The organism is Rhodobacter maris, assembly GCF_900217815.1.
Lineage (GTDB): Bacteria > Pseudomonadota > Alphaproteobacteria > Rhodobacterales > Rhodobacteraceae > Rhodobacter > Rhodobacter maris.
The window spans coordinates 164,847-220,519 of record NZ_OBMT01000003.1; the positions used below are offsets into that span (position 1 = coordinate 164,847).

54 protein-coding genes (1 of these 54 only partly in view) are annotated in these 55,673 nt (G+C 65.6%); 38 read left to right on the forward strand and 16 right to left on the reverse strand.

Annotated elements, in window-relative coordinates; genetic code table 11:
- The first annotated feature begins 155 nt into the window (after positions 1-155).
- Genes CRO22_RS06795 through CRO22_RS06805 form a run of 3 tightly spaced genes read left to right on the forward strand, consistent with a single transcriptional unit; the run spans position 156 to position 3,419 of the window.
- Positions 156-1,622 carry an L-fucose/L-arabinose isomerase family protein gene (locus CRO22_RS06795; protein ID WP_097069374.1) on the forward strand — a complete coding sequence of 489 codons (1,467 nt, stop codon included), beginning with the start codon at positions 156-158 and terminating at the stop codon, positions 1,620-1,622.
- A gap of 10 nt (positions 1,623-1,632) precedes the next feature.
- The gene (locus CRO22_RS06800) at positions 1,633-2,457 is read left to right on the forward strand and encodes a transketolase (RefSeq protein WP_097069375.1); all 825 of its coding nucleotides are present in this window, start codon (positions 1,633-1,635) and stop codon (positions 2,455-2,457) included.
- A complete protein-coding gene (locus CRO22_RS06805) occupies positions 2,457-3,419 on the forward strand; it encodes a transketolase family protein (protein ID WP_097069376.1) in 963 nt (320 codons plus the stop codon). The genes CRO22_RS06800 and CRO22_RS06805 overlap by 1 nt, the downstream gene beginning before the upstream one ends.
- 121 nt (positions 3,420-3,540) lie before the next feature.
- Here CRO22_RS06805 and CRO22_RS06810 read toward each other — a convergent pair whose 3' ends face one another.
- The 5 genes from CRO22_RS06810 to CRO22_RS06830 form a co-directional block, all read right to left on the reverse strand.
- Positions 3,541-3,978 carry an RbsD/FucU family protein gene (locus tag CRO22_RS06810; RefSeq protein WP_097069377.1) on the reverse strand — a complete coding sequence of 146 codons (438 nt, stop codon included), beginning with the start codon at positions 3,976-3,978 and terminating at the stop codon, positions 3,541-3,543.
- A 76-nt stretch (positions 3,979-4,054) separates the two neighbouring features.
- Positions 4,055-6,253, reverse strand: coding sequence for a VWA domain-containing protein (locus CRO22_RS06815; protein ID WP_176518585.1), 2,199 nt, complete (start codon positions 6,251-6,253; stop codon positions 4,055-4,057).
- Positions 6,254-6,353: 100 nt separating this feature from the next.
- Positions 6,354-7,157: a CbbQ/NirQ/NorQ/GpvN family protein gene (locus tag CRO22_RS06820; RefSeq protein ID WP_097069379.1), complete on the reverse strand. Its 804-nt coding sequence runs from the start codon at positions 7,155-7,157 to the stop codon at positions 6,354-6,356.
- Between the two features lie 45 nt (positions 7,158-7,202).
- Positions 7,203-7,559, reverse strand: a complete 357-nt coding sequence (locus tag CRO22_RS06825) for a ribulose bisphosphate carboxylase small subunit (RefSeq protein ID WP_097069380.1) — start codon at positions 7,557-7,559, stop codon at positions 7,203-7,205.
- 83 nt (positions 7,560-7,642) lie between these two features.
- A complete protein-coding gene (locus CRO22_RS06830; RefSeq protein WP_097069381.1) occupies positions 7,643-9,073 on the reverse strand; it encodes a form I ribulose bisphosphate carboxylase large subunit in 1,431 nt (476 codons plus the stop codon).
- Positions 9,074-9,172: 99 nt separating this feature from the next.
- Between CRO22_RS06830 and CRO22_RS06835 the strand changes: the two genes are divergently transcribed.
- The 6 genes from CRO22_RS06835 to CRO22_RS06860 all read left to right on the forward strand — a co-directional run bounded on the left by CRO22_RS06835 (position 9,173) and on the right by CRO22_RS06860 (position 15,781).
- Positions 9,173-10,060, forward strand: coding sequence for a LysR family transcriptional regulator (locus CRO22_RS06835; protein WP_097069382.1), 888 nt, complete (start codon positions 9,173-9,175; stop codon positions 10,058-10,060).
- Positions 10,061-10,155: 95 nt separating this feature from the next.
- Positions 10,156-11,292 (forward strand): arginase family protein, encoded by a 1,137-nt coding sequence (locus tag CRO22_RS06840; RefSeq protein WP_097069383.1) that lies wholly within the window; start codon positions 10,156-10,158, stop codon positions 11,290-11,292.
- Positions 11,277-12,311: a radical SAM protein gene (locus CRO22_RS06845; RefSeq protein WP_097069384.1), complete on the forward strand. Its 1,035-nt coding sequence runs from the start codon at positions 11,277-11,279 to the stop codon at positions 12,309-12,311. The genes CRO22_RS06840 and CRO22_RS06845 overlap by 16 nt, the downstream gene beginning before the upstream one ends.
- Positions 12,308-13,429 carry a geranylgeranyl reductase family protein gene (locus CRO22_RS06850; protein WP_097069385.1) on the forward strand — a complete coding sequence of 374 codons (1,122 nt, stop codon included), beginning with the start codon at positions 12,308-12,310 and terminating at the stop codon, positions 13,427-13,429. The genes CRO22_RS06845 and CRO22_RS06850 overlap by 4 nt, the downstream gene beginning before the upstream one ends.
- Entirely contained in the window at positions 13,426-14,703 is a 1,278-nt protein-coding gene (locus CRO22_RS06855) for a radical SAM protein (protein WP_097069386.1), read from the forward strand. Before CRO22_RS06850 ends, CRO22_RS06855 begins: the two co-directional genes overlap by 4 nt.
- A complete protein-coding gene (locus CRO22_RS06860; protein ID WP_097069387.1) occupies positions 14,696-15,781 on the forward strand; it encodes a lipoate--protein ligase family protein in 1,086 nt (361 codons plus the stop codon). Before CRO22_RS06855 ends, CRO22_RS06860 begins: the two co-directional genes overlap by 8 nt.
- Before the next feature lie 16 nt (positions 15,782-15,797).
- Here CRO22_RS06860 and CRO22_RS06865 read toward each other — a convergent pair whose 3' ends face one another.
- Together CRO22_RS06865 and CRO22_RS06870 are read right to left on the reverse strand one after the other, a co-directional pair.
- Positions 15,798-16,679, reverse strand: coding sequence for a LysR family transcriptional regulator (locus CRO22_RS06865; protein WP_097069388.1), 882 nt, complete (start codon positions 16,677-16,679; stop codon positions 15,798-15,800).
- Positions 16,680-16,688: 9 nt separating this feature from the next.
- Positions 16,689-17,672 carry a YeiH family protein gene (locus CRO22_RS06870; protein ID WP_097069389.1) on the reverse strand — a complete coding sequence of 328 codons (984 nt, stop codon included), beginning with the start codon at positions 17,670-17,672 and terminating at the stop codon, positions 16,689-16,691.
- A 185-nt stretch (positions 17,673-17,857) separates the two neighbouring features.
- Here CRO22_RS06870 and CRO22_RS06875 point away from each other — a divergent pair, with 185 nt between their 5' ends.
- The 12 genes from CRO22_RS06875 (at position 17,858) to CRO22_RS06930 (ending at position 26,596) form a co-directional block, all read left to right on the forward strand.
- On the forward strand, positions 17,858-18,535 hold the full coding sequence (locus CRO22_RS06875) for a type 1 glutamine amidotransferase family protein (protein WP_097069390.1): 678 nt from the start codon (positions 17,858-17,860) through the stop codon (positions 18,533-18,535).
- A 131-nt stretch (positions 18,536-18,666) separates the two neighbouring features.
- On the forward strand, positions 18,667-19,047 hold the full coding sequence (locus CRO22_RS06880) for a DsrE/DsrF/DrsH-like family protein (protein ID WP_097069574.1): 381 nt from the start codon (positions 18,667-18,669) through the stop codon (positions 19,045-19,047).
- A gap of 50 nt (positions 19,048-19,097) precedes the next feature.
- Entirely contained in the window at positions 19,098-19,850 is a 753-nt protein-coding gene (locus CRO22_RS06885; RefSeq protein ID WP_097069391.1) for a 4Fe-4S dicluster domain-containing protein, read from the forward strand.
- 46 nt (positions 19,851-19,896) lie between these two features.
- Positions 19,897-21,261, forward strand: coding sequence for a heterodisulfide reductase-related iron-sulfur binding cluster (locus CRO22_RS06890; RefSeq protein ID WP_097069392.1), 1,365 nt, complete (start codon positions 19,897-19,899; stop codon positions 21,259-21,261).
- Between the two features lie 3 nt (positions 21,262-21,264).
- A complete protein-coding gene (locus CRO22_RS06895; protein ID WP_097069393.1) occupies positions 21,265-22,320 on the forward strand; it encodes an FAD-dependent oxidoreductase in 1,056 nt (351 codons plus the stop codon).
- The gene (locus tag CRO22_RS06900) at positions 22,320-23,195 is read left to right on the forward strand and encodes a hypothetical protein (RefSeq protein WP_097069394.1); all 876 of its coding nucleotides are present in this window, start codon (positions 22,320-22,322) and stop codon (positions 23,193-23,195) included. The genes CRO22_RS06895 and CRO22_RS06900 overlap by 1 nt, the downstream gene beginning before the upstream one ends.
- Complete coding sequence (locus CRO22_RS06905) at positions 23,182-23,928, forward strand: 4Fe-4S dicluster domain-containing protein (RefSeq protein ID WP_097069395.1); 747 nt, start codon at positions 23,182-23,184, stop codon at positions 23,926-23,928. The genes CRO22_RS06900 and CRO22_RS06905 overlap by 14 nt, the downstream gene beginning before the upstream one ends.
- Entirely contained in the window at positions 23,928-24,869 is a 942-nt protein-coding gene (locus CRO22_RS06910) for a CoB--CoM heterodisulfide reductase iron-sulfur subunit B family protein (protein WP_245860906.1), read from the forward strand. The genes CRO22_RS06905 and CRO22_RS06910 overlap by 1 nt, the downstream gene beginning before the upstream one ends.
- On the forward strand, positions 24,869-25,282 hold the full coding sequence (locus CRO22_RS06915) for a hypothetical protein (protein ID WP_097069396.1): 414 nt from the start codon (positions 24,869-24,871) through the stop codon (positions 25,280-25,282). The genes CRO22_RS06910 and CRO22_RS06915 overlap by 1 nt, the downstream gene beginning before the upstream one ends.
- Positions 25,283-25,295: 13 nt before the next feature.
- A complete protein-coding gene (locus CRO22_RS06920; RefSeq protein ID WP_097069397.1) occupies positions 25,296-25,739 on the forward strand; it encodes a glycine cleavage system protein H in 444 nt (147 codons plus the stop codon).
- 126 nt (positions 25,740-25,865) lie between these two features.
- Positions 25,866-26,357, forward strand: coding sequence for a sulfur carrier protein DsrE2 (gene dsrE2, locus CRO22_RS06925; protein WP_097069398.1), 492 nt, complete (start codon positions 25,866-25,868; stop codon positions 26,355-26,357).
- Between the two features lie 14 nt (positions 26,358-26,371).
- Complete coding sequence (locus CRO22_RS06930; RefSeq protein ID WP_097069399.1) at positions 26,372-26,596, forward strand: sulfurtransferase TusA family protein; 225 nt, start codon at positions 26,372-26,374, stop codon at positions 26,594-26,596.
- 2 nt (positions 26,597-26,598) lie between these two features.
- On the opposite strand, the gene CRO22_RS06935 is transcribed toward CRO22_RS06930, so the two are convergent.
- Positions 26,599-27,450, reverse strand: a complete 852-nt coding sequence (locus CRO22_RS06935) for a universal stress protein (RefSeq protein WP_097069400.1) — start codon at positions 27,448-27,450, stop codon at positions 26,599-26,601.
- 107 nt (positions 27,451-27,557) lie between these two features.
- Entirely contained in the window at positions 27,558-28,274 is a 717-nt protein-coding gene (locus CRO22_RS06940) for a GntR family transcriptional regulator (protein WP_097069401.1), read from the reverse strand.
- A 95-nt stretch (positions 28,275-28,369) separates the two neighbouring features.
- Here CRO22_RS06940 and uxaC point away from each other — a divergent pair, with 95 nt between their 5' ends.
- The 13 genes from uxaC (at position 28,370) to CRO22_RS07005 (ending at position 42,065) form a co-directional block, all read left to right on the forward strand.
- Positions 28,370-29,776: a glucuronate isomerase gene (uxaC, locus tag CRO22_RS06945; protein WP_097069402.1), complete on the forward strand. Its 1,407-nt coding sequence runs from the start codon at positions 28,370-28,372 to the stop codon at positions 29,774-29,776.
- Positions 29,777-29,801: 25 nt separating this feature from the next.
- Positions 29,802-30,779 (forward strand): TRAP transporter substrate-binding protein, encoded by a 978-nt coding sequence (locus tag CRO22_RS06950; RefSeq protein WP_097069403.1) that lies wholly within the window; start codon positions 29,802-29,804, stop codon positions 30,777-30,779.
- Between the two features lie 124 nt (positions 30,780-30,903).
- Positions 30,904-31,449 carry a TRAP transporter small permease gene (locus tag CRO22_RS06955; protein WP_245860907.1) on the forward strand — a complete coding sequence of 182 codons (546 nt, stop codon included), beginning with the start codon at positions 30,904-30,906 and terminating at the stop codon, positions 31,447-31,449.
- Position 31,450: 1 nt separating this feature from the next.
- Positions 31,451-32,731 (forward strand): TRAP transporter large permease, encoded by a 1,281-nt coding sequence (locus CRO22_RS06960; protein ID WP_097069405.1) that lies wholly within the window; start codon positions 31,451-31,453, stop codon positions 32,729-32,731.
- Between the two features lie 10 nt (positions 32,732-32,741).
- Positions 32,742-33,062: a cupin domain-containing protein gene (locus CRO22_RS06965; RefSeq protein WP_097069406.1), complete on the forward strand. Its 321-nt coding sequence runs from the start codon at positions 32,742-32,744 to the stop codon at positions 33,060-33,062.
- An 11-nt stretch (positions 33,063-33,073) separates the two neighbouring features.
- Entirely contained in the window at positions 33,074-33,898 is an 825-nt protein-coding gene (kduI, locus tag CRO22_RS06970) for a 5-dehydro-4-deoxy-D-glucuronate isomerase (RefSeq protein ID WP_097069407.1), read from the forward strand.
- The gene (gene kduD / locus CRO22_RS06975) at positions 33,895-34,638 is read left to right on the forward strand and encodes a 2-dehydro-3-deoxy-D-gluconate 5-dehydrogenase KduD (RefSeq protein WP_097069408.1); all 744 of its coding nucleotides are present in this window, start codon (positions 33,895-33,897) and stop codon (positions 34,636-34,638) included. Before kduI ends, kduD begins: the two co-directional genes overlap by 4 nt.
- Entirely contained in the window at positions 34,616-36,064 is a 1,449-nt protein-coding gene (locus tag CRO22_RS06980) for a mannitol dehydrogenase family protein (protein WP_097069576.1), read from the forward strand. Before kduD ends, CRO22_RS06980 begins: the two co-directional genes overlap by 23 nt.
- Positions 36,064-37,239, forward strand: coding sequence for a mannonate dehydratase (gene uxuA, locus CRO22_RS06985; RefSeq protein WP_097069409.1), 1,176 nt, complete (start codon positions 36,064-36,066; stop codon positions 37,237-37,239). The genes CRO22_RS06980 and uxuA overlap by 1 nt, the downstream gene beginning before the upstream one ends.
- Positions 37,232-38,749 (forward strand): UxaA family hydrolase, encoded by a 1,518-nt coding sequence (locus tag CRO22_RS06990; protein WP_097069410.1) that lies wholly within the window; start codon positions 37,232-37,234, stop codon positions 38,747-38,749. The genes uxuA and CRO22_RS06990 overlap by 8 nt, the downstream gene beginning before the upstream one ends.
- A gap of 7 nt (positions 38,750-38,756) precedes the next feature.
- A complete protein-coding gene (locus CRO22_RS06995) occupies positions 38,757-39,623 on the forward strand; it encodes a sugar kinase (protein ID WP_097069411.1) in 867 nt (288 codons plus the stop codon).
- Between the two features lie 66 nt (positions 39,624-39,689).
- Positions 39,690-40,757 (forward strand): selenide, water dikinase SelD, encoded by a 1,068-nt coding sequence (gene selD, locus CRO22_RS07000; protein WP_097069412.1) that lies wholly within the window; start codon positions 39,690-39,692, stop codon positions 40,755-40,757.
- 132 nt (positions 40,758-40,889) lie between these two features.
- Positions 40,890-42,065 (forward strand): acyl-CoA dehydrogenase family protein, encoded by a 1,176-nt coding sequence (locus CRO22_RS07005; protein ID WP_097069413.1) that lies wholly within the window; start codon positions 40,890-40,892, stop codon positions 42,063-42,065.
- Between the two features lie 17 nt (positions 42,066-42,082).
- Here the strand turns inward: CRO22_RS07005 and CRO22_RS07010 are convergent, their stop codons facing one another.
- Positions 42,083-43,909, reverse strand: a complete 1,827-nt coding sequence (locus CRO22_RS07010; RefSeq protein WP_097069414.1) for a sugar phosphate isomerase/epimerase and 4-hydroxyphenylpyruvate domain-containing protein — start codon at positions 43,907-43,909, stop codon at positions 42,083-42,085.
- Between the two features lie 217 nt (positions 43,910-44,126).
- On the opposite strand from CRO22_RS07010, the gene CRO22_RS07015 reads away from it, so the two are divergent.
- Both CRO22_RS07015 and CRO22_RS07020 read left to right on the forward strand, forming a co-directional pair.
- The gene (locus CRO22_RS07015; RefSeq protein WP_097069415.1) at positions 44,127-45,167 is read left to right on the forward strand and encodes a LacI family DNA-binding transcriptional regulator; all 1,041 of its coding nucleotides are present in this window, start codon (positions 44,127-44,129) and stop codon (positions 45,165-45,167) included.
- A 126-nt stretch (positions 45,168-45,293) separates the two neighbouring features.
- Complete coding sequence (locus CRO22_RS07020; protein WP_097069416.1) at positions 45,294-46,514, forward strand: CaiB/BaiF CoA transferase family protein; 1,221 nt, start codon at positions 45,294-45,296, stop codon at positions 46,512-46,514.
- Between the two features lie 13 nt (positions 46,515-46,527).
- Here CRO22_RS07020 and CRO22_RS07025 read toward each other — a convergent pair whose 3' ends face one another.
- The gene (locus CRO22_RS07025) at positions 46,528-47,442 is read right to left on the reverse strand and encodes an AEC family transporter (protein ID WP_176518572.1); all 915 of its coding nucleotides are present in this window, start codon (positions 47,440-47,442) and stop codon (positions 46,528-46,530) included.
- 4 nt (positions 47,443-47,446) lie between these two features.
- A complete protein-coding gene (aroQ, locus tag CRO22_RS07030) occupies positions 47,447-47,887 on the reverse strand; it encodes a type II 3-dehydroquinate dehydratase (RefSeq protein ID WP_097069418.1) in 441 nt (146 codons plus the stop codon).
- Positions 47,888-48,105: 218 nt separating this feature from the next.
- Here aroQ and CRO22_RS07035 point away from each other — a divergent pair, with 218 nt between their 5' ends.
- Complete coding sequence (locus CRO22_RS07035) at positions 48,106-48,963, forward strand: shikimate dehydrogenase family protein (RefSeq protein WP_097069419.1); 858 nt, start codon at positions 48,106-48,108, stop codon at positions 48,961-48,963.
- Positions 48,964-49,019: 56 nt separating this feature from the next.
- Here CRO22_RS07035 and CRO22_RS07040 read toward each other — a convergent pair whose 3' ends face one another.
- The 4 genes from CRO22_RS07040 to CRO22_RS07055 form a co-directional block, all read right to left on the reverse strand.
- The gene (locus CRO22_RS07040; RefSeq protein WP_097069420.1) at positions 49,020-50,537 is read right to left on the reverse strand and encodes a tripartite tricarboxylate transporter permease; all 1,518 of its coding nucleotides are present in this window, start codon (positions 50,535-50,537) and stop codon (positions 49,020-49,022) included.
- Positions 50,537-51,049, reverse strand: a complete 513-nt coding sequence (locus CRO22_RS07045; RefSeq protein ID WP_097069421.1) for a tripartite tricarboxylate transporter TctB family protein — start codon at positions 51,047-51,049, stop codon at positions 50,537-50,539. Before CRO22_RS07045 ends, CRO22_RS07040 begins: the two co-directional genes overlap by 1 nt.
- Positions 51,050-51,115: 66 nt before the next feature.
- On the reverse strand, positions 51,116-52,114 hold the full coding sequence (locus CRO22_RS07050; protein WP_097069422.1) for a Bug family tripartite tricarboxylate transporter substrate binding protein: 999 nt from the start codon (positions 52,112-52,114) through the stop codon (positions 51,116-51,118).
- Positions 52,115-52,272: 158 nt separating this feature from the next.
- On the reverse strand, positions 52,273-52,737 hold the full coding sequence (locus CRO22_RS07055) for an Lrp/AsnC family transcriptional regulator (protein WP_097069423.1): 465 nt from the start codon (positions 52,735-52,737) through the stop codon (positions 52,273-52,275).
- 112 nt (positions 52,738-52,849) lie between these two features.
- Here CRO22_RS07055 and putA point away from each other — a divergent pair, with 112 nt between their 5' ends.
- On the forward strand, positions 52,850-55,673 hold the 5' portion of the coding sequence (putA, locus tag CRO22_RS07060) for a bifunctional proline dehydrogenase/L-glutamate gamma-semialdehyde dehydrogenase PutA (protein ID WP_097069424.1). The gene runs 530 nt beyond the window's last position; only the first 2,824 of its 3,354 coding nucleotides appear in the window; its start codon is at positions 52,850-52,852; its stop codon lies beyond the right edge, outside the window.

The following is a 55,673-nucleotide window of genomic DNA, read 5'->3' on the forward strand; positions in this document are numbered from 1 at the left end:
TCTGGCGCGGCCAAATCCGGCGAAGTGACGCGGGCTTTGCTTGCATCGAGAGGGCGACTCGTAGTAAAACGAAAAAGTCGAAAGTAATCGAAAATACCCGCGAAGATCGCGGGGCTCCATAAGCGAATGTCGGCCTGCGGGCCAGGAGGAGAGACATGAGCCAGAATATCCGCCGTCCGGTCACCTTCGGCGTGGTCATCGGCAGCCGCGCCTTTTTCAGCCCCGCGCCCTGCAAGGCGGCGCGCGATGAGGTGTTGGCGCAACTGGAAAAAATCGGCGTCAAGGCGGTGATCCTGCCCTTTGAGGCCACCGCCAATGGCGCAGTGCAGTCGATCCCGGATGCCGAGCTTTACGCGCGCCACTTCAAGGCGCATCGCGACGAGATCGACGGGCTGGTGATCTGCCTGCCGAACTTTGGCGACGAGATCGCGGTGGCGGAGCTTGTGAACCGCGCCAAGCTGAACGTGCCGATTCTGTTGCAGGCGAGCAATGACGAGATCGACAAGGTCGATGTGCATTCGCGCCGCGATGCCTTTTGCGGCAAGTTCTCGGTGGCCAACAACTTCTGGCAATATGGCGTGCCCTTCACCGAAACCACGACCCATACCTGTGATGTGGGCGGTGCAGAATTTGGCGCCGATCTGGAGCGGTTCGCGCGCGTCTGCCGCACGGTGCGGGGGCTGAAAAACGCCCGCATCGGTTCGATCGGTGCGCGCACCGCGCCGTTCCAGACCATGCGGTTTTCAGAAAAACTGTTGCAGGCGAGCGGCATGACGGTGGTGACCGCCGATCTTTCCGAACTGCTGCAGGCGGCGGGCGCGATCGACGACGCCGACCCGGATCTGGCGACAAAGCTCGAAAAGCTGAAAGCCTATGGCAAGATCCCGGCACATATCCAGCCCGGCCAGATCCTCAAACAGGCAAAATGGACGCTCGCGGTGAACCGCTGGATCGAGGAAAACGGCTGCGACGCCTCTGCCATTCAGTGCTGGCGCTCGCTGCAAGACAATTTCGGCTGCGCCACCTGCGTGACGATGTCGATGATGGGCGAGGAGCTGATGCCCTCGGCCTGTGAGGTCGATGTGATCGGCGCGGTCTCGATGTATGCGCTCGCGCTTGCCTCGGGCCAGCCCTCGGCGCTTCTCGACTGGAACAACAACTACGGCTACGAGCCGAACAAATGCGTCTGCACGCATTGCGGCAACTATCCGAAGAGCTTCATCGGCGACACGCCCGAGATTGGCGAGCTCGATGTTCTGGGCGAAACCATCGGGCGCGCAAAATGCTTTGGCGCGGTCAAGGGCAAGGTGAAAGCCGGGCCGATGACCTATTTCCGGCTCTCGTCGGATGACCGGAACGGCACGCTCAAATGCTACCTCGGCGAGGGCGCCTTTACCGATGACCCGTTCGGCATGGATGGCGGCATCGCCGTCTGCGAAGTGCCCGAGCTGCGCAAGCTGATGAAATTCGTGAGCTACAACGGCTTCGAGCATCACGTTGCGATGGTGCGCGGCCATGTGGCCGATGTGCTCAACGAGGCCGTGGTGCGCTACCTCGGCTGGCCGATCTACACCCACGGGGGCGAGCCCGAGCCGCAGCTCCTCACTCCGCACCGTTTCTGACGAGGATCCCATGACACCCAAACCTGAAACCGTGGATCTCATTCGCGAGAAAGCGCTCTGGATGCGCCGCACCGCGTTTTCGATGGTCCACAAGGCGCAACTCGGCCATCCGGGCGGCGACTTTTCCGCCATCGACATTCTGGCCACGCTTTACTTTGGCGTGCTGCGCTATGACGCCAAGCGCCCCGATTGGGCCGACCGGGACCGCTTCGTGATGTCGAAAGGCCATGCCACGGGGGCGCTTTATTCGGCGCTTTGCGCGGCGGGCTACTTCCCCGAAAGCTGGCTTGCCACCTATATGCAGCCGCGCGCGATGCTCAACGGCCACCCGAACCGCAACTATGTGCCGGGGGTGGAAACCAACACCGGCCCGCTGGGTCATGGCTTCCCGGTGGCCACCGGCATCGCCATTGCCGGGCAGTTGACGGGGGCGGATTACCGCACTTTCGTGCTCACCGGCGACGGCGAGCAGCAGGAGGGCTCGAACTGGGAAGCGGCGATGACCGCGGGCTTCCGCAAGCTCGAAAACTTGACGCTGATCATCGACCGCAACCGGCTGCAGCAGGGCCAGTCGACTGATGTGACGACGGGCATGGACCCGATGGACGAAAAATACCGCGCCTTCGGCTTTGAGGTTGCGGTGGTCGACGGACATGATCTGGGCGCGCTTTATGACGTGCTCTCGCAAAGCCCCAAGGGCCGCGGCAAACCGCTGTGCGTGATCGCCAATACCGTGAAGGGCAAGGGCGTCTCCTTCATGGAGAACCAGGCGAAATGGCACCATGCCGTGCCCGATGACGCGCAATTCGCCCAGGCGATGAAGGAGTTGGTGTGATGGCTCACGATGGTCCGATCAAGGTTGGTCTGCAAGACTGCCGCAACGCCTGGGTGGAAACGCTCGAGGCTCTGGCCGCGGAAGATGAGCGCATCGTTGCCGTGGTGAACGACTCGACCGGTTCCTCGAAGCTTGGCGGCTTCCAGAAGAAATTCCCTGACCGGCTGATCAATGTCGGCATTGCCGAGCAGTTGATGGTCGGCGTGGGGGCGGGGCTTGCCAATGGCGGGCGGATTCCCTTCGTGTCGGCGGCCTCGTGCTTCCTCACCGGGCGCTCGCTTGAGCAGGTGAAGGCCGATGTCGCTTATGCCAATTTCAACGTGAAGCTGGTGGGGCAAAGCTCGGGCGTGGCTTACGGCGAGTTGGGCGCGACGCACCATTCGATCGAGGATTTCGCCTGGCTGCGGCCGTTGACGAATATCACCGTGATTGCGCCGGCCGATGCTTGGGAAACCGCGGAAGCGGTAAAATGGGCCGCGGCGCATCAGGGGCCGGTCTATCTGCGGCTTTCGCGCATGCCGGTGCCGGATCTGGATATTCCGGGCCGGGCCTTCACCCCCGGCAAGGCGGAACTGGTCCGTTCGGGCAGCGATGTGACGGTGATCGCCTGCGGCACCACGGTGCATCTGGCGGCCGAGGCTGCCGATGCGCTTGCCGACAAGGGGCTCTCGGTGCGGGTGCTCAACATGGCCACGATCAACCCGCTCGACGAGAAGGCGGTGCTGGCCGCGGCGCGCGAAACGGGCGCCATTGTCACGGTTGAGGAAGCCTCGGTGCGCGGGGGCCTCGGCGGGGCCGTGGCCGAACTCACCTCCGGTGAATGCCCGGTGCCAGTCGAACGGCTCGGCTTCCCGGGCTTCGTGCCGACGGGCTCGACGGAGTGGCTGTTCGAGGAGTTCGGGCTTTCGGTTGCCGGCATCAGCGCCGCGGTGCGCAAGGTGCTCGAGCGCGTGAAACGCTGAGAAATCGCGGGGCGCCCCCCGAAGGCGCCCAAGCGAAAGGCACCTGCCCGCGGCATCTCCTCCCCAGCCGTGCAGGGCCAAGCCGTCCGCCTCCCTCCGGAGGCGGGCGGTGCCTTTTGGCTCAGGCCGCGGGGCGGATCACGCCTTTTTTCAGGATCAGGCAGCCGTAAAGCCGGGTCTCGCCCGTCGCCACGATGGCAAAGGCTTTTTTCGAGCGATCATAGAAATCGAACCGCTCGACGCGGCCAAGCTTTGCGTCCGGTCCCTCGTGCTTGGCAAGGATCTCGCGAAAATCCGCAAAAATCGGCTGTTCGGCATCGGGATCGCCCACCACTTCCATGTGGAAGGCGGCTTCGGGCACGAAGTCATCGAGCGGCATCACCGAGAGGATCGCATCCATCACCCGCGTGGCGGTGAGGCCGGGGAGCCGGATCAACTCTTGTGCGCAGCTCTCGGCCGGAAAGTTCGCGTCGACGATGACGATCTCGTCGCCGTGGCCCATCGCGCGCAGGGTGTAGAGCAGATCCGCCGTCAGGATCGGGTCGATGTTCTTGAGCATGGTCTTCCTCGCTTCCGGGCGCCGCTTTGGGGCCGCCCGGGCGGATCAAAGACCCGTCCTTGCGGGAATGCAAGCGCTAGCGGGTGAGCGCCGCATAGAGCCCCGGCAGCCGCTCGGGGAGGCGCTCGACCTTTTCGAGCACCTGCACCTGCGCGGCGCCAAAGATCCGCCCCGCATAGGCATCGGCGCCGGGATCGAGGGTGAGGCAGAAGGGCGTAACGCCCGCCCGCCGCGCCGCCTCCACCGCGGCGCGGGCATCGGCCCGCAAGTAATGCGGGTCGCGCACGTCGATATCGGACGGTGCGCCATCGGTGAGCACCAAAAGGAGTTTGCGCGCCGCCTTGAGGCGGGCAAGTTCCGCCGTGGCATGGCGGAGCGCCGTGCCCATCCGGGTGGAAAGCCGCCCCTCCGCCCCCATGATCCGCGCCTTCGGCCCCGCGCCCCAGGGCATGTCGAAATCCTTCAGCCGTGTGTAAAACACATTCTCTCGCCCGTCCGACTGAAAGCCGTGGATCGCAAACCGGTCGCCCACCCGGTCAATGGCTTGGGCGAGGATCAGGCAGGCCGATTGCGTGAGCGAAAGCACCGTCTCGCCGCCCGCCACCGGGTCGTTGGTGGATTCCGAAAGGTCGAGCAACACCAAAACGGCGGTGTCGCGGGTCTTGCGCACCACCCGCATCATCACGCGCGGATCGGGCTCGCGGCCCTGGCGGAGATCGCTTAGCGCACGGATCGCGGCTTCAAGGTCGATCTCATCACCGTCTTCAAGCTTGCGGATGCGGTGCGCGCCCTGCGGGCGCAGCGCTTCCATCAGGTGCCGCAGCCGCTCCGTCACAGGGCGGTGCCGCTCCAGAATGGCCTCCGCCGCGGCCGGATCGCCAAGGCGAGGGCGGATCTCGCGCAGTGTGGCAAAAGCCGGGCGCAGGCGCTGCAGCCGGTGGTCGAATTCCTCGTAAAGCACCGGGGGCGCTAGCGCGGGCTTGCCCTCGCGCGCGTTGAAACTGGTGCCATCATCGTCAAAGAATTCCGCCGATTGCACCCAGACCTCCTGCGCATCCTCGCCCGCGGTTTCCACCTCGACCTCGTTCACCATCTCGCTCACCGAGACAAAACGGCGCGTTTGCGCGGGGGCGGGGCCGAGGTTCTCCCAGTCGATCTCCTCGAAGGCCCAAAGGATCCGGTTATCACAGCGATAGGGGCAGGAGGGCAGGTCGCGATGCGCCGAAAAAGGCATTCCGCGCAGCCGGTTGGCGAGTGCCAGGCCGAGATCGCGGCTGCCCCCGCGCGGCGCAAGCTCGAGCGCGGCGAACCGCTCCAGCACCCAGCCGGAGAGGGCATCCTCGGCCTTGCCCGTCAGCAAGGCGCGCGCGATGCGGTCGAAATCGCCCGCGATCCCCTCTGCCGTGGCGCCGTGAAACCGCGCCCAGAGTGCGCGCAGGTTCGGGAAGCGCCGGATCGCCAGCGCCTCGGCACGGGCGTCTTCGATCAGCCCGATGCAGGCGAGATCGAGCGCAGAGCGCCCGTCCGTCGCAATTGGCGCGGTGAGGCTTGCGAGATGGGCGGCGAGATGCGCCACCTGCGCGCGATAAAGATCGAGCCCGCCCTCCCAATCGTCGAGCGCATCGGGCAAATGCAGCATCTGCCCCTCGGCAAAGGGGCGCAGCCCGGCGCGGGCCTCGAAATCGCCCGCCGTGGGCACAAGCACGAAATCGCGCCCCCAGAGCGCGCGCAGATACATGGCAAGGCGGCGCTGCACATCGACCAGAAGCGTGCCTTTGCGTTCGGCCTGCAGCGCGGCTCTTGACGCTTCAGAGGCGAGCGCAAACCACGCCTCCAGCGCGGGGGGATCGGTGCGGTGCGCCTCGATCCCGCTTTCGGCCCAGCGGCGCAGACCGCCCAGCGTGAGCACGTCGAAGATCTCGCCCAGATGATCGAGCATCGGGCGGATCGCGCGGGGGGCGCGGGCGAGCAGATGCTCGAGAAAGCGGAGGTAAGCGCGGAACAGCCCGGCATCGCCGAGCCGCCGCGCGGCCAGGGGGGCGGTGTCGAGGATGCGCGCGATCACCGCGCCGGAGGTGCGCGAGGCAAAGCCAAGGCAAGCGGTGGTGGTCTCGGCCAGAAGCTCCTCGCCCAGATCGCGCGCAACCGGCACGAGGGCGCGGGTATAGGCGACAATCGGCCCCGGCCCGCGGCCCATCTGCGCCAGCGCCGAAACGCCTCTGAGCCAGGTGTCGAGCCCGCGCGGGGAGAGACGGCGCCGCGCCTCCGGCAGCATTTCTGCGAGGGCCTTCGCCGCCTCTGCGGGCAGGGCATAGGGAAGCCCTGCATGCTCGGTGGGAAGGCCCTCAGGCCCGGGGGAGGAGCACCCAGACAGATCAGAAGAAGGTGGCAACGGCCGCGTCGAGAGCATCGCGCATATCCATATCGTCGGTGATCGGGCGGGTGATCGCCATGGTGCAGGCCGCGATGGGGGCAACGCCGCGGGCGATCAACTGGCCGGCATGCACCAGCATGCGGGTCGAGACCCCCTCATCGAGCCCATGGCCCTTGAGATTGCGCGCCCTTGCGCCGATGTCGACGAGTTTCTCGGCGGTTGCCGTCTCGACCCCGGCCTCATGGGCGACGATCTCAACCTCCACGCGCGCCTCTGGCCAAGAGAAATCGAGCGCGCCAAAGCGCTGCTTGGTCGATTGCTTGAGGTCTTTCATCAGCGACTGGTAGCCGGGGTTGTAGCTGATCACGAGATGAAAATCGGGGTGCGCCTTGAGTAATTCCCCCTTCTTTTCAAGCGGCAGCACGCGGCGGCCATCGGTGAGCGGGTGGATCACCACGGTCGTGTCCTGCCGCGCCTCGACGATCTCATCGAGGTAGCAGATCGCACCATGCCGCGCGGCAAAGGCGAGCGGCCCGTCCTGCCAGCGGGTGCCGCTCGCATCGAGCAGGAACCGGCCCACAAGATCGGAGGCGGTCATGTCTTCGTTGCAGGCGACGGTGACGAGAGGCTTGCCGAGCCGCCAGGCCATATGCTCGACAAAACGGGTCTTGCCGCAGCCGGTCGGGCCCTTGAGCATCACCGGCATCCGCGCCGCATAGGCCGCCTCAAACAGCGCCACCTCGTCCGCAAGCGGGCGATACCACGGCTCCGCTATCACCCGATGATCCTCGATCATGTCTTTCATCGCTTCCTCCCTCGGGGAGGCCCGCCGGGGGCGGGCCCGGCATGCTCAGACGGCGGCACCGCGATAGACGACCATGTTCGCGCCTTGGCTCTGGGTGAAGTTGTCGTAGCCGATCAGGCGCACGTGGTGGCCGGGATTGGCCTCGTGGCAGGCCTTCAGCTCGGCAAGGATCGCATCGACATCGCTTTCGCCAAACATCGGCAGTTTCCACATGTACCAATAGGTGCCCCGCGCGAAGTCCGGCTCGGTATGCTCGATCGCCGGGTTCCAGCCGTGCTGGACGATCCAGGCGACCTGAGCGCGGATCTGCGCGTCATCCATCGGTGGCAGATAGGAAAAGGTGCCCATCTTGCGGCTTTCGGGGGTGGAGAGGCGGGAAGCGTAATCCTGAACCTGGGTCATGGTCGGTCCTTTCGGTCAAAGGTGCCCGGGGGCGCTGCGCCCGGACCCCCGGGATATTTGTGCCAAGGTGAAACGGGGCCGGGTCAGCGGTGCTGCACATCGAGCTTGTCGACGGTGTCGAATTCGAACTTGATCTCTTTCCAGGTCTCCATCGCCACCTTGAGCTCGGGGCTGTGGCTGGCGGCTTTTTGCAAGATCTCCTTGCCTTCGCGCTCCAGATCGCGCCCCTCGTTGCGGGCCTGCACGCAGGCTTCGAGCGCGACCCGGTTCGCCGCCGCCCCGGCCGCATTGCCCCAGGGGTGGCCCAGCGTGCCGCCGCCAAACTGCAGCACCGAGTCATTGCCGAAAATCGCCACAAGGGCGGGCATGTGCCAGACATGGATACCCCCCGAGGCGACCGGGAACACCCCGGGCATCGAGCCCCAATCCTGATCGAAGAAGATGCCGCGCGCGCGGTCTTCGGCGATGAAGCGATCGCGCATCAGGTCGATCCAGCCCAGCGTCGCCGCACGGTCGCCCTCGAGCTTGCCCACGACCGTGCCCGAATGCAGATGGTCGCCGCCCAGCAGCCGCAAGAGTTTCGCCAGCACCCGGAAGTTGATGCCGTGGTTCGGGTTGCGGTCGATCACCGCATGCATGGCGCGGTGGACATGCAGCAGCATCCCGTTGTCGCGGCACCATTTCGAGAGCGAATTATGCGCCGCCCAGCCGAGCGTGATGTAATCCGACATGATGATCGGCGTGCCGAGTTCCTTGGCGAATTCGGCGCGGCGGAACATGTCTTCCACCGTCGGCGCGGTGACATTCATGTAATGGCCCTTGCGCTCGCCGGTTTCGGCCTCGGATTTGGTGATCGCTTCCTGACAGAACAGGAACCGGTCGCGCCAGCGCATGAAGGGCTGGGAGTTGACGTTCTCGTCGTCCTTGGTGAAATCGAGCCCGCCGCGCAGGCATTCATAAACGGCGCGGCCATAGTTCTTGGCGGAGAGGCCGAGCTTGGGTTTGATCGTGCAGCCCAGAAGCGGGCGGCCGTATTTGTCCATCTTGTCGCGTTCGACCTGAATGCCGTGCGGCGGACCAAAGCAGGTTTTGACGAACCAGATCGGGAAGCGCACGTCCTCAAGCCGGAGCGCGCGCACCGCCTTGAAGCCGAACACATTGCCCACAAGCGAGGTGAAAACGTTGACGACCGAGCCTTCCTCGAAGAGGTCGGCGGGGTAGGCGATGAACGCATAAAACGCCTCGTCATGGCCCGGCACGTCTTCCACTCGGTAGGCGCGGCCCTTGTAATGATCAAGATCGGTCAGAAGGTCGGTCCAGACCGTGGTCCATGTGCCGGTCGAGCTTTCGGCGGCGACCGCGGCGGCGGCCTCCTCGCGGCTCACGCCCGGCTGCGGGGTCACCTTGAAGACGGCGAGAACATCGGTGTCCTTCACCGTGTAATTCGGCTCCCAGTAGGTCGCGCGATATTCCTTCACACCGGCGTCATAGGTCTTTCTCGGTTGGGCATTCATCGACTGGTCCTCCTCCCGTTTCTTGAGAGAAACCTACCCGGTTGCAAGACTATGCAAAAATGAATAGTTTTTAGAGATATACTTCATGAAAGGATATTCATGCGGGCGAGCCTGCGGCAGTTGCAGATCTTCGAGGCGGTGGCGCGGGAGCTGTCCTATACCCGCGCGGCCGAAAGGTTGCATCTGACCCAGCCCGCCGTCTTCACCCAGGTGCGCACGCTTGAAGAGCAGATCGGCGCGGATCTGATCGAGCGGATCGGCAAGCGGCTCTATCTCACCGAAGCGGGCGAAACAGTACGCGCCGCGGCGCGCGAGATGCTGGGCGAAATCGAGCGGATGGAGGCGCGGCTGTCCGAGTTGAAGGGGCTCTCGGCCGGGCGGCTTCGGCTCGCCGCTGTCTCCACTGCGCAATACGATGCGCCCGCGCTTCTGGGCACGTTCTGCCGCGCCCATCCCGGGATCGAAGTGGCGCTGAAGGTCGGCAACAGGGGGGAATTGCTCGCGCGTTTCGCCGCAAACGAGGACGATCTCTACATTCTCGGCACGGTGCCCGAAGAGCTTGACGCGGAGTCTTTCGCTTTTGCAGAGAATCCCCTCGTGCTGATCGCGCCGCCCGAGCACCCGCTGGCCAAACTGCACACGATCGCGCCTGCCCAGCTCGCCGGCGAGCCCTTCGTGATGCGTGAGACGGGCTCGGGCACCCGCATCGCCACCGAGCGCTACCTCGCCGCCCATGGGCTCGCGCCGAACCTGCGGCTCGAACTTGGCGCGAATGCCGCAATCAGGCAGGCGGTGATCGCAGGGCTCGGCATCGCGGTGCTGTCGCGCTCCACCGTTGCGCTCGAACTCGAACTGGGTCGGCTCGTAGCGCTCGATGTCAGCGGTTTTCCGATCGTGCGCGCCTGGCATGTTGCCTGGCCGCGCGGCAAGCGGCTCGCGCCAGCAGCGCAGGCGTTCCTCGCGCAGCTCCGCGGCGCGTTTTCGTAACAGCTCCCTGACAGATTTGTCTTGTCACATGCGGTTTTCTGCATGACACTTTCCTGGCGGGAGGGGAGCCCGCGCTGGGAGGGAGGCCATCAGACATGACGACCCATTTCATTACGGCCGCCTGTTTCAGGCAGACCGGCTATTCGGGCAATCATCCGCTGGCGATTCCGCGTGTGGGCACGGTCGAGAGGCTCTGCGCGGCACTGGGCTGGTTCGGGCCGGGGCATGCGCCGCTCGAATGCTTGCCCGCGAGCCGCGCGGAGATCGCGCGATTCCATGCGCCCGACTACATTGATGCGATCTGCCGCGCCGAGGCCGCGGGCGGGGCGAGCGCAGAGGACCGTGCGCGCTATCAGATCGGCACGCTCGAGAACCCGGTTTTCGAAGGGCTCTGGCACCGCGCGGCCGTTTCGGTGGGCGGGGCGATCCTCGCGGCGCGGCTCGCGCATCGGGGCGCGGTCGCCTTCCATCCGGGGGGCGGCGCGCATCACGGGCTGCGTGAGCGCGCAAGCGGGTTTTGCTTCTTCAACGATCCGGTCTTCGCGGTGCAGACCTTGCTCGATCTGGGCCGCGCCCGCGTGCTCTATGTCGATCTGGATGCGCATCACGGCGACGGGGTGGAGATCGCCTTCGCGCAGGAGCCCCGGGTGATGACGCTGTCGCTGCACGAAACCGGGCGCTGGCCCTTCACCGGGCGGATCGACGATCAGGCGCCGGGGATCTGCAACCTGCCCCTGCCGCCCCGGCTCAACGACAGCGAATTCGACGCGGTGATTGCCCGGGCCGCGCTGCCGATCGGGCGCGCCTTTGCCCCCGACGCGGTGGTGGTCACGGTCGGCGCCGATGCGCTCAAGGGCGATCCGCTGTCGTCGCTGGCGGTCTCCAACACCCGGCTCTGGGCCGCCACTGAGGCGTTCTGCGCGCTTGCCCCCGCCCGCGTGGTGCTCGGCGGCGGGGGCTACAACCCCTGGACGCTCGGGCGTGCCTGGGCCGGGCTCTGGGCGCGTCTGTCCGGTCAGGCGATTCCGGCACGGCTGCCAGCGGAGGCGCAGGCGGTGCTGACGAGCCTCGACTGCGATCTCGTGGAAGAGGAAGATCGCGATCCCGACTGGTTCGTGACGATCGCCGATCCGGAAACTCCCGGGCCGGTGCGGCGCGAGGTCGAGGCGCTGATCGCAGCGGCGGGCTGGGCACCGAGGTCAGGGAGGATGACCGAATGGGCGACTGGATGAGCGCTCTCGCCCGGATCGAGGCGCTGGAGGATGCGGCGTTTGACGAAGTGCTGGTGGCCGAGATGCAGGCGCATGCGGCGGGCGCCCGGGCACGCGATCTTCGCTTTTCCACGCCTTCTTTCAAGGAATATGACAGCCAGGAGATCAAGGGCTGCGGAAAGAATGCTTTTCCGGCCTTCTCGATCACCGGCGCGGCTTGCGCGCTCGATTGCGATCATTGCCGGGCGAAGATCCTCGAGCCGATGATCCCGGCCACCCGGCCCGAAGACCTCGACCGCAAGGTGCGCGACCTCGTGCTGTTGCAGGGATTGCAGGGGTTCCTGCTTTCGGGCGGCTCGAACCGGCGCAACGAGATCCGTTACGAACGGTTCTACCCCGTCATCGAGAGGCTCAAGCGCGACTTCCCCGGGATGCGGATCGCGATCCATACCGCGCTCACCGATGCGGCGGGGGCAAAGCGGATGGAGGCGGCGGGCGTCGATACCGCGATGATGGATGTGATCGGGGCGGAGGAGACCATCCGCGAGGTCTATCATCTCGACCGGCCCGTGGAGGATTTCGAGGCGACGCTTGCGGCGCTTTCCGCCACGGGCATGGAGATCTCGCCCCATATCGTGATCGGGCTGCATTACGGGCGGCTCAAGGGCGAGGCGCGCGCGCTCGAGATCGTGGCGCGTTATCCCACCAAGGCGCTGGTGCTTGTGGTGGTGATGCCCTTCTACGCGACACCCGGCACTTTCGCGACCGTGCCGCCTGCCGATGTCGGGCGGATTTTTTTGCGCGCGCGCGAGGTTTTGCCGGACCGCGATCTGCTTTTGGGCTGCGCCCGGCCCGCGGGCATGCACAAGCGGGTGACCGATGCCTATGCCGTGATGGCCGGGCTCGACGGGATCGCCTTTCCGGCCGAGGGCGCGGTGGGAGTGGCACAGATGGTGGGGCGGCGCTGGGATCAGGCCCATGCCTGCTGCTCGATCAAGCTTGGTACGGGTGCGAGTCTGCGAGCGGGGTGCGCGGCATGAATGAAGATCTCGACGTTCTGGTGATTGGTCTTGGCCCGGCGGGGGCCTCGGCGGCGGCGGCGGCGGCACGGGCGGGGGCGCGGGTGTTGGCGGTGGACAGGCGCGCGACCCCCGGAGACCCCGTGCAATGCGCCGAATTCGTGCCGCGCGCGCTGGGCGCCGAGACGCGGGCACTGCGCGCGGCGGCTGTGCAGGAGATCGCGGCGATGGAGAGCTATGTCTCGGGCACACATCTGCGCAGCGATGACTTCCGGGGCATGATGATTGACCGCGCCGCCTTCGATGCGGCGCTGGTCGCGGAGGCGCGCGCCGCAGGGGCCGGGATTGTCACCGGCGTTGCGCTCGAGGCCCTCACCGAGGCAGAGGCGCGGCTTGGTGACAATCGCAGGTTCCGCGCGCGGGTGGTGATTGGCGGCGACGGTCCGCAATCGCGCGTGGGCGCCGCGGTGGGGCTTGTGAACCGCGATTTCTGCGAGGCACGGCAGATCACCGTGCCGCTGCGCCAGCCCCATGATGCGACCGACATCTTTCTCGCCGCCGAAATTCCCGGCGGTTATGGCTGGCTTTTTCCGCGCGGGGCGGAGGCCAATCTCGGCCTTGGCGTTGCATGGGCTGAGCGGGCCTGTCTCAAGCCGTTGCTGGAGGCGCTTCATGCCGAGCTTGTGGCCGAGGGGCGGGTGGGCCGCCAGCGCCGTCGCCTGACCGGCGGCATGATTCCGGTGGGCGGGCTTGTGGGGCCCCTCGGGCATCTTGGTCGGCTGCCGGTGCTGCTGGCGGGCGATGCCGCGGGGCTCACCCATCCGATCACCGGCGCCGGGATTGCGAGCGCCTGCCTGTCGGGGGCGATGGCGGGGGAGGCGGCGGCGCAGATCGTTGCGGGCCGCGCCGGGGCTGCTGCGGATTATGCCGAGGAGATCGCGGATCTGTTCGGCCCGACCCTGCGCCTTGCGCTCGCGCGGCGCGCCGAGCTGATGGCGCACTATGTCACCGGAGCGCCCGACACGGCGGCCCTGCGCCGCGCCTGGGTCGCCTATTCCGACTATCGCGACGCTCCGCTGCCCTCCGCGGGGGGCTCGGACACGGCCGCCGTTGAGGCCCGCATCGAGGAACCCGCATGAGCTGCATCAAGACCGAGACCCCGGCGCAAGGCGCGCCCACCGGCTTCAATGCGCCCGAAGTGATGGTGCCGCGCCCTCCCGCTCCGGTGCCCGAGGCGCGCCGCAACGGTGCGGCGGTCCGGCTGGCCGGGGTCAGCCCGGAGGGCCTCTACCGCCCCGATTACCGGGTGATGACGCCTTCGATGCGCTCGCCCGATTATGTGCAGATGTCCACCGCGGCGGCGATCACGCTGGGGCTCGTCGAGGGGCAGATGTATAACTGCGCCTGCACCCGTTGCCTGAACCTGCTGCTCACTTACCCGGAAGGTTGCCGGGCCAATTGCGCCTATTGCGGGCTCGCGCGTCACCGCGAGGCGGAGCGCAATTATGCCGATCGCAATTTCATCCGTGTCGACTGGCCCGCGGTGCCGATGGCAGAGGTGGTGGAGCGCGTCGCCGCGGATCCGGAGACGCCTTTCCACCGCATGTGCATCTCGATGATCACGCATCCGAATTCGGATGCGGACACGTTCACCGTGCTTGAGCGCTGGACCGAGCGGATCGACCCTGACCGGATCCCGGTTTCGATCCTCTCCAACCCGACCACCATGACGCGCGCCGATGTGATGCGCCTGCGCGACATGGGATCGGACATTTTCACGGTTGCGCTCGATGCCGCCACACCCGGGATCTTTGAGCGCACGCGCGGCAAGGGCGTGCAATCGCCGCACAGCTGGGCGGGCTACTGGGCGGCCCTGGATTGGGCGCGCGAGGTGTTCGGAGCGCAAAAGTTCGGCGCGCATCTGATTGTCGGCATGGGGGAGACGGAAGCCGAGATGCTTTCCGTGGTGCAGCGCCTCGTCGACATGGGGGGCCACAGCCACCTGTTCAGCTTCTACCCTGAAAAAGGCTCGTTGATGGACCATCTGCCCGCCACGCCGCGCGATCAATGGCGCCGCGTGCAGCTTGGCCGCTATCTGATCGACTATTGCGGTGTGCGGGTCGAGCAGATGCGGTTTGATGACCGTGGCCGGGTCGCCGATTTCGGCCTGCCGGAGGGGGAGCTTGACGCGATCATCGACGCGGGCATCGCCTTTCGCACCTCGGGCTGTCCGGGCAAGTTCGCCGAGGATATTTCCGCCTGCGACCGGCCCTATGGCGACAGCCCGCCCTCCGACATCGCCTCCTATCCTTTCGCGCTCCGGCCCGTCGATCTGAGGCGCGTGCGCTCGCAGCTCGGCCGGGTGCGGCCCGGAGAGATTTATGAGCCGGGCGAGGAATTCGAGCATGACTGAGCCGAAGAAGGCGCCGAAGACGTTTCGGGTGATCGATACCGGCGTGCGCCCCGGGCGCGCGCAGATCGCCTTTGATCAGGCCCTGATCGAGGCGCATAAGGCAGGCCAGATCCCCGACACGATCCGTTTTTTGACTTTTCCGCCCACCGTGCTGGTAGGGCGCCACCAGTTGATCTCGCAGGAGTTGAACCTGCCCGCCTGTCGTGCCGCGGGTGTCTCCATCGGGCGGCGGGTGACCGGGGGCGGGGCGCTTTATCTCGACGAGGGCCAGTTCGGCTGGGAACTTGTCTTCCATCGCGCGACGCTCGGCCTGCCAAGCCTTGGCGATGTCGCGCGCGAGATCTGCGAGGCGGCGGCGGAGGGGCTGCAGAGCCTCGGAATCGCGGCGTCCTACCGGCCGCGCAACGACATTGAAGTAGAGGGGCGCAAGATCTCCGGCACCGGCGGGTTCTTTGACGGTGACACGATCTTTTATCAGGGCACGGTGCTGATGCAGATGGACGGGGCGAAGATGGCAGGGCTTCTGAACATCCCGGCCGCGAAGCTCGCGCGCCACGGCGCGCAGGAGGCTGTGAGCCGGATCGTTACGATGGCCGAGCTTTTTGACGGCAAGCCACCGCCGGTGCGCGCGGTGAAGGCGGCGTTGCTCGCCGCTTTCGCGCACCGGCTCGGTATTCGACCCGAACGGGGCGCGATCAGCGAGACCGAAGAGCAGCTTGCGCAGCGGTTTTACGATGACGAGATCGGCACCGATGATTTCGTCTACGGGCTCGACGCCCCGGCCGGGGCCGCCGATGTGCGCATCGCCACCCATGCGGGCAAGGGCGGCACGATCACCGCGCATCTGCGGCTCGAAGGGGCGGGGCAGGACCGGATCCGCGAAGTGCTTTTCACCGGCGATTTCTTTGTCGCCCCGCCGCGGGTCGTGCCCGATCTGGAGGCGGCCTTGCGCGGGGTGGAGCTTGCGGCGGCCGAGGCGGTGGTCGAGGATTTCTTTGCCCGCGCGGGGGCGGCGCTGATGTCGGCACCAGGCAGCGATTTTGCCCGCGCGCTTCTGGCGGCGGCGGGGCGGGCCTAGGCCTTCCTGTCCGGCGTCAGGGCGCGGTTTCGGGGAGCGCGAGGCGGAGAAAGGCGCGGGCGGCTTCGGTCAGGTGCCGCTCGGGATGGAGCAGGAGCCGGAATTCGCGCGTGGCGGGCGGGGCGGTGAGGCGCAGGAGCCGCCCGTCGGCGAGGTCGGCGGCGACGGCGAGATGCGAGATCAGCGTCGCCCCGCCGCCCGCGATCACTGCTGAACGCACCGCCTCGTTCGAGGGGAATTCGAGCCGCCCGCCCGGCTCCGGCACCCCCATATCGGCCAGCGCCTCATCCATCCGCGCCCGCGTGCCCGAGCCTGCCTCGCGCATGATCCAGGGGCCCGCGGCAAGATCGGCGGGCGTTGGCGTGCGCTGTGCCCAAGGGTGGGTGGGGGCAACGACGAAAAAGAGTTCATCCGCGCCGAAGGGCCGGTCGATCAGCCCCTCCTGAACCGCGCCGCCCTCGATGAAGCCCAGATCGGCGGAGAGCGCGGCGACTTCGCGACTGACGGTTTCGGAATTGGCGGTGAGCAGGTCCAGCGCGATCCCGGGATGGCGGGCGTGGAAGCGCACGACGAGCGGCGGCAGCCAATAAGTTGCGAGGGTCTGGCTGGCGGCGATCCGCAGCGAGCCGCGCGAAAGCCCCGCGAGATCATCCAGCACCCGCTCGGCGGCGGCGGCGCGGGCCAGCACCGCGCGCGCCTCAGGCAAGAAGAGCCGCCCGGCTTCGGTGAGCTTGATGCCGCGGCCGATGCGGTCAAAAAGCTTGGTGCCATGGCGCGCCTCAAGCGCCGAGATTGCCGCCGAGACGGCCGATTGCGTGAGATGCAAAGCCTCTGCCGCGCGCGTCACATGTTCGCGCTCGGCCACGGCAAGAAAGATGCGCAACTGCTCAAGGGTCATGCCTCAAGGCTAGAAGAGCCCGGCTCCGATGACCAGCACGAAGGTCAGCCCTGCGATGAAGATCGAGGCGATGAGGCCGAGCGCAAGCGGCCGCACGCCCTTGGCGCGGAGTTTGGCCACATCGGTTTGCAGCCCCATCGCCGCAAGGCCCATCGCGAGCAGCACCTGGGTGAGCGGCCCGGCGGCCTTGGTGACGGGGGCGGGCACCCAGCCGGTGGAGGCCAGCCCCACCATGGCGACAAACCCCAGAACGAACCACGGGAAGGGCGCACGCCCGGTCGAGCCGACATGGCGCGCCATGATCAGGATGAGCGGCGCAAGCAGGGCGACGCGGGTGAGCTTGGCGATGGTGGCGAAGGCGGTGGCTTCAGGGCCGCCCTGCGCGCCCGCGGCGACGACCTGAGCAACCTCATGGATCGAGGCGCCGGCCCAGAGCCCGTAATCATGCGCGCTCATGCCCGAACCCAGCATCGGGAACAGGACCATCGCCAGCGTGCCAAAAATGGTGACCGAGGCGATGGCATAGGCAACGTCTTCATCGCTCTCGCGGCCCACGGCATTGGCGGCCAGCACCGCCGAGGCGCCGCAGATCGAGGTGCCGGTGGCAATGAGCCGGGTCAGCCCCGCCTCGACGCCCAGCCAGCGCCCGGCGGCAAGCGTGAAGAAATAGGTGGAAAAGAGCGCAATCAGGATCGTGGCCAGCCCGATGCCGCCGACGGAAAGCACCTGCCCCAGCGTGAGTTGCAGACCAAGCACGACGATGCCCGCGCGCAAGAGCCTGCGCAGCGAGAAGGCGAGGCCGGGCACCGCGCCTGCGGGCAGCCCGTAGGTGTTGCGCACGACCACCCCGATCAGGATCGCGATGATCAGCGGGCTGAACATGCCCACGCCGGGCAGAAGCCGGAGCAGGAAGGCCGCCGCCACGATTGCCGCCACCAGCGAGACCCCGGGCCAGATCGAGATGCGCGGGGCAGGGCTGGCAAAAGCGGTCATGGCGGCTCCTTGCTTGCGGTGGCTTGGCAGTGAGGTCTCTCACTTGAGGGCAGTCTGCTCCTGTGAGATCAATCATTCAAACGAAATGAAATGAATGAAGCAATCGAAAATATAAAACGGTTATGCGGGCGTTGACTTGATCGCCGGCCGTGCTCTGATGGGATCGGCCGGACCGGGAGGGGGCGATGAAGACGATCTGGGTGATGCAGCACACCGAGGCAGAATATCTGGGGCTGATCGAGGACCATCTTGAGGGGCGCAATCTTCGGTTTCGCTATTTTCGACCTTTTGCGGCAGGGGGGATGGTACCCGAAGGGGCGGAGGCGGATGGGTTGATCCTTCTTGGCGCGGGGCCTTACGGGGTGGTTTCGGGGCATATCCTGCCCTCGCTCGGCCCGGAATTGCGGCTCACCCGCGCCTTTCTCGCGGCCGAAAAGCCCGTGCTCGGCTTTGGTCTCGGCGCGGTGATTCTGGCCGTAGCAGGGGGCGGAGGCGCCGAGGAGGCGCCATTGCGATTCGCCGTCGAGGCGGTGGAGATCGCCGGGCTCGGCCCCGCCGCGCCGCAGCATATGCCCTTGGTCTGTTACTTGCGCGACCGCCCCGTGCTCGGCCCGGAGATGGCGCCGGTGGCCACCGGGACGGGGGGGGAGATGCTCGGGTTCCGCCTCGGCACGTCGAGCCTCGGCCTGCTCGGTCACCCCGGCATGAAGCGCGGCATGGCCGAAGATCTGATCATAGAATTTGCCGAAACCCCGCCCGACACGGTGGCCGCGCTGGAGGCGCTGGGCCACGCGCAGCGCGCCATTGCCGAGAGCCTCGGCCCGCTCATGGTTTCGCTCATGCAGCGCACCGGCTGGATGTGACCGCCGCGGCGCGGCGGAAAATTCTTTTGACATTCCAAAAATTAAATCTGACGATTTACGCATCCAAGCGGCGATGGGAGCGCCGCACGGAACCTTCGGGCAATGTGGTCACGGTCGTTTGGGAGGGCGCCTTGGCAAGCAAGCTAATCATTCTCATGGTCAATACCGATCCGCGCAACGGCGAGGAACTGGGAGCCCCGTTCTTTCAGGCCACAGTCGCCGCGGCGATGGATTACGAGGTGGATGTGGTCTGCACCGCCACCGCCGGGCGCTTGATGAAAAAGGGCGTGGCCGAAAGCCTTGTCGTCAAGGAAGGGTCACCAAAAACGGTCTATGATTTCATCAAGGACGCGCATGAGGCGGGCGCCAAATTCTGGTGCTGCTCGCCCAATCTCGATCTCTTCGATATGACCAAGGACGACCTGATCCCGGAGTGTTCCGGCATCGTCGGCGGCGCCAAGGTGATCGAGGATATCATGGAAGACGACGACGCCAAGGTGCTGACTTACTAAGAAAATTCTAGCCGAAACAGGTTCGCGCCAGCCCGGGGGAGGGGCCAGCCATGACCGTGCATTCGAAACTGCCGCAACCTCCGGTTGCCGATCCGGTATCGGCAAAGCCGGTGGTGGAGTATGAGACGCTCGAAGCGATCTTTGACGATATCCGCGGCCATCCGCTTTACGATCACGAGATCCACGGTTGCCTCAACTGCGGCATCTGCACCGCGACCTGCCCCTCGGCGCAATATTACGACTACAGCCCCCGCGAGATCGTGCAACTGCTCTGGACCGAGAATCTCGAGGGCATCTATGACGCGATGCACGAAAAGATCTGGGCCTGCGCGCAATGCTATACCTGCGCCGCGCGCTGCCCGTTTGAAAACTCGCCGGGCGGGCTTGTGATGATCCTGCGCGAGGTGGCGATCAAGCACGAACTGCCCTCGGTGAAAGAGGTGCTGCGCCCGTTCTCGCGCGTGCTTCTCAAGGTGGTTTCCACCGGCAACCAGTTGGCGCCGAACATGATCACCCGCGAGGCCTTCCCCGATTGGGGGCCCAATGTCGCGAAGGTCGATGCGCCGCTCATGGTGCTGCGCAAGGCGATCCCGATGCCGACGATGCACACGCTCGACACCGCCTGGGAGGTGAACCTGCGCACCTCGGTCGAGCTTTACACGATCTGGGAGGCGAGCGGCGTGCTCAAGCAGCTCGAACAGGTCGATGAAAACCTCTTCGACGTGGTCTCCGACGTGATGGAGGAGAAGCGCGACGAATGGGAGGAATGGCTCGAGGAGCAGGAAGAGGATGACGACGACTGACCGTCGCCGCCACCGATCACCGCGACTTTAGGGAGGAGTGCGGAAGATGGCCGAGGACACCGAGGGAAAGGGCGCCTACAGGGGCTTTGGCGCGGATTGGGCGCCCACGCAGCTGAGCGAGACGGAAGCGCGGCGCGCGACCGGCTGGGTCGAGGCAAAGATCGACAAGCGCTTTCTTCTGACCGGCAAGGACCGCAAGGAGGATGTGCGCGCGCTGATGTGGCAACTGGAGCGCGAGGGCGAGATTGTCGTGCACCGGGTGGGCGAGGCCCAGGCCCCAGAGATGGCCAAAACGCTCTACGGCTGGGACAAGAAGATCCCGACCACGAACCTTTGGCATCACAAATCCTGCGGCCAATGCGGCAATATTCCGGGCTATCCGTCCTCGGTGCTCTGGATCATGAACGAGCTTGGGCTGACCTATCTCGACGAGACCGATCAGACCTCCTGCACTGCGTGGAACTACCACGGCTCGGGCATCGGCAATGTCGTCTCCCTTGCCGCCGTGTTTTTGCGCAACATGCATCAGGCCTATGTTTCGGCCAAGGCGCAGGGGCTGCCCGAGGGCACGTTCTACCCGCTCATCCATTGCGGCACGAGCTTTGGAAATTACAAGGAAATCAGAGGCTTCCTGCTGCATTCGGCAGAGCTTCGGGCAGAGGTGAAAGCGATCCTCGGCAAGCTCGGCCGGCTTGTCGATGGCAAGCTCCTGATCCCCGAAGAGATCGTGCATTATTCCGAATGGCTCCATGTGATGCGGCACCGCATCAAGGAACGCCAGCAGATCGACGTGTCCAACATCCGCACCACGGTGCATCCGGCCTGCCATGTCTACAAGATGGTGCCGGAGGACGTGATCTATGACGACACGGTCTTGAATGGCGACCGCGTGGCAGTGACGACGGGGCTGTTGCAGAGCCTCGGCACGCAGGTGATCGACTATTCGACCTGGTATGATTGCTGCGGCTTCGGCTTTCGCCACATCATCGGCGAGCGGGAATTCACCCGCTCCTATGCCATCGACCGCAAGATCAAGGTGGCGGTCGAGGAGGCGCGTTCGGATGTGATGATCGGCCATGATACCGGCTGCATCACCACGCTCGACAAGAACCAGTGGATCGGCAAGGCGGTGGACAAGGTCTATGCGCTTCCGGTGATGGCCGATTGCCAGTTTGCCGCCCTCACCATGGGCGCCCACCCCTACAAGCTCGCGCAGCTTCACTGGCATGCAAGCCCGTTCGAGGGGCTTCTGGAGAAAATGGGGATCGACTGGGAAAAGGCGAAGGCCGAGTTCGAAACCTACCTTGGCGAGGTCAAGGAGGGCCGGATCGAAACGCTTTATGACCCGAAGCGCGCGATCACCTCCGGCCCCGGCCACGTCAAACCCCCGAAAAGCCTTCAAGGAGCGTGATGCATGCGTGACAAACCCATCCTGATCGTGGGCGGTGGCCCGGCGGGGCTTTCAGCGGCCCATGCGGTCGTGGCCTCCGGGCGGCAGGCGGTGCTGGTGGACAAGGCCGACCGGCTTGGCGGGGCACCGATTTTGCAAGGCTATGCAAAGCTCGTGCCGAGCCACGAATGGGCGAAGGATGCGATTGGCGCAATGGTGCGCCGGGTGGAGCAGAACAAATCTGTCACTGTTTACACCGGCGCGCAGGTGCAAAGCTTCACCGGCGATCCGGGCGCTTTCACGGCCACGCTGAAGGATGGCACCAGGATCGCCGCCGATGCCGCGATCCTCGCCACTGGCTTCACCCATTTTGACAGCCTCAACAAACCTGAATGGGGGTTTGGCACCTATCCCGACGTGGTGACGACGGTGCAGGTCGAGCAGATGATCTCTTCGGGCAAGGGCATCCGCTGCCCCTCCGATGGCCGGGTGCCGGAGCGGGTGGCGATCCTCCTGTGCGTCGGCTCGCGCGACCGCCAGATTGGCCGCGAATGGTGCTCGAAGATCTGCTGCACCGTTTCAGCAAACATGGCGATGGAAATTCGGGAGCTCTCGCCCCAGACCAATGTCTATATCTATTACATGGATATCCGCACCTTCGGCCTTTACGAGGGCGAGTTCTACTGGAAAAGCCAGGAGGAGGCGCGGGTCAAATATATCAAGGCGCGCATCGCCGAGGTCACCTCGGACGGCAAGCGGCTGGTGGTGAAGGGCGAGGATACGCTCGTCAAACGGCCAATCACCATCCCCTTCGACATGGTCGTCCATGCGATCGGCATGGACCCGAATGTCGACAACATGACGCTCGCCTCGGTCTTCGGCGTGAAGCTCTCGGGCTATGGCTATATCGAGAAGGCCGCCGCCTATGTCACCACGGGCCAGACCTCGCGGCCCGGGGTCTATGTGGCGGGGGCGGCCGCCGGGCCGGAAACGATTGACGATTCCATCGCACAGGGGCAGGCGGCCGCAATCGCGGCGCTCTCGCTTGCGGGTGTCGGCGTCGCCGAGGCGGCGGAGTGATGCGCGGGCGCGCAACACCACCCGGGCCTGTGCTCGATCTTTCGGGCGACCGGTTGCGCCGGGCGATGGCAGATCTTGCCGCCTCGGCGGAGCCCACCGGCGGCGTGAACCGCTATCTGACGGCGCTGCATCTGAAATCTGCGCTGTTCAAAGAGGTTTTGGGGCAGGGCGCGACGGGGCTCAGCGAGACCGAGTTTTTGGACCTCGTCGCGTTCATGGCCCCGGTGCGCCGCCGCATCGGCCCGGTGATCGCGCGCCTCGGTGTTGAGGAGCTGGGCCGAAGGATCGAGGCGCTTTTGCACGGCGAAGGCGGGGTTGACGCGCGTCTGGCCCGCTTCATTGCGGCTTTCCCGAACGGCAAGGAAATGCGCTGGGTGCGCGACCTCGGCGCGGAGCTTTTGCACTTCACCCAGCCCTCGGTGCCGCTGATGGCGCGCTGGGTCTGGGATGCGCGGGTCTCCACCGGCGTGCTGCGCGAGATCTGGCATGCGGCGGATGTCGATATGGCAGAGATTTCCGTGCCCGACGACCTCGCCACCTTCACCACACTCTATGCCGAGTTGGAGGGTTTTCTGGAGGGCGAGGGGGTCTGGCGCGACCGGATCTGGATGGTCGATCTGCTGATGGCCCATATCTACGCGGGTTATATCAACGACCGCGGCGGGCAATATCTGCGCTCTGATTTTACGCAGGATGTCGATCCGATGCTGCACACGCGGCGCATGCTCGGGCTTGATGCCGTTGATACCGAGACCGGCCGCACGAGGCTGCGCCTGATCGACGGCAGCGCGCATGAATTTGGGGGCGGACGTGCCGCCCGCCTGGACGTGACGACGGCCGAGGCCACCCCGGAGGACGCAAATGCCGATCCATGAAAAGACCCTGATCCGGCCCGAGAACCTTGTCACGCACGAGAGCCTCGTGATCGACGGGATGGATGTCTCGGGCCACTGGTCGACCTTCATCAAGCCGCGCACGATCACCGATTACAACGAGGCGATGCAAGAGGAGATCTCGGCGCTGCCGGGGGGTGAGAACATCCATCGCTGCTGGCAATGCGGCTCTTGCACCAATGCCTGCACGATCAATGCCGTGAACCCGGAGTTCAATCCGCGCTACTGGATTTACCTGATCCGCCAAGGCCTTGAAGAGGAACTCCTGCGCGACAAGGAGATCATCTGGCAATGCGTGAGCTGCAACAGATGCACCTATGCCTGCCCGCGCGATGTGGTGCCCGAAGCGGTGATGAAGGCGACCGCGCATTGGCTCGAACTGAAGGGCCATACCGGCGAGAGCCCGTCGTCCGTCTTTGATCGCGGCTTCACCGACAACGTGCTTGCCTCCGGCAAGATCGAGGAGGGCCATGTGCTGCGGATCTTTTTCTGGCGCACCGGCCAGCCGCTCGCGCCGCCCTGGCTGCGCGATCTGATCCTGGGGCTCGCGAAGAAATTGCCCGTTTTCTACCTGTTCAACCTGCTCTGGACCGCCGTGTTCCGCCCGCGCACCCGCGACTGGGGCAAGACCGGCGCCGCGATCGAGGAGTATGTGCGCGAGCGCCATGCCGAGCAGGCGGCAGCGCTCGGGCTTTCCGGCGAAAGGAGGCACTGATGGCGAAGGACATGGAACGGCCCAAATCGCTCAAGCAAGTGGCCTATTATCCGGGCTGCGCGCTGGAGGGCACGGGGCATGCCTACAACCGCTCGACGAAGGCGGTGGGCAAGGCGCTCGGGCTTGATCTTGTCGAGGTGAAGGACTGGAACTGCTGCGGCGCGATGGAGGTGAAGAATATCGACCCGCAGGTGCAGACCTACCTTTCCGCGCGCAATCTCGCGAAGACCGAGGAGATGGGGTTCGACGTGGTGATGGCGCCCTGCAACGGTTGCTATCACAATCTGAAAAAAGCCGAATACGATCTGGCCCACAACCGTCAGGCGGTCGAGGCGAATGCGCGGATCGCGGGCAAGGCGGGGCATCACGCCTATCAGCCCGGCGGGGTGGAGACGATCCACGCGCTCGACTGGATCAAGCGCGCGGTGGGCGAGGAGGAGCTGGCGCGGCGCACGGCCGGCAAGCTGAAGGGCATGAAGATCGCCAATTACTATGGCTGCATGTATACCCGCCCGCGCCATATCTTTCCGCAAAACGACCGCGGCGGGGAGAGCGAGTCGAGCTACAAGCCGCATTTCATGGATGACCTGCTCGCCGCGGCCGGGGCGGAGAATGTCGATTTTCCGCTCAAAACCGCCTGCTGCGGCGGCGCGCATGCGATGTCGGATGCCGATACCTCGACCGAGCTGGTGTTGAACATCCTGACCACCGCCGAGGCCTGCGGCGCAGAGGTGATCGCCACCGAATGCCCGACCTGCCATACCTCTCTCGAGATCCACCAGCTGCGCGCGGAAAAGCTTCTGGGCCGCAAGACCACGGTGAAGATCCTCTATTTCACCCAGCTTCTCGGCCTCGCGCTCGGGCTCTCGCAGCGCAAGGTCGGCGTGCAGGAAAACATGGCCGACCCGCGCGGCTATCTCAAGGCACGGGGGCTGGGGTGATGGGGGTCTTTCCTGCAATCATCGCCGCGATCGATGCCGGGCTCGAAGGGCGCGAAGACCTGCCCGGGCTCGACCGGCTTCTGTCGATGGCGGAGGAAGTGCTGGTGGCCTGGCTTGTCGCGCAGGGCCAGCCGGTGCCGCGCGACGAGGTGGAGGGGTTCTGGCTTCTGGGCCTGCACCGGCAGGGGGCGCGGGCGAACCCGTCTTTCAACGCCTGCCGCGAGACCTGCCGCGAAATAGTGTTTCGCCGCAACGTCGCGCTGCTTTACCCTGACGAGGCCGACCATGCGCACAAGCTGATGGCGATGGTGGTGAAACATCTGGCCCTCTTCGTCGGTGGGAAGCTGGAGCAGACGGGGTTGGGCGAATTCTGTTGTTCAGCACGGCCGCTGCATGTGGCCGAGGCGGATTGAGGAGGAGGACAAGATGCCGATCGTGCGTGGATGCAGCCTGCCCGACGAGCTTTTCTACGATGTGCCCAACAATCTGTGGTATCGCGCCGAGGCGGACGGCAGCTACACCGTGGGGATGACGATGATCGCCACCGCCATGGCCGGGGCGCTGGTCGCCTTTACCGCCAAGAAGGTGGGCAAGACGATCGATGCGGGCAAATCGGTCGCCACGGTGGAAAGCGGCAAATGGGTCGGCCCGGCGAAGCTCGGCTTTGCCGCCGAGATCGTGGCGGTGAACGACGAGCTCACACAAAGCCCGAAGCTCGCCAATACCGATACCTACGGCGCGGGCTGGATGGTGCGGGTGAAGCCCGTCGACCCGGCGGCGGCAAGCGCGGTTCTGGTGCCCGGCTCGGGCGTGGCCGCGCCCTATGAGGCCAAGATGGAAGCCGACAATTTCGCCGGCTGCGCCGCCTGAATGATGGAATGTCTCCTCTCGGGCGGTCCGCCCGGGAGGGCGTGAAACGGGGGCGGGGAGGCCTCGAGAGCCGGCTGACTGTGGCGGCCGGGCCAGGCAGGCATTCTCGCGCTCAAGGGAGGGAGCATGACGGAAAACAACGCGAAATCCATGTCGATCATCGTCACCAAGGGCACGCTCGATTGGGCTTATCCACCCTTCATCCTCGCCACGACCGCGGCGGCGATGGGGCTTGAGGTGACGATGTTCTTCACCTTCTACGGGCTGACTTTGCTCAAGAAGAAGCTCGATCTGAAGATCAACCCGCTCGGCAATGCGGCGATGGAGATGCCGGTTGCCGGCATGCATATGGCAATGCCCAACCTGATTGCCGCGATGCCCGGCGCCACCGCGCTCAGCACCACGATGATGAAGGAGATGTTGAAGAAAAAGGGCGTCGCCTCGATCGAGGAGCTGCGCGAGATGGCGATTGAGGCGGATGTGAAGATCATCGCCTGCCAGATGACGATGGATCTGTTTGAATACAACAAATCCGACATGATCGAGGGGCTCGAACTGGGCGGCGCCGCCACCTGGGTCGATGCTGCCACGCGCTGTGACATCAATCTTTACATCTGAGGGAGAGAGACAATATGGCCGACCAGGTGCTGGATGCAAAAGGGCTCAGTTGCCCGCTGCCGATTCTGCGCACGAAGAAGGCGATCAAGGAGATGAGCACCGGGCAGGTGCTCGAGATCCAGGTGACGGACCCGGGCGCGGTGGCGGATTTCGAGGCCTTCTGCCGCACCACCGGCAACGAGATGCTGGCGCAGCGCAGCGAGGGCGGCACGCTGATTTTCGAGATCAGGGTGAGCTGATCTCAGCGGAACAGCAGGAAGGGGACGCGGCAGGCCCGCATTGTGGCCGTGGTGGTTGAGCCGATGAAAAGCGAGCGGATGCGGGAATGGCCGTAGGCGCCCATCACCAGCATGTCGTAGCCCCGTTCCTCGACCATCCGTCCCAGCACCCCTTCGGGCTGGCCCTGCAAAAGCGTGGTCTCCGCGACGATCCCGGCGGCGGCGAGCATCGCTTTCGCATCGGAAAGGCGTTTTTCGACCGCAGGCGCTTCGATGTCGATCGCCACGAGATGCACCTCGAGCCCGGCAAACAGCGGGCTGCGGGAGATGTGATCGACGGCCTTGAGTGCCGAAACCCCGCCATCATGGGCCACAAGGACGCGCCCGATCGGATGGAAGGCGCGGTTGTCCACCAGCACCGGCACCCGGCAGGAGCGCGAGATCCGCTCCAGATTGGCGCCCAGATGCTCCATCGCCTGATCGGCATCCTCGCCGCGTTTGCCGAGCACCACGACCCGCGCCTGCGACTCATATTCGGCGACGATCGAGAGCAGATCGCCCTGCCGCAATTCAGTTGTCACATCGGAGACGCCCGCGGCTTCGAGCAGCGCCTTGGCATCGTCGAGCAGCGCGCGCCCCTGCACGCCCATCAGCCGGGCGCGCTGCGCATCGAGGGCGGAAAGCTCCTCCATCACGCCCGAGCGACGGCCAAGCGGCGCGGGCGCCCCCACCTCGGGCGGCACCACGCCATTGGCGCGCAGCACATGCACCACAATCACCGGCGCGCCGGTCGCCCGCGCAATCCAGGCCGCATGGTCGCACACGCTCGTGGCATAGATCGAGCCATCGACGAAAGCGATGATCTTTTCGCTCATGAGACCTCCCCGGTCGCGTTCAGAGCCTTGTCACATTGGCGATTACACCCGTTTCGGACGCCTCACAAGCGGGCTGCCGAGGCGTCCTTAAAGGCGGCCGCAGCGGCTCAGAAATCGAGCCGCGCATCTGCCGGTTCTTCGGCGAAATAATCATGGTTCTGTTGCAAAATCCGGTCGATCTGCTCCTTGATCCGGCTCAGATGCGCGCGCATCGCGGCTGCGGCCGCCTCGGGCTCGCGGCCCCGCAACGCGCCGAGGATCGCCACATGGTCATCCCACGCAGTGCGCGAGGCGAAGGAGAGCGAGAGCATCCGCACCCGGTCCATATGCCCCTTGTTCTCGGCGATCAGCTCCCAGGTGAAGGCAAGATTCGCCCGCGCGCAGATCTCGCGGTGGAAAGCGTCGTCGAGGCGGTGGAACGCAGGGCGGTCGTCGGCCTTGATCGCCCGGTCCTGCGCCTCGATGATTGCGGCCAAAGCGTCAAGATCGGCTTCGCACAGCCGCGGCGCGGCGGTGCGGATCGTCTCCACTTCGAGCGCGGTGCGGATGAAGCGCGCGCGCATCACAGCAGCCGCCGAGATCAGGGTGACGGTGGTGGCGCGCTGTGGGCGGATCAGCAGAAAACCGAGTTTTGACAAGCGGTAAAAGGCATCGCGCACGGGTTGGCGGGAGACCCCCATCGCCTTTGCTACCTCCACCTCGGAGATCTTCGCGCCGGGCTTCAGCTCAAGCGAGAGCACCTGCCGATAGAGCTCGGCATAGATCTGATCCGCCACGGTCATGGGCGCGAAATCGAGCTTGGGCAGATGCAATACCTGGGTCATGTCCATCCTCATTGACGGAGCGGTTATACTAGCATATTAGTTTATCAAGGTGGTTCCGTCCACCGTTTGAATATCAAGAGAATGGGGGAGGAACCATGGCTCTGCTGGACGCTGACCGCCTGTTTCCGGTCGAGGAACGGGTGCGGGGCTTGGCCCGGGCGCTTTATGACACCGTCAAGGATGCGCCGATCGTCTCGCCTCATGGCCATACCGATCCGCGCTGGTTTGCCGAGAATGCGGCCTTCCCCGACCCCGCCCAGCTCTTTGTGACGCCGGACCACTACGTGTTCCGCATGCTGCACAGCCAGGGCGTGCGCCTTGAAAGCCTCGGTGTGCCGCGCGCCGATGGCGGGCCGGTGGAAACCGATGGCCGCACGATCTGGCGTCGCTTTGCCGAGCATTTCCACCTGTTGCGCGCCACCCCCTCGCGGATCTGGCTCGACCATGCGTTCGAGACCGTGTTCGGGCTCACCGAGCGGCTTTCGGCCAAGACCGCCGATGCCTCTTACGATCATATCGCCGAATGCCTTGCGCGCCCCGAGTTCCGCCCGCGCGCCCTGTTCGAGCGCTTCAACATCGACGTGATCGCCTCCACCGAAAGCCCGCTCGATGAGCTGAAATGGCACCGGATGATCCGCGAAAGCGGCTGGGGCGGGCGCGTGATCACCGCTTATCGCCCCGACCCGGTGGTGGACCCCGATTTTGGCGGGTTTGTGAATAATGTCGAGCAGTTCTGCGGGCTTGCCGGGGAAGACCCGGCAAGCTACGCGGGCTACCTCGCCGCGCACCGCAACCGGCGCGCCTATTTCAAGACGTTCGGCGCCACGTCGAGCGACCACGGCCACCCGACGGCCACCACTCACAACTTCAGCCCGGCGGAAGCGGCAGCGCTTTACGATCGGGTCCTGTCGGGCAAGGCCGATGCCGCGGAGCGCGAGGCGTTCCGCGGACAGATGCTGACGGAAATGGCGAAGATGTCGCTTGACGACGGGCTGGTGATGCAGATCCACCCCGGCGCCTTCCGCAACCACTCGGGCCCGGTGCTTGACCGCTTTGGCCGCGACAAGGGCTATGACATCCCCTCGCGCACCGATTACGTCACCGCGCTCAAGCCGCTTCTCGATGCGGTGGGCGAGGAAACCGGGCTGACGGTGATCCTGTTTACCCTCGATGAAACCACCTATGCGCGCGAACTGGCGCCGCTTGCGGGCGTATATCCCTGCCTGCGGCTTGGCCCGCCGTGGTGGTTCCATGACAGTTTCGAGGGCATGTGGCGGTTCCGCCAGATGACCACGGAAACCGCGGGCCTTTATAACACCGTCGGCTTCAACGACGACACCCGCGCCTTCTGCTCGATCCCCGCGCGTCACGATGTGGCCCGGCGGGTCGATGCGGCCTTCCTCGCCACGCTGGTCGCCACCGGGCGGCTTTGCGAGGACGAAGCTTTCGAGGTCATGCCCGACCTCGCTCACCGGCTTGCCCGGCAAGCCTACCGGCTCTGAGCCAACTCATGGGAGGAGAAAAACCATGAAACATCTGACGACCCTCGCGGCGCTTCTCGCGGGTGTGGCCTTCGCGGGGGCTGCTGGCGCCTGTGACACCACGCTGCGCGCCTCTGACACCCACCCGGATGGCTATCCGACCGTCGAGGCGGTGAAGGCCATGGCGCAGGAGGTCGAGGCGGCCACCAACGGGCGCGTCTGCATCGAGATGTTCCCCTCCGCCCAGCTCGGCGAGGAAAAGGACACGATCGAGCAGACCCAGTTCGGCGTCATCGACCTCGTGCGCGCCTCGTTTGGCACCTTCAACGATATCGTGCCGGAAACCCAGCTCTTCTCGCTGCCCTATCTGTTCCGCTCGACCGAACACATGCATGATGTTCTTGACGGTCCGATCGGTGCCGAAGTGGGCGAGGCTTTCGCGCAGCACGATCTCATTGCGCTCGCCTATTACGACGGCGGCTCGCGCAGCTTCTACAATGCGAAGCACCCGATCAATTCGATCGCGGATCTCAAGGGGATGAAGTTCCGCGTGATCCCGAACGATGTCTTCGTCGACATGATGTCGGCACTGGGTGCCAATGCCACGCCGATGCCCTATGGCGAGGTCTATTCCGCGATCCAGACCGGCGTGATCGACGGGGCCGAGAACAACTGGCCCTCCTACGACAGCTCGGGCCATTACGAAGTCGCCAAATACTACACGCTCGACCAGCACCTGATGGTGCCCGAAGTGGTGGCGATGTCGAAGAAAACCTGGGAAGGTCTTTCGCCCGAGGATCAGGCGGCAGTGAAAGCGGCGGCGCTGAAATCGACCCAGATCGAACGCGATCTCTGGGCGGCACAGGAAAAGGCTTCGGAAGAAAAGGTGAAGGCGGCGGGTTCGGAGATCGTCTCCGAGATCGACAAGGCGCCCTTCATCGAGGCGATGAAGCCGGTCTACGAGAAATACGTGACCACGCCCGAAGCCAAGGATCTCGTGCAACGGATCCAGGACACCCAATAAGGGAAAGCGCGGCCCCGGCCTGAAGGCCGGGCCGCCATTGCTCGCGATCCGGTCGTCCGCCCGCGCGCCCGCGGCGCGGTCGACCCTTTCACGCCTCGGGAGCCTTCCGCGAATGCGCGATTTCATGGAACGACTTGCCCTCGCCACGGGGCTCCTGGCACGTGCCGGGCTGTGGTTTTCCGGTATCGGACTGGTGCTGATGACAGCCTTCGTCTTCGCCCAGGTCTTTTACCGCTATGTGCTTGGCACAAGCCTCTTCTGGGCGGAGCCTGCCGCCGTGATGCTGATGGGCTGGTTCATCTTTCTGGGCGCCGCCGTCGGCATCCGCGAGGGCTACCACCTCAGCTTCGACGTGCTGCTCTACGTGCTCCCCGAAAAAGTGCGGCTCACTCTTTTCACGGTGTCCGATCTGGTGATCTGCGGCTTCGCTGTCGGCATGACAAAATATGGATGGGAACTGGCGATCAAGACGGCCAGCACCACGATGCCCGGCCTCGGCATATCGGGTGCCTTCAACTTCCTGCCGCTTGTGGGCGGGGGGGTGCTGCTCATCCTGTTCTGCATCGAGCGGATCCTGCGCCGCGCTGTCGGTCTGCCGACCTCGCGCTTTGGCGACGATCACGAGCCTCTCCCTACTGCGAATGACGCCCCGGCGGCAAAGGAGCGCTGACATGGAACTCTGGATTCTTTTCGGCACGTTCGTCGGGCTTTTGCTGATCGGCACGCCTGTCGCCTTCTGCCTCGGCATCGCGTCCTTCGCGACCGTGCTCTATCTTGGCCTGCCGCCGGTGGTGGTGTTCCAGCGTCTCAACTCGGGCGTGTCGGTCTTCGCGCTGATGGCGATCCCGTTCTTCATCTATGCCGGCGACCTGATGGTGCGCGGCGACATCGCCCGGCGCCTCGTGGCGCTGGCGGGGGCGCTTGTGGGCCATATCCGCGGCGGGCTGGGGCAGGTGAACATCCTTGCCTCGGTGATGTTCGGCGGCGTTTCCGGCTCGGCCGCGGCCGATGCCTCCGCGGTCGGCGGGCTGATGGTGCCGCAGATGCGCGAGCGCGGCTATGGCGCGGATTACGCGGTCAACATCACCGTTGTCGGCGCGATCATCGCGCTGATGCTGCCGCCGAGCCACAACATGATCATCTATTCGATCTCGGCGGGCGGCAAGATCTCGATTGCCGATCTCTTCACCGCAGGTATCGTGCCGGGCCTGATCCTCGCGCTCTCGCTGATGGTGGCGGCCTGGTTCGTGGCGAAGCGCCGCGGCTATCCGACCGAGGCCTTCCCGGGCCGCAAGGCGCTGGGGCGGCTCTTCCTCAATGCCGTGCCCGGCCTGATCATGATCCTGATCATCTTCGGGGGCGTGCGCTCGGGTATCTTCACCGCGTCAGAAAGCTCCAATATCGCGGTTGTCTATGCGCTCGTTGTGACCGTGTTCCTCTACCGCACGATGACGTTTTCGGAGTTCGTCGAGGCGACCAAGGGCGCGGTGCGCACCACCGCGATGGTGCTGATGGTGATCGGTTGCGCGGCGGCCTTTGGCTGGCTGCTCGCCTTTGAAAAGGTTCCGACGCGGCTGATTTCGGCGCTGCAGGATTTTTCCGACAATCCGATCGTGATCCTGCTCCTGATCAACGTGCTGCTTCTCGTGCTGGGCACTTTCATGGACATGTCGCCGCTGATCGTGATCTGCACGCCGATCTTTTTGCCGGTGGCTCAGGCCTTTGGCGTCGATCCGGTGCATTTCGGCGTGATCCTCGTGCTCAACCTCGGCATCGGGCTCTGCACGCCGCCGGTGGGGGCCGTGCTCTTTGTCGGTTGCGCGGTGGGCAAGGTGCCGATCGCGGCCGTGATGAAGTCGATCTGGCCGTTCTATTTCGCCGCTTTCGGAACGCTGATGCTGGTCACCTATATTCCGGCGCTCTCGCTCTGGCTGCCCGGCGTGTTCCACTGAGGAGATCATCATGCGCGCTTCCCCCTCCGCCTATCCCGTCGTCGAGACCGGCCCCGGTGCCACCCGTCAGGTGCTCAGCGAGGCGCCCGAACTGATGGTGGTGCGCTTCGCCTTCGAAGCGGGGGCGGAGGGGCTTCTCCACAGCCATCCGCATGTGCAATCCACCTACTGCCTCTCCGGGCGGTTCCGTTTCGAGCTTTCGGGCGAGACCTTCGAGGTCGCCCCGGGCGACAGCTTCACCATCCCCTCGGGGGCGGTGCATGGCTGTCTTTGCCTCGAGCCGGGCGTGCTGATCGACAGTTTCGCCCCCCGCCGCGACGATTTTCTGTGAAAGGGCCTGAAATGCTGACCGTCGAAACCCGCCACGCCGTGCATCAGGAGCATGCGAAAACCCTCGACACTGAAGGGCTGCGCCGTCACTTTCTGGCGCAGGATCTGTTCACCGAAGGCGAGATCCGCCTCGTCTACACCCATTACGACCGCTTCGTTCTGGGCGGCGCGGTGCCCGGCGCGGGCACGCTCGTGCTCGACAAGGTCGAGGAGACCCGCACCCCCTCCTTCCTCGACCGCCGCGAGATGGGGATCGTGAATATCGGCGAAACTGGCACCGTCACCGCTGCGGGCGAGACCCATACGCTTGAGCGGGGCGATGTGCTCTATCTCGGCATGGGCTCCGGGCCGGTGAGCTTTGCCGGGGCGGGGCGGTTCTACATCACCTCCGCCCCCGCGCATCGGCGCTGCCCGAGCCGGCTCATTCGCCTGTCCGATGCCAAGGAAGTGCGCCTTGGCGATACCGCCACCGCCAACAAGCGGGTGATCAACCAGTTCATTCATCCGCTGGTGATGGAGAGCTGCCAGCTCGTGCTCGGCTATACCACGCTTCTGGATGGATCGGTCTGGAACACGATGCCCGCCCATGTGCATGACCGCCGGATGGAGGCCTATCTCTACTGGAATATGGATGAAAAGGCCCGCGTGCTGCATCTGCTGGGCGAGCCCACCGAAACCCGGCACCTGTTCGTGGCGAATGAGGAGGCCGCGCTCTCGCCGCCCTGGTCGATCCATGCGGGCGCGGGCACCGGGGGCTACACCTTCATCTGGGCGATGGCGGGCGACAATGTCGATTACACCGACATGGACTTCGTGCAACCGGAGGAGCTGCGGTGAACCCGTTCTCGCTTGCAGGGCGGCGCGCTCTGGTGACGGGCGCCAATACCGGCATCGGTCAGGCGATTGCGGTCTCGCTTGCCGCGCAGGGCACACGCGTCACCTGTGCCGGGCGGCGCGATTGTGATGAAACGCTTGCCCTGATCGCCGCCGCCGGTGGCCATGCCGATTTTCTCGCGCTCGACTTTGCCGACCCGCTGGCGGGGCAGGGGGTGTTTGCGGGCGCGGGCTATTCGATCCTTGTCAACAACGCGGGCATCATCCGCCGCGCCGAGAGCCTCGATTTCACCGAGGCGGATTGGGACGCGGTGATGGATGTGAACTTGAAAGCGCTTTTTTTCACCACGCAGGCCTTTGCCAAGGCCGCCCTTGCAGAGGGCAACACGCCCGCCGCTGTGGTCAACATCGCTTCGCTGCTCTCGTTTCAGGGCGGCATCCGCGTGCCCTCCTATACCGCCGCCAAACATGGCGTGGCGGGCATCACCAAGATCCTCGCCAATGAATGGGCGGCCAAGGGCGTGAACGTGAATGCGATCGCGCCCGGCTATATCGCCACCAACAATACCGAGGCGCTGCGTGCCGATGAGGCGCGCAATGCCGCGATCCTTGAGCGGATCCCGGCGGGCCGCTGGGGCGCGCCCGAAGATATCGGCGGCACCGCGGCGTTCCTCTGTTCCCCCGCTGCGCGCTACATCCATGGCGCGGTTCTCAATGTCGATGGAGGCTGGCTTGCCCGCTGACACCCCCGCACCGCGGCTTTACCGCACCACGCCCGCCCCGAAACTGGGCATCGTCCACCTTGGCCTTGGCGCCTTTTTCCGGGCCCATGGGGCGATTTTCACCGAGGAGGCGATCGCCGCCTCGGGCGGAGACTGGGGGATTTTGGGCGTCTCGCTGCAAAGTGCCGGCACGCGCGATGCGCTGGAGCCCCAAGGCGGTGCCTATATCGCGCTCGAACTCGCGCCGGAGGGTGCAAAGGCGCGCCCGGTGCAGGTGATCGCGGGCGTGCTCGTGGCGCCGGAAAACCCGGAGGCGGTGCTGGCTGCGATGGCCGATCCGGGTGTCAAGATCGTCTCACTCACGGTGACGGAGAAGGGCTATTGCCACGAGCCCGCCACCGGCGCGTTGAACCTTGACCACCCCGATATCGCGCATGATCTTACGGCCGCCTTGCCGCGCTCGGCGCCGGGCTTTATCGTACGCGCGCTCGAGCGCCGCCGGGCTGCGGGCCTTGCCCCCTTCACGGTGATGAGCCTCGACAACCTGCCCCATAACGGCAAGGTGCTGCGCGGCGTGGTGCTGGCGCTTGCGCGCGAGATCGACCCGGAACTCGCCGACTGGATCGCCGCCGAAGGCTGCTTCCCGGCGACGATGGTGGACCGGATCGTGCCCGCCACAAAGCCCGAAGACATCGCCGAGGTCGAAGCCCTGATCGGCTGCCATGACGCGGCGCCGGTGATGCACGAACCGTTCCGCCAATGGGTGATCGAAGACAGTTTCGTCAATGGCGAGCGCCCGGGCTGGGGCATGGTCGGCGCGCAACTCGTCGCCGATGTGACGCCCTATGAGCATATGAAACTGCGCATGCTCAACGGGACGCATTCCTCGCTCGCCTATCTTGGCTACCTTGCCGGGCATGAGACGATTGCCGAGACGATGGCCGATGCGGTCTTTGCCCGCTTTGTGGCAAAGCTCTGGAAAGACGAGATCATCCCCGCGCTGACCCCGCCGCCGGGCGAGGATCTTGGCGCCTATGCCGAGGCGCTGGCAAAGCGCTATGCCAACCCGGCGATCCGCCACCGCACCTGGCAAATCGCGATGGACGGCAGCCAGAAGCTGCCGCAACGTATCCTTGGCACGCTTGCGGAGACCTTTGCGACGGGCCGCCATGCGCCGGGCCTGCAACTCGCCGTTGCGGCATGGATGCGCTACGTCGGCGGCGTGGATGAAAAGGGCGCGCCGATCGAGGTAAAAGACCCGCTCGCCGCGCGCCTCAAGGCGCTTTCCGACAGTGCCGAGAGCCCCGAGGGCAAGGTTGCCGCGCTGCTCTCTCTGCGCGAGGTGTTTTCCGAAGAGATGGCCGCGGCGCTTCTGGCCCCGGTGAGTGCGGCCTATGCGCGCCTCCTAGCCGTGGGCGCGCGCAAGGCGGTTGAGGAGATCCTGTAATGGAAGAATGCTGGCGCTGGTACGGCCCCGAGTTTGATCGCATCACCCTGCCCGAAATCGCGCAAACGGGCGCGACCGGCATCGTGCATGCGCTCCACGAGATCCCCTATGGCGAGATCTGGACGCGTGAGGCGATTGCGGCGCGCAAGGCCCAGATCGAAAGGGCGGGCTTTCGCTGGTCGGTGGTCGAGAGCCTGCCGATCCATGAGCGGATCAAGCGCGATGATGGCGATCTGAGTGGGCTCTTTGCCAATTACCGGCAGTCGATGGCGAACCTCGCTGCCGAGGGCGTGACAACGATCTGCTACAACTTCATGCCGGTGCTCGACTGGACCCGGACCGACCTGCAGGCCCCCGTGGCCCGCGGCGGCTCGTGCCTGCGCTTTGAGGCCTACCGGATGGCGGCCTTCGAGATCCACATGCTGGGCCGCGAGGGCGCGGAGGATGACTATTCCCCCGAGGTTTGCGCGCGGGCGAAAACCTGGTTCGAGGCGAGCGGCGAGGCGGAGCGCAACGCGCTCTTGCACGCGATCATGTCGGGCCTGCCGGGTGCGTTTGACCGCTATGACATCGCCGGGCTGAAGGCGCAGCTTGCGCTTTATGACGGCATTGGCCGCGAGGAAATTCGCCGTAACTACAAGCGCTTCCTCGAAGAGGTGATCCCGGCGGCGGAAGAGCTTGGCATGCGCCTTTGCGTGCATCCCGATGACCCGCCGCGCAACATCCTCGGCCTGCCGCGGGTGGTCTCCAATGCCGAAGACATCGCATGGATCTTGCAAGCGGTGGAAAGCCTCGCCAACGGGCTGACGCTTTGCACAGGCTCGCTCGGCGCCAATCCGGTGAACGATCTGCCCGCGATTGCCGAACGGTTTGCGCCGCGCATCCACTTTGCCCATCTGCGCAACGTGAAAAAAGACCCCGATGGCAGCTTCGAGGAAGCCGCGCATCTGGCGGGCGATACCGATATGATTGCCGTGGTGAAGGTGCTGATCGCGGAAGAGGCCCGGCGCAAGGCCGAAGGCCGCGCCGATGCCGCCATTCCGATGCGGCCGGACCATGGCCATGAGCTTCTGGCCGATGTCGGGCGCGGCACCTTCCCGGGCTATCCGCTGATCGGGCGGATGCGTGGCCTTGCCGAGCTGCGCGGTGTGGTGATGGCGGTGTCCCATGGCTGACGTGCTGATCCTCAACTCCGCCGATACGGTGGCGGTGCTGACGGTGCGCGCCGCGGCGGGGGCGGATCCGCTCGGCCTTGGCGCCCCCTTGCCCGCGCCGCTTGCCGCGGGCCACAAGATCGCGCGCATCGCGATGGCCCCGGGCGACCGGGTGGTGAAATTCGGCCAGATCATCGGTTTGGCGACACAGCCCATCGCCGCCGGGGAGCATGTGCATTCCCACAACTGCGCCTTTTCGGACCATGACCGCGCCTATGCGGTTGGCGCCGATCTCGCGCAGGCGGAGGCGGCGGTTCCCGAGATGGCGCCGCAAAGCTTCATGGGCTACGCGCGTGCCGATGGCCGCGTGGGCACGCGCAACATGATCGCGCTTTGCGCCACGGTGAACTGCTCGGCAACGGTGATCCGCCACGCCGCGCAGGAACTGCTGGCGGAGGGCGCGCTTGCAGCCTTTCCCAATGTCGATGGCATCGCGGCCTTTGCGCATGGCACCGGCTGCGGCATGGCGGCCACCGGGCGCGGCGCAGACCATCTGGAGCGCGTGCTCTGGGGCACGGCGACCCACCCGAACGTGGGCGCCACCATCTTTGTCGGCCTTGGCTGCGAGGTGATGCAGCTTGCCCGGATGCAGGCCCGCTTTGGCGAGGCCGGGAGCGAGCGCTTCCACGGCCTGAGCATTCAGGAGATGGGCGGCACCCGCGCCACGATCGAGAAGATCAAGGCCGAGGTGCGCCGCCTGCTGCCGCAGGTGAACGCGATCACCCGCACGCCGTGCCCGGTCTCTGCCCTCACCATCGGGCTGCAATGCGGCGGCTCGGATGGCTTTTCGGGCATCACCGCCAACCCCGCGCTTGGCGTGGCCTCCGATATGATCGTGGCGCAGGGCGGCACGGTGATCTTGTCGGAAACGCCCGAGATCCACGGCGCCGAACAGCTTTTGCTGCGCCGCACCTCGCCCGAGGTGGCTCAGCGCCTCACCGCCTGCCTCGACTGGTGGGAGGATTACGCCGCGCAGGGCGGAGGCTCGATGGACAACAACCCCTCTCCCGGCAACAAGCAGGGCGGCATCACGACGATCCTCGAAAAGTCGCTCGGGGCGGTTGCCAAGGCGGGGGCAACGCCCTTGCGCGCCTATTACGACTATGCCGAGCAGGTGACGGCCAAGGGCCTCGTCTATATGGACACGCCCGGTTATGACCCGGTCTCTGCCACCGGGCAGATTGCGGGCGGCGCGCAGCTTGTGGTCTTTACCACCGGGCGCGGCTCTGCCTTTGGCTCGAAACCCGCGCCCACGATCAAGATCGCCACATCGGACCGGCTCTTTGCCGCGATGCCCGAGGATATGGATCTGAACGCGGGCGATGTGCTCTCGGGCGTGAGCCTCGCCGAAAAGGGCGCCGAGATCTATGCTGCGATCTTGCGCGTGGCCTCGGGCGAGGTGACAAAATCTGAGGCGCAAGGCCTTGGCGACAATGAATTCCTGCCCTGGCAGGTTGGCGCGGTGATGTGAGGCGGCCATGAAGATTGCCTGTGTCGGCGAAGCGATGATCGAGCTCAACCCGGACCGTGCTGGCGCGCAGATCGGCTATGCGGGCGATACGCTCAACACCGCAATCTATCTCGCGCGCAACTTTTCCGCGGCAGAAGTCGATTTTGTCACTGTGCTCGGGCGCGACGGCATGTCGGCGCGGATGGAAGCTTTCATCCGCGCCGAAGGCGTGGGCACCGGGCGCATCACCCATCATGCCGAGCGGCTGCCCGGCGTCTATGCGATTGCAACCGACGAGACGGGCGAGCGCAGCTTCAGCTACTGGCGCAACCAGTCGGCGGCGCGCACCTTGTTTGAAGATGGTTTCGCGCAGCTCGAAGGCTGCGACGTGATTTATCTGAGCGCGATCACACTCGCGATCTTGCCGCCTTCGGTGCGCGCGGGTCTGCTCGCTCATATCGGCGCCCATCCGGCAACGGTTGTGTTCGACAGCAATTACCGTCCGCGGCTCTGGGAAGATGCCAAGACGGCGCGGGATTGCATTGCCGCCGCCTGGGCGGTGAGCGATATCGCGCTGCCCTCGGTCGATGACGAGATGGCCCTTTGCGGGGAGGCCACGCCGGCCGAGGTGCTGGTGCGGTTTCGCGCCATGGGCTGCACGCAAGGGGCGCTCAAATGCGGGGCCGCAGGGGCTTTGCCGCTCGATCCGGGCGTGAGAGCGCCCGATTTTCCGCCCGCCGCGCGCGTGGTCGACACCACGGCCGCCGGGGACAGTTTCAATGGCGCCTATCTCGCAGCGGTGTTGCAGGGCGCGCCCGAGGCCGAGGCGCTTGCCCGCGCCCATGTGCAGGCCTGCGCGGTGATCGCCCAGCCGGGCGCGATCATCCCCCGTTAGCCCTATCAGGCTTGGCCCGAGCGCGCTGCGGCTCTATAACGCTGCGTCATCTGCCCGGAGGTCGCCATGCCCGATGATAGTTTCACCCGCTGCGAGCCGCGTCTGACCTCGCTCTCGCATGGAGGGGGCTGCGGTTGCAAGATCGCGCCGGGCGTGCTGGAGCGGATCCTGGCCGGCAGCCTCACGCCTCTGGTGCCGCCCGAGCTTCTGGTGGGGCTCGGCACCTCCGATGATGCGGCCGTCTGGCGGCTCAACGACAGTCAGGCCCTTGTCGCAACAACCGATTTCTTCATGCCGATCGTCGATGACCCGCGCGATTTCGGCCGGATCGCCGCGACCAATGCGCTTTCCGATGTTTACGCCATGGGGGGGCGGCCGATCCTCGCGCTGGCCCTTGTCGGCATGCCGATCAAGACGCTTTCCGAAGCGACGATCGGTGCGATCCTGAAAGGCGGGGCGGATACTTGCGCGGCGGCGGGTGTCGCGCTCGCGGGGGGGCATACGATCGACTCGGTCGAACCGATCTACGGGCTCGTGGCGCTCGGCCTCGTCCATCCCGATCAGGTGAAGACCAACGCGGGTGCGCGGCCCGGCGATGTCCTGATCCTTGGCAAGAGGATCGGCGTCGGTATCCTCACCGGGGCAATGAAGAAGGGGCAGGCCTCGGCCGCGGAAGAGGCGGCGCTGATTGCTTCGGTCACCCAGCTCAACACGCCCGGAACCGAGCTTGGCACGCATGCAGGCGTACATGCGATGACCGATGTGACGGGGTTCGGGCTCGCCGGCCATGCGATGGAAATGGCGCGCGGCTCGGGCTGCGATCTGGAAATATTCTGGGCTGATGTGCCGAAATTCACCGGGGTGCGCGAAGCCGCCGCTGCGGGGCATGTCACCGGCGCCTCGGGCCGCAACTGGGACAGCTACGGCACCATGGTCGATCTGCCCGCGGGGTTCGACCTGCTGGACCGTGGCCTTCTCACCGATCCGCAAACCTCGGGTGGGCTTCTTGTCGCCTGTGCCCCCGAAGCGGCGGATGAGGTGCTCGCGATCTTTCATGCGCAGGGGTTCGACGCCGCGGCGGTGATCGGCCGGATGGGGGCAGAGAACCCCGCGCCCCGGTTGCGCATCTTCTGATGCATCATCTTTCATCTTGATGTGATTTCTCCCCTGCCGGGCGTGCCGGGGGCGGGCCTTGCGGAGCTTGGCGCTGGACCGGCGCGAGAGCGCTCCTTAGGCAGAAGGGGTCTTTCCAGCCCCGAGGATGCCATGGACCTGAGCCTTTCGCACGAGCAGACCCTTCTGGTGCAGACCGTGCGTGATTTTATCGCTGCGGAACTGGCGCCGCTGGAGGCCGAGGTCGAGGACACTGGCGCGCTGGCGCCCGAACATGCTGCGCGGATCTTTGACAGGAGCCGCGGCCTCGGGCTTTATGCGATGAACATTCCCGAGGCATTTGGGGGGGGCGGGCTCTCGGCGCTCGACACGATGCTGGTTGAGGAACAATTCGGCCGCACCTCCGACATTCTCGTCCGCCGCGCTTTCGGCAATGTCTATGAGGTGCTGCTCGCTTGCGAGGGGGAGCAGATCGACCGTTGGCTCACCCCCACCGTGCGCGGGGAGCGGGTCTGCTCGATCGCCATCACCGAGCCCGGTGCGGGCTCAGATGCCGCCTCGATCCGCACCAAGGCGGTCGAGGACGGGGAGGGCGGCTGGCGCCTCACCGGCACCAAGCATTTCATCTCCGACGGGCTCGTGTCAGATTTCTTCGTGGTCTCCGCCGTCACTGATCCGGACAAGGGGGCCAAGGGTATCTCCCTGTTTTTGGTTGATAAAGGTGCGCCGGGCTTCACCATCGGGCGCGATCAGCCGATGATGGGGCTGCGTGGCACCTCGCATGTGGAGCTGAGCTTTGACGATGTTCCCCTCGCGCCCGTCACCATGCTCGGTGCGCGCGGCATGGGGTTTCGCATGGCGCTTGGCGTGCTCGGAAGGGTGCGTCTCGCGCAGGTGGGCGCGCGCTCGATCGGCAAGGCGACGAAAGTGCTCGACCTGATGCTCGATTATGCCCGCGAGCGGCGCCAGTTCGGCCAGCCGATCGGGGAGTTCCAGCTTGTCGCGCAGATGCTCGCAGACTCTGCGCTCGAGATCAATGCCGCGCGCCTCGCGCTCTGGCAGACTGCGCTCGAAATCGACGCCGGGCGCGACCCGCGCAGCCGCATCAGCCTTGTGAAGGTGCAGGCGGCCGAAACGCTTGGCCGGGTGGCGGACCGGGCGGTGCAGGTGTTCGGCGGCATGGGCTTTTGCAAGGATCTGCCGATTGAGCGCTATTACCGCGACGCCCGGATCTACCGCATCTTCGATGGCACCTCCGAGATCCACCGCACCGTGATGGGGCGGGCCTTGATGAAGGGCGAGCCGGGGCTTTACGACCCGTTTGCCTGATGCATCAGGCGCTGCGCTCAGAGCAGGTGCAGCGCCTCTTCCGCCTCGATCTCGCGCAATTGCGCCAGCATCCGCACCGGTGCATTGGCCGCGCCCATGCCGGTATAGCCGCGCCGCTCCACCACCTCGAAGAAGAAGCCGTTGATCGCGCGGGTGTAGAGCTGCAGATAGCTGCCGCCCTCGTCGCGGTCATACATCAGGTTCCCCTCGCGCAGCCGGGCGATGAAATCGGGCGCGAGGTCGAAACGCAGCGCGAGGTCTTCGTAGTAATTGGGCGGGATGGCGAGCACGTCTTGCGGGTCGAGTTTGGCTGCGAGGCCGAAGATGTCGTCGCTCGCCAGCGCGATATGGTGGAAGGGCGCAAAGCCCGACTTGCCGAGGAAGCGCTGCGTTGTGGTGCCCGCGCCAAAGCTTGCGTTGAGCGAGAGCCGGAAGGCGGCGCTGTCGTTCACCAGAGTGCGTGAATGCACCGTGCCATGCGGGTCGAGCACATCGCGCAGCTCATGCGCCCGCAAGTCGAAGGCCGCGCGATAAAAGAGCAGCCCCGAGAGGAAGAGGTTTGGCTGCAGCGCCTGCGCCACATGGTCGATATGGGTCAGCAACCCCTGCGCGGGGGCGGCACCGGTGACGTGGAACTCGGGCCCCGGCGCATAGCGGCCGGGTTGCAAAAACAGCACCGAGCCGCCGGGGCCGCGCAGCCGCGCAAAGCCGTAAGGCTCGGCCAGTTCCACCGCCTCGCCATGGAAGAGGCCGATCCGGCCCAGCATCAGCGGCATGTCTTCCACCACGAGCCCGACGCCCGAGACCGAGGCGCCCTGCACGAGATAGATCGAATGCGCGAGGCCCTTGGTTGTGGTGTTCAGCGCAAGCGTGATCGCGCCTTGGCTCCAGAGGCTCACGGGGCCGTTCTCATGCGTTTCGACAAATCCCAGGGCGTTGAAAAGGCTCGTGAAGTCATCGACATCCCCGCCTTGCGCCGTGAATTCAACCAGCCCCGGGCCGCGCAGGTCGGCGCGCGGGCGGGCGGTGCGGGTGTGGGTTTCCTCCAGCAGGTGGAAGGCGCGCATCGCATCCTCGGCGATCCGCGCGGCGGGCAGCGAGCGGATCTGGTCGTTGAAGCTTTCGATCGACATCGGCCCGTCGTAGCCCTGCACGAGAAGCTGGCTGTAAAGCGCCGCAACGGGGAGGGTGCCCTGACCGGGAAAGAGCCGGAACGAGGCGGCGATCAACGCCGGGTCGATGCGCGTGGTGGGGGTGTCGGCGAGATGGACGAGGAAAAGCTTCTGGGGCTCGATCTCGCGCAGGGTCGCGAGGGCGTCTTCAAGCGAGCCGCTTGCCGAGGCGAAGAGATGCACCGTGCCGATCACAAGGCCGAAATTCTTGCGCCCGACCGCCTGCACCGCGGCATGGGCGGCGGCGACGGTGGGAATATGGCGCGAGGAGGCGAGCGCCTCGTAGCCCACCTTGAGCCCGCGCGCTGCTGCCATGTCGGCGAGCAGGCGCAGGTCTTCGAGCGCGCCCTCGGCGTGGCTCTCGGGGCGGGTATTGGCGCAAAGGATCAGCATTTCCGCGCCGATCCGCGCGGCGAGATCGAGGAATTTTTCCGCCCGCGCGAGCGCCTCGGTGCGGGCCGCGCCCGAAAGCCCTTCGTAGTCGCGCAAAGATTGGAGCGAAAGCACCGCGATCCCGGCGTCCCGGGCAAACCGGCCGATCTCGTCGGGGGGGCCATCAAAGCCGATGATGTCTTCGCGGAAAATCTCGATCGCCTCGAACCCGCACGCGGCTGCGGCCTCAATCTTGTCTTCAAGCTGACCAGAGAAGGAAATCGAGGATATCGCGCGCATCAAAGCCTCCGGGCCTTGCAGCCGTGCCGCAAGCGGTTGTTATTGCAGAAACAAGGGCTGTTCGGGCCCGTTGGGCGCAGTCTAGTCGAAGCCGGGCCGTCGTGGCAAACCGCAAATCGGGCCGCCTGTCCGGTGATGCAATCTGGCCGGAGGCGAGATGCGGCGTGACCCGCGGGAGGGCTGGACGGTGCGGACTTGATGCCTCATTCTGGGCGGCATGAGCGATCATGAGCCGTCCCGCCCCCGAATTTCCGATATTGCGCTGCTTGCCGGGGTTGGCACGGCCACGGTGGACCGGGTGTTGAACAACCGCCCCGGGGTGCGGACGGCGACAGTGGAACGGGTGCGTGCGGCCGAACGCGAACTGGCGCTGACCGGGGCGCGGCCGCAACTGGTGCCGCCCGCGCCGGCGGGGCTGGTGCTCCGCGCCTTTCTTGGCGGACCGCCGGGTTTTGCCAACGAGAAGCTTGCGCGTGAGTTGCGGGGGGCGGCGCGCACCCGCGGCGTGCTGCTGCAGGTGGATTTTCCGCGCCGGACAGATGCCGCAGCACAGGCGGCGGCGCTGCTGGCCTGCCTAGAGGATGGCACCGGCGGCGTGATCGTGCAGCCGAGCGAGCATCCGCTGCTGCGCGATGCAGTGATGCGGCTACAGGCGGCGGGGGTGTCCGTGGTCTCAGTGTTGAGCACGCTCCCTGGCCTGCCCGCGCTGCCCTATGTCGGGCTCGACAACCGCGCCGCGGGCCGCCTTGCCGGGCAAATTTTGGCAAATCTTATTGGAAAAAAAGGGAAAATCGCTTATTTCTTCTCGGATGCGATCTACCGCAGCCATGAGGAGCGCGAGGCCGGGCTGCGCTCGATCCTGCGCGAGGAATTTCCCGCGATCGAGGTGGTGGAGACGCTTTCTACCAATGACATGCCCGATCAGTGCTTCCGCCTTGCCACCGATCTCTTCGCGCGGCGACGCGACCTTGCGGGGGTGGTGAATTTTGCTGCAGGCAACCGCGGGCTGGAACGGGCCATTGCCGATGCCGGGCTTGCGGGCACGCTCTGCTTTGTCAGCTTCAACCTTACCGCGCTGTCGCGCAAGGCGCTGATCGAACGCACCATGGCGGCGGTGGTGCATCAGGATATGGGACAGATCGCGGCGCGCGCGGTTTCGGCACTGATCGCGCTGCATCGTGGCGAAGTGCCGGTGCTGCGCCCGGTCCCGGCCGAACTGATCCTGCGCGAGAACCTGCGCGACACGGAAGAGCTTTGATGCATCATTGAGCTTTGAGGCATCGAAAGTGACCCCGTGCCGTCTGGCGCCGACCCGTGGAGCATGGCCAAGGCTTGGGGCAGGACGCGCAGGGCGCTAGCAAGGCGGAAACAGGAGGATCCCGCCATGACCGAACCCAGCGCCCCCCTGCCGCTTGCCGGCATCAGGGTGATTGACTACAGCCATTTTCTTGCCGGGCCGTTCCTGTCGCGCCAGCTCGCCGCGCTTGGTGCCGATGTGATCAAGGTGGAGCGGCCGCGCACGGGCGATGCAGGCCGCGCCTCTCCCACGCAGCGCGCCGGCGTCTCGGGGTATTTCCTGCAGCAAAACATGGGCAAGCGCGGCCTCTGCCTTGATCTGCGCCAACCTGCAGCGGTGGATCTGATGCGCCGCCTTGTGGCCAGCGCCGATATCTTCGTCGAGAATTACCGCCCCGGGGCGTTGAAAAAGCTCGGCCTTGGCTATGAGGCGCTCTCGGCGCTCAATCCGCGGCTGATCTATGCCTCGGTCTCGGCTTTCGGCCATTCCGGCCCGCTCTCGGACCGGCCGGGCTTCGGGCTCATCGCCGAGGCGATGTCGGGCGCAATGTCGATCATCGGCACCGAGGGGGCGGCGCCGCCGCTCTTCCGTATGCCGCTTGCGGATATGTATACCGGCAGTCAGGGAGCGACGGCGGTGCTGGCGGCGCTTCTGTCGCGGATGCAGACCGGGCGGGGCCAGCACATTGACCTTGCGCTTTATGATTGCATGGTCTCGATGCATGATTACGCGCTGCAGGGCTATCTGATGTCCGATGGGGCCGAGATGCCCAAGCGCTCTGGCGACAACCTTCCTGATTCAACGGTTTATGGCTGTTTTTCCGCGCCCGATGGCGATCTGGTGATCGCCGCGCAAGTGGATGAGAGCTGGCTCAGGCTGGCTGAGCTGATGGGTGGTGCGGATCTTGCCGCCGACAGCCGTTTTCATGGCGCTGCCAGCCGCAACGCCCATAACGTAGAGGCCATTGCGTTGGTGCGGGGCTGGTGCGCCGCGCAGCCAAGCCGCGCGGCGGCGCTGGCCGCGCTTGAGGCGGCGGGGGTTCCCGCCGCGCCGATCCAGACCATCGACGAGGTGGCGAGGGATCCGCAGATCGCCGCGCGCGGGATGATCCTCGAGCAGGAGCACCCCAGGCTTGGCCGGGTGAAAGTGCCGAACCTGCCGTTCCATTTTTCCGGCCTCGATCTCGGTACCCCGGAAGCCGCCCCCGCGCTAGGCCAGCACAACCGGGATCTGGCGGCGCAGCTCGGCTTCAGCGCGGCAGAGATCGCGGCGATGGAAGCGACAGGGGCGCTTTACGCGGAAATCTAGATCGCGAAGCCCGTCAAATCTCCAGGAAGGCGACGAGCCCGGTCAGGGTGAAAAAGGAGACCGCGGTGGTGAGGATCAGCGCGGTCGCAGCCAGTTGCGGACGGCCGTAATTCAGCCCGAAAAGCGCAAAGCTGCTCATCATCGGCACTGCGGCATTGAGAATGCCTGCGCGTGCGAGCACCGGATCGACCGAAAAGGCGAGCATCGCCGCGCCAACGAGCGCCGGGAACACCACGAGCTTGAGCGGCACAAGCCGCACCGCCGCCCAGCCGAGCGCGCCGGGAGACAGCTCGGCCACTGCGGCGCCGATCACCAAAAGCGCCACGGGGGCCGCGACCGGGTTCAGCATCTCGAAAGTGCGCGCCAGTGTTTCGGGGAGGGGGAGGCCTGTCGCCGCATAACCGAGCCCCGCGACCGAGGCGATCAGCAGCGGGTTGCGCAAGGTGGTGGCGGCAAGCCGGCCAAAGCTAACGCGCCCGCCCGCGGTTTCCATCAGTCCGATCGCGAGCGGCAAGGTGACAAGGTTTTCGACCAGAAGATGCAGCGCAAACACGCGAAAGGCGGTGTCGGCGCCAAACACCATCGTCACGACAGGCAGCCCGAAATAGGCCGAGTTGGAAACCGAGGCGCCCATCGCCTCCAGCCCGGCATCGGCGCGGCTGTTGCCAAGGCCAAGCGAGAGCGCGAGCGTGAGGCCCCAGATCGCCACCGAGGCTGCGGCATAGGCGGCGAGATAATCGAGGCGCAATGTCTCGTGAAGCGGCGCCCGGGCAAGGGCATAAAAAAGCGTGGCCGGGATGAACACACGCAGCACGAGCCGGCCGAGCGAACCCATCTCGCCTCCCGCCACCCAGCGCGTACGCACCACCGCCCAGCCTATCGCCACAAGCAGATAGACGGGTAGCAAGAGCGCAAGAACGGTCAGCATCGGCTTATTTCGACAACAGCGAGCAGGCGCGGCGCAGGCAAAGCTCATAACCCTCGATGCCGAATCCAGCCATCACGCCATCGGCGCGCGCGGAGATGAAGCTGTGATGACGGAAGGGCTCGCGCTTGTGCACATTCGAGATGTGGCATTCGAAAACGGGCCCCTCATAGGCGTAGAGCGCGTCGAGGATGGCGACCGAGGTGTGGGTGAAGGCGCCGGGGTTGATGATGATTGCCGCGGCCTTCTCGCGCGCCTCATGGATGGTGTCGATCAGCACGCCCTCGTGGTTCGACTGGAAGCAGGCGACGGTGAAGCCGAGACTTTCGGCGAGCGTGGCACAGCGCGCCTCGACATCGGCGAGCGTTTCAGACCCGTAGATCGCGGGCTCGCGCTTGCCGAGCAGGTTCAGGTTCGGACCGTTCAGGATGTAGATGGGTTTCGACACTCGGGCCTCCTGCCGCTGCTTCGGGGCGAGCCTAGCGCGCGCCGGGCGCGAGAGCCATGGCAATCACGAAAACCTGTCCGGGGGCCGGGCATCGCCGCGAAAAATGTGCCGGATTTGACGGAGTGCGGCAAAACTCATGGTCGTGACCGGTCCGGGGGGCTAGGGTGGCCAGATTAGCGGCCCGCGGGCCGCGCTTTGGCCAAAACGGAAATCGGATCATGACTTCGTCTGAAATGCCGCGCAGCCTGCGCCTTGGCCTGATCGGTGGCAACATCACTGCAACACGCTCACCGGCGCTGCATGTTGTCTGCGGGCTCTCTCTGCGCTGCAATGTCACTTACGACCTAATCATTCCGGCGGAGCGCGGCAAGGGCTTTGCCGCGGTGCTCGCCGATTGCGCGGCGCAGGGGTTCGACGGAGTGAACGTGACCTATCCGCACAAGGAGGAGGCCGCGTCGCTGGTGGCGCCGGGCGATGCGGTGGTGGCGGCGATGGGAGCGGCGAATACGGTGAAGTTCACGCCCTCCGGACCCCTCGCGTTCAATACCGATTACGCGGGCTTCAAGGCGGCCTATCATGCGGCCTTCGGGGCGGTTTTGCCGGGGCGGGTGATGGTGCTCGGTTCGGGCGGCGTGGGGCGTGCGGTGGCCTTTGGCCTTGCCGATCTGCATGCAAGCGAGCTTGTGCTCGTCGACCGGGAGCCAGCCAAGGTGGCACGCCTTGCCGAAGCGCTGCGCGCCTATGCGCCGCTTTTGAAGGTTGTTTCGGGGCATTCGGGGGTCGAAGCAGATCTGAAGGGGTTTGACGGCGTCGTCAATTGCACGCCGCTCGGCATGGTCGGGTGTCCGGGCTCGGCGCTGCCCGAAGGAGTGCGCGGTGCGCTGCGCTGGGCTTTCGATGCCGTCTATACGCCGATCGACACCCGCTTTCGCGCTCAGGTGGAGGGGCTCGGCGCCCGGTTCCTGAGCGGTTACGAGCTCTATTTCCATCAGGGCATCAACGCTTTCGAGATCTTCTCGGATCTGCATGTGAGCGACCCGGGCTGGGTGCGCGAGATCATCCAGCGCGGGAGCTGACGGGGCGAGGCGGCACCGCTGTTTTGCATGGGCATGCCCTGCGCGGGGGGGCCGGATCAGGCTTCATCCTTGCCGGGCCGGCGGCGGTGCAGCCGCGTCTTCAGCATCGGCCAGAGCGGCGTCGAGGTGAATAAGATCGCCAGCACCGCGAGGAAGAGCGTCAGCGACAGGGGCGAGGTGAGAATGCCGTGCATCAGCCCGCCCAGGCTCTCGCGCTCGGAGATGATCGCGCGGCGCCAGTTGTCGTCGATCAGCCGCGACAGGATCACGCCGAGGATCACCGGGCCGAGTTGGTAGCCATAAAGCTTCATGAAATAGCCCAGCACCCCGAAACCCAGCATCCAGTAGACATCGGTCAGGGAATTGTTCACCGCAAAGGCGCCGATGATCGACAAGAGCAGGATCAGCGGAAACAGCATCGCGCGCGGCAGCTCCACCACCTTCACGAAGAGCCGGATACCCGTCAGGCCGAAGAGCAGCATGAATCCGACCGCCAGCACCAGCGCGCCGAGGATGAACCAGAACATTTCGGGGCGCTCGATCATCAGCATCGGGCCGGGGTTCAGCCCGTGGATGAACATGGCGCCGATGATGATGGCGGTGACGGAATCGCCCGGAATGCCCAGTGTCAGCATCGGGATGAAAGCGCCGCCCACAGCCGCGTTATTCGCGGTTTCGGGGGCGACGAGCCCCTCTTGCGCGCCTTTGCCAAAGGGCACTTTCGGGTTGCGGGTCACGCGTTTGGCATGGTCGTAGGCCATCAGGGCCGCGATATCGCCTCCGGTGCCGGGCAGGGCGCCGATGATCACGCCGATCGCCGAACTTTGCAGCGAGAGCGGCAGGAATTTTACCACGGCGCGCCAGGAGGGGATCACGCGCGAGATCTTCTGTTTCACCGCGGGGGTGTCGATGTGCTGGAGCTGCATCAGCGCTTCGGACACGCCGAACAGCCCGATCATCACCGCGACGAAGGAAATGCCGCCCCAAAGCTCGACATGGCCAAAGGTGAAGCGCTCCTCGGCGGTGAGCGGGTCGAGCCCGACACAGCCGATGGTGAGGCCGAGCGCGCCAGCAAAAACGCCCTTGATCAGGCTCTCGCCGGAGAGCGAGCCGACCAGCAGAATGCCGAGCACCGCAAGCAGCAGGTAATCGCGCGGCTGGAAGCGGATGGCGAATTCCGAAACGGCGGGGGCGGCAAGGCCGAGCACCGCAATGCCAACGAGCCCGCCGAGCGCCGACATCGTCGTGGAAAGCCCGATCGCCTCGCCCGCGAGGCCCTTTTTGGCGAGCGGATAGCCGTCGAGCGCGGTGGCGATGGCGGAGGGCGCGCCGGGGATGTTGAGCAGGATCGCCGTGCGCGAGCCGCCGTAAACGCCGCCCATATAGATGCCGATCATCAGCGCGAGCGCGTCATACATCTCCCAGCCGAAAGTGAAGGAGATCAGGATCGACACCGCCATGGTGACCGAAAGCCCCGGAATCGCGCCGATATAGATGCCCGCAAACGTGCCAAGCCCAACGAGGCCCAAAAGCTGCGGGTCGATCCAGCTCATGAAGAAATGCGCAAAATCCATCACTTGCCCCCGCCCGAGAAGAGTGCAGCGATATAGGCCAGAATCTCGCGCTCGGGCACCAGCCCCTCGGGCATCAGCACGGAGAAGACGAGGCGGAACACCACATAGACGAGGATGAGCGAAAGCGCCGCAAAGCCTGCCGCGCGCCACAGCGCGCAGCGCATCATCGCCCAGGTCGAGAGTGTCAGGAACAGAAAGGAGGTGGGCAAAAAGCCCACGGGTTTCAGCGCCAGCGCATAAAAGCCCATCAGTATCGCGGTCAGGATCACGAAGCCCGGAAAGATCGCGCGCCAGCCATGCTCGAGGCTGTGTGGCAGCCGGAAGGTGCGCAGCGCGATGACAACGGAGGTGATCGCCATCACCCCGGTCACGAAAATCGGAAAGCTGCCGGGTTCGGCCAGCCCCGCAAAGCCCGAGATCCCGGTTGCGGTGTGAAACAGGAACAGGCTTGCCGCCACCATCAGAACGGAAAAGAGCCGTTCTCCGGGCAGCCTGCGGCTGGGGTCGTGCATCGGGGCCTCCTCGCAAGGGAACACCGCCCCCGGTCGGAGGGCGGTGTTCGGCGTCTTACAGCAAACTCACGGACGCGGAATGCCGAACTCTTCGGGCGATGTCTTGGCGATGCCGGCATCCTGCACGAGCCAGGAGGTGACCGATTGCCATTTCGCCATATATTCCTTGGCCGCGTCGCCAGTCAGGTTGAGCGGCAGGTAGGCGCGGTTGTCGAGCAGTTCGACAAAGTCAGGGGCCTTGGCGCCTTCCAGATAGGCGTTCGAAAGCTTGGTCACCACCTCCTCGGGGGTGCCCGCCTTCACGAAGACACCGAAGAACGGACCCCAGGGCAGATATTTGCCATAGCCCGGAAAATCTTCGGTGATCGGCGCCACATCGGGGATGGCGGCATTCGGTGTCGCATCGACAAGGGTGAGCACCTTCATCCGGCCGCCTTTGATGCCCTCGAGCGCGGCGCCGAGCACCGCGGGCATCACATCGATGGCGCCGCCCTGCAATGCGGTGAGGGCCGGGCCGTCGCCATCATAAGGCACGAAGGTCGCAGGCAGGTCCACTTCGGCGCTCAGCATCGCGGTGACGACCGAGGGCAGGCCGCCCGGGCCGGTCGAGCCGAATTTCACCTCATCGGGGTGGGCCGCCATATAATCGACAAGCTCGCGGAAGCTGTTGTAGGGCGCATCCGGCCGCGCCACGAGGATCGGCACGCCGCGCGCAAGCAGCGCCACCGGCTCGAAATCGCTGTTATAGTCGAATTTGCCGAGCCCCATCACCTTGTAAAGCATCGGGTTTTCGGCGCCCATCAGGACGGTGTAGCCATCGGCGGGCTGAATCATGGTATATTTGGTGGCAATCGCACCGACGCCGCCGGTCATGTTCTGCATCACGACCTTGCCGCCGAGGATGTCTTCGGCATGCGGCGTCACCGCGCGCATCACCGCATCGGTCGAGCCACCGGCGCCCCACTGGATGATACCCTGGATTTCCTTCTCCGGATATTCGGCCAGCGCCGCGCCCGCGATCACGAGCGCCGCAACAGAGACCGCTCCGAACAGCTTCAGTTTCATGTCTTCTCCTCCCAGAGTCGCCTTGCCCGCCGTGGCGCGGGTGCCGGGAGAGTTTCCGATACGGCAAGGGGCGTCAAATGTTAAAATCGTCGCCCGAGCCGCACCTGTGCCCTATTTGGCCCCGCACCTGACCAAATGGACAGGTGCTTCCGGCGCGGTCACAGGCTGGGCGTATTTTGCTCCACGACGGCCTCCATCGCGACATAGCTTGAGGTTGCCGCAACATGTGGCAGGGTCGAAAGCTGCTCCCCCATGATGCGGCGGTAATCGGCCATGTCACGCGAGCGGATCTTGAGCAAGTAATCGAACCCGCCCGCGATCATGTAGCATTCTTCCACTGCGTCGATGGCCCGCACCGCGGCATTGAACTGTGAAAGCGCCTTTTCGCGCGTGTCGGTGAGCCGCACCTCGACAAAGGTGACATGGCTGAGCCCGAGCTTGAGCGGGGACAGGATCGCCCGGTAGCCGGTTATCAGCCCCATCTCCTCCATCGCGCGGATCCGCGCCGCCACCGGGGTCTTGGAGAGCCCGACCTTGCGGCCAAGCTCGGTGATGGCGATGCGCGCATTGGCGGTGAGCGCGTTCAGGATCTTGCGGTCGGTCGAATCGAGCGGGTCAGTCATGCCTGAATTCCGGCTGAATAATGTTCTCTTGGGCTATGATAGTGACATGCTATGGACGCATCGTCCATGAGCCACGTGATAGAATCGCGCAAATGCCCAAGGAGCGCGTCCGATGATCCACCCTGTTCTCTCCCCTCTCGGCCCCGAGGCCAAATTCGCCCCCGAACCGGAGGTTCTGGCCCGGCTGATCGCCGACTGGGGCCCCTCGGAGGCCACGCGTGCCGCATCGGTGCGTCGTGCCGTGGCGCTGATCGGGCGACTGCGCGCGGCGGGGCGGCCCGGCATGATGGAGCAGGTGCTCGCTCAATATGCGCTTTCGAGCCGTGAGGGCGTGGCGCTGATGTGCTTGGCCGAGGCGCTGCTGCGCGTGCCCGATGCCGCCACCATTGATGCGCTGATCGAAGACAAGATCGCGCCTTCGGACTGGAGCCGCCATCTGGGCGCCGCGGCCTCGCCGCTCGTCAATGCCTCGACATGGGCGCTGATGCTGACGGGCAAGGTGCTGGAAGAGGGCGAAGGCGTGGCGGGCACGCTGCGCGGCCTTGTGCGGCGTCTTGGCGAGCCGGTGATCCGCGTTGCCGTGGGGCAGGCGATGAAGGAGATGGGCCGCCAGTTCGTTTTGGGCGAGACCATCGAAAAGGCGCTTGAGCGGGCAAAATCGCGCGAGGCGCAGGGCTATACGCTGAGCTATGACATGCTGGGCGAGGCGGCGCTGACGGCGGGCGATGCGGTGCGCTACCGTGAGGCCTATGCGCGCGCCATTGCCGCGATTGGTGCCGCTGCCAAGGGCGCCACCGTGCACGACAATTCGGGCATTTCGATCAAGCTTTCGGCGCTGCATCCGCGCTATGAGGTGGCGCAGGAGGCCCGCGTGATGGCCGAGCTTGTGCCGGTGGTGCAGGCGCTCGCGCGGCAGGCGGCCGTGGCGGGCATTGCGCTTCATGTCGATGCCGAGGAGCAGGACCGGCTCGCGCTCTCGCTCAAGGTGATGGATGCGGTGATGGCCGATCCGGCCACCGTCGGCTGGGAGGGCTTTGGCGCGGTGGTGCAGGCCTATGGCAAGCGCGCCGCGGCGGCGATCGACACGCTTTATGAAAGCGCGCGCCGCCACGACCGGCGCATCAACATCCGCCTTGTGAAGGGCGCCTATTGGGACAGCGAGATGAAGCGCGCTCAGGTCGAGGGGCATCCGGGCTTTCCGCTCTTCACCTCGAAAGTGGCGACCGACGCGGCCTATCTCTGCTTGGCCTCGAAACTGTTTTCGCTTTCGGACCGGGTGTTCCCGCAATTTGCCACGCATAACGCGCATACCGTTGCGGCGGTGCAGGAAATTGCCGCCGGTCGGCCGTTCGAATTCCAGCGCCTGCATGGCATGGGGGCGCAGCTTCATGACATGGTGCTGGCCGAAACCAAGGGCCGCTGCCGGATTTATGCGCCCGTGGGGGCGCATCGCGACCTGCTGGCCTATCTGGTGCGGCGGCTGCTCGAAAACGGCGCCAATGCCTCCTTCGTGCATCAGATCGTCGACCCGGAGGTGCCCGCCGAACGGATCGCCGCCTGCCCGTTCGACCGGCTCGCTGATGCCACCGCGCCGCGCGGGCTCGTGGCGCCCGCCGCGCTCTTTGGCGAGGCGCGCGCGAATTCCCGCGGCTTCGACCTCTCCGATCCGGCGGTTCTGGCCGCGATCGACGCCGCCCGTGCGGGCGATATCCCCGATGCCGAGCCGTTGACGGCTGGCCCCGCAAGCGGGCCGCGCCGCGCCGTTATCAACCCCGCCACGGGGGCCGAGGTCGCGCAGGTGACTGAGGCCGATGCGGCGACTGTTGCCGCGGCACTCGATGCCGCGCAGGTCTGGGCCGCGCCGGCCGCCGAACGCGCTGCGGTGCTGCGCCGTGCTGCCGATCTTTATGAGGAAAACTTCGGCCCGATCTTTGCCGTGCTTGCGCGCGAAGCGGGCAAAGCGCTCCCCGATGCGGTGGCGGAGCTGCGCGAAGCCGTTGATTTTCTGCGCTACTATGCGGCCCAAGGGGAGGGTGAGACGCGCGCGCCCCGTGGCCCGATTGTGGCGATCAGCCCCTGGAACTTCCCGCTCGCGATCTTCTCCGGCCAGATTGCCGCGGCGCTGATGGCGGGGAATGCCGTGCTTGCCAAGCCGGCCGAGCAGACGCCGTTGATCGCTGCTTTGGCGGTGCGGCTTCTGCATCTTGCGGGCGTGCCGCGCGCTGTGCTGCAGCTTCTGCCCGGCGATGGTGCGACGGTTGGCGCCGCGCTCACCCGTGATCCGCGCGTCGCGGGCGTGGTTTTCACCGGCTCGACCGAGACCGCGCAGATCATCGCGCGTTCGATGGCCGCGCATATGGCGCCGGGCACGCCGCTCATCGCCGAAACCGGCGGCCTCAATGCGATGATCGTCGACAGCACCGCGCTTCCCGAACAAGCCGTGCGCGATATCGTCGCCTCCGCCTTCCGCTCGGCGGGCCAGCGCTGCTCGGCGCTGCGCTGCCTTTACGTACAGGACGACATTGCGCCCCGGATCCTCGAGATGCTGAAAGGCGCGATGGACGAGCTCACGCTCGGCGACCCGTGGCAAGTGGAAACCGATATCGGCCCGGTAATCGACGCCGAGGCGCAGAGCCTGATCGAGGCCTGGGTCGCGGCGCATGAAAGCGCGCTCCTGCACCGCGTTTCCGCGCCTTCTGACGGGCATTTCATCGGTCCGGTGCTGCTGAAAGTCGAGGGCATCGCGCAGATGGAGCGCGAGATCTTCGGCCCGGTGCTGCATTTTGCAACCTATGCCGCCGAGGATCTGCCGCAGGTGATCGAAGCGATCAACGCGCGCGGTTTTGGCCTCACTTTCGGGTTCCATTCGCGCATTGATGGCCGCGTCGAAGAGGTGGCCGAAGAGGTGCGTGCAGGCAATATTTACATCAACCGCA

Bases quoted from the DNA above. Each gene is read 5' to 3' on its own strand.
- CRO22_RS06795 (WP_097069374.1), top strand. From the start codon at position 156: ATGAGCCAGAATATCCGCCGTCCGGTCACCTTCGGCGTGGTCATCGGC.
- CRO22_RS06800 (WP_097069375.1), top strand. From the start codon at position 1,633: ATGACACCCAAACCTGAAACCGTGGATCTCATTCGCGAGAAAGCGCTC.
- CRO22_RS06805 (WP_097069376.1), top strand. From the start codon at position 2,457: ATGGCTCACGATGGTCCGATCAAGGTTGGTCTGCAAGACTGCCGCAAC.
- CRO22_RS06810 (WP_097069377.1), bottom strand. From the start codon at position 3,978: ATGCTCAAGAACATCGACCCGATCCTGACGGCGGATCTGCTCTACACC.
- CRO22_RS06815 (WP_176518585.1), bottom strand. From the start codon at position 6,253: ATGCTGCCGGAGGCGCGGCGCCGTCTCTCCCCGCGCGGGCTCGACACC.
- CRO22_RS06820 (WP_097069379.1), bottom strand. From the start codon at position 7,157: ATGAAAGACATGATCGAGGATCATCGGGTGATAGCGGAGCCGTGGTAT.
- CRO22_RS06825 (WP_097069380.1), bottom strand. From the start codon at position 7,559: ATGACCCAGGTTCAGGATTACGCTTCCCGCCTCTCCACCCCCGAAAGC.
- CRO22_RS06830 (WP_097069381.1), bottom strand. From the start codon at position 9,073: ATGAATGCCCAACCGAGAAAGACCTATGACGCCGGTGTGAAGGAATAT.
- CRO22_RS06835 (WP_097069382.1), top strand. From the start codon at position 9,173: ATGCGGGCGAGCCTGCGGCAGTTGCAGATCTTCGAGGCGGTGGCGCGG.
- CRO22_RS06840 (WP_097069383.1), top strand. From the start codon at position 10,156: ATGACGACCCATTTCATTACGGCCGCCTGTTTCAGGCAGACCGGCTAT.
- CRO22_RS06845 (WP_097069384.1), top strand. From the start codon at position 11,277: ATGGGCGACTGGATGAGCGCTCTCGCCCGGATCGAGGCGCTGGAGGAT.
- CRO22_RS06850 (WP_097069385.1), top strand. From the start codon at position 12,308: ATGAATGAAGATCTCGACGTTCTGGTGATTGGTCTTGGCCCGGCGGGG.
- CRO22_RS06855 (WP_097069386.1), top strand. From the start codon at position 13,426: ATGAGCTGCATCAAGACCGAGACCCCGGCGCAAGGCGCGCCCACCGGC.
- CRO22_RS06860 (WP_097069387.1), top strand. From the start codon at position 14,696: ATGACTGAGCCGAAGAAGGCGCCGAAGACGTTTCGGGTGATCGATACC.
- CRO22_RS06865 (WP_097069388.1), bottom strand. From the start codon at position 16,679: ATGACCCTTGAGCAGTTGCGCATCTTTCTTGCCGTGGCCGAGCGCGAA.
- CRO22_RS06870 (WP_097069389.1), bottom strand. From the start codon at position 17,672: ATGACCGCTTTTGCCAGCCCTGCCCCGCGCATCTCGATCTGGCCCGGG.
- CRO22_RS06875 (WP_097069390.1), top strand. From the start codon at position 17,858: ATGAAGACGATCTGGGTGATGCAGCACACCGAGGCAGAATATCTGGGG.
- CRO22_RS06885 (WP_097069391.1), top strand. From the start codon at position 19,098: ATGACCGTGCATTCGAAACTGCCGCAACCTCCGGTTGCCGATCCGGTA.
- CRO22_RS06890 (WP_097069392.1), top strand. From the start codon at position 19,897: ATGGCCGAGGACACCGAGGGAAAGGGCGCCTACAGGGGCTTTGGCGCG.
- CRO22_RS06895 (WP_097069393.1), top strand. From the start codon at position 21,265: ATGCGTGACAAACCCATCCTGATCGTGGGCGGTGGCCCGGCGGGGCTT.
- CRO22_RS06900 (WP_097069394.1), top strand. From the start codon at position 22,320: ATGCGCGGGCGCGCAACACCACCCGGGCCTGTGCTCGATCTTTCGGGC.
- CRO22_RS06905 (WP_097069395.1), top strand. From the start codon at position 23,182: ATGCCGATCCATGAAAAGACCCTGATCCGGCCCGAGAACCTTGTCACG.
- CRO22_RS06910 (WP_245860906.1), top strand. From the start codon at position 23,928: ATGGCGAAGGACATGGAACGGCCCAAATCGCTCAAGCAAGTGGCCTAT.
- CRO22_RS06915 (WP_097069396.1), top strand. From the start codon at position 24,869: ATGGGGGTCTTTCCTGCAATCATCGCCGCGATCGATGCCGGGCTCGAA.
- CRO22_RS06920 (WP_097069397.1), top strand. From the start codon at position 25,296: ATGCCGATCGTGCGTGGATGCAGCCTGCCCGACGAGCTTTTCTACGAT.
- dsrE2 (WP_097069398.1), top strand. From the start codon at position 25,866: ATGACGGAAAACAACGCGAAATCCATGTCGATCATCGTCACCAAGGGC.
- CRO22_RS06930 (WP_097069399.1), top strand. From the start codon at position 26,372: ATGGCCGACCAGGTGCTGGATGCAAAAGGGCTCAGTTGCCCGCTGCCG.
- CRO22_RS06935 (WP_097069400.1), bottom strand. From the start codon at position 27,450: ATGAGCGAAAAGATCATCGCTTTCGTCGATGGCTCGATCTATGCCACG.
- CRO22_RS06940 (WP_097069401.1), bottom strand. From the start codon at position 28,274: ATGACCCAGGTATTGCATCTGCCCAAGCTCGATTTCGCGCCCATGACC.
- uxaC (WP_097069402.1), top strand. From the start codon at position 28,370: ATGGCTCTGCTGGACGCTGACCGCCTGTTTCCGGTCGAGGAACGGGTG.
- CRO22_RS06950 (WP_097069403.1), top strand. From the start codon at position 29,802: ATGAAACATCTGACGACCCTCGCGGCGCTTCTCGCGGGTGTGGCCTTC.
- CRO22_RS06955 (WP_245860907.1), top strand. From the start codon at position 30,904: ATGGAACGACTTGCCCTCGCCACGGGGCTCCTGGCACGTGCCGGGCTG.
- CRO22_RS06960 (WP_097069405.1), top strand. From the start codon at position 31,451: ATGGAACTCTGGATTCTTTTCGGCACGTTCGTCGGGCTTTTGCTGATC.
- CRO22_RS06965 (WP_097069406.1), top strand. From the start codon at position 32,742: ATGCGCGCTTCCCCCTCCGCCTATCCCGTCGTCGAGACCGGCCCCGGT.
- kduI (WP_097069407.1), top strand. From the start codon at position 33,074: ATGCTGACCGTCGAAACCCGCCACGCCGTGCATCAGGAGCATGCGAAA.
- CRO22_RS06980 (WP_097069576.1), top strand. From the start codon at position 34,616: ATGGAGGCTGGCTTGCCCGCTGACACCCCCGCACCGCGGCTTTACCGC.
- uxuA (WP_097069409.1), top strand. From the start codon at position 36,064: ATGGAAGAATGCTGGCGCTGGTACGGCCCCGAGTTTGATCGCATCACC.
- CRO22_RS06990 (WP_097069410.1), top strand. From the start codon at position 37,232: ATGGCTGACGTGCTGATCCTCAACTCCGCCGATACGGTGGCGGTGCTG.
- CRO22_RS06995 (WP_097069411.1), top strand. From the start codon at position 38,757: ATGAAGATTGCCTGTGTCGGCGAAGCGATGATCGAGCTCAACCCGGAC.
- selD (WP_097069412.1), top strand. From the start codon at position 39,690: ATGCCCGATGATAGTTTCACCCGCTGCGAGCCGCGTCTGACCTCGCTC.
- CRO22_RS07005 (WP_097069413.1), top strand. From the start codon at position 40,890: ATGGACCTGAGCCTTTCGCACGAGCAGACCCTTCTGGTGCAGACCGTG.
- CRO22_RS07010 (WP_097069414.1), bottom strand. From the start codon at position 43,909: ATGCGCGCGATATCCTCGATTTCCTTCTCTGGTCAGCTTGAAGACAAG.
- CRO22_RS07015 (WP_097069415.1), top strand. From the start codon at position 44,127: ATGAGCGATCATGAGCCGTCCCGCCCCCGAATTTCCGATATTGCGCTG.
- CRO22_RS07020 (WP_097069416.1), top strand. From the start codon at position 45,294: ATGACCGAACCCAGCGCCCCCCTGCCGCTTGCCGGCATCAGGGTGATT.
- CRO22_RS07025 (WP_176518572.1), bottom strand. From the start codon at position 47,442: ATGCTGACCGTTCTTGCGCTCTTGCTACCCGTCTATCTGCTTGTGGCG.
- CRO22_RS07035 (WP_097069419.1), top strand. From the start codon at position 48,106: ATGACTTCGTCTGAAATGCCGCGCAGCCTGCGCCTTGGCCTGATCGGT.
- CRO22_RS07040 (WP_097069420.1), bottom strand. From the start codon at position 50,537: ATGGATTTTGCGCATTTCTTCATGAGCTGGATCGACCCGCAGCTTTTG.
- CRO22_RS07045 (WP_097069421.1), bottom strand. From the start codon at position 51,049: ATGCACGACCCCAGCCGCAGGCTGCCCGGAGAACGGCTCTTTTCCGTT.
- CRO22_RS07050 (WP_097069422.1), bottom strand. From the start codon at position 52,114: ATGAAACTGAAGCTGTTCGGAGCGGTCTCTGTTGCGGCGCTCGTGATC.
- CRO22_RS07055 (WP_097069423.1), bottom strand. From the start codon at position 52,737: ATGACTGACCCGCTCGATTCGACCGACCGCAAGATCCTGAACGCGCTC.